48 protein-coding genes (2 of these 48 cut by a window edge) are annotated in these 57,671 nt (G+C 64.4%); 30 read left to right on the top strand and 18 right to left on the bottom strand.

Annotation, left to right across the window (positions count from 1 at the left end):
• Together AB5K84_RS12310 and AB5K84_RS12305 are read right to left on the bottom strand one after the other, a co-directional pair.
• On the bottom strand, positions 1–726 hold the beginning of the coding sequence (locus AB5K84_RS12310) for a phospholipase C (protein WP_441232403.1). It extends 981 nt beyond the left edge of the window; only the first 726 of its 1,707 coding nucleotides appear in the window; the start codon lies at positions 724–726; its stop codon lies off the left edge, out of view.
• Between the two features lie 185 nt (positions 727–911).
• Positions 912–1,703, bottom strand: coding sequence for an ABC transporter substrate-binding protein (locus AB5K84_RS12305; protein ID WP_441232402.1), 792 nt, complete (start codon positions 1,701–1,703; stop codon positions 912–914).
• Between the two features lie 243 nt (positions 1,704–1,946).
• Here AB5K84_RS12305 and AB5K84_RS12300 point away from each other — a divergent pair, with 243 nt between their 5' ends.
• Together AB5K84_RS12300 and AB5K84_RS12295 are read left to right on the top strand one after the other, a co-directional pair.
• Positions 1,947–3,140, top strand: coding sequence for an efflux RND transporter periplasmic adaptor subunit (locus tag AB5K84_RS12300; RefSeq protein WP_441232401.1), 1,194 nt, complete (start codon positions 1,947–1,949; stop codon positions 3,138–3,140).
• 12 nt (positions 3,141–3,152) lie between these two features.
• Positions 3,153–6,311 carry an efflux RND transporter permease subunit gene (locus AB5K84_RS12295; protein WP_441232400.1) on the top strand — a complete coding sequence of 1,053 codons (3,159 nt, stop codon included), beginning with the start codon at positions 3,153–3,155 and terminating at the stop codon, positions 6,309–6,311.
• A 307-nt stretch (positions 6,312–6,618) separates the two neighbouring features.
• Here the strand turns inward: AB5K84_RS12295 and AB5K84_RS12290 are convergent, their stop codons facing one another.
• Entirely contained in the window at positions 6,619–7,791 is a 1,173-nt protein-coding gene (locus AB5K84_RS12290) for an MFS transporter (RefSeq protein ID WP_161533619.1), read from the bottom strand.
• Positions 7,792–7,850: 59 nt separating this feature from the next.
• On the opposite strand from AB5K84_RS12290, the gene AB5K84_RS12285 reads away from it, so the two are divergent.
• Together AB5K84_RS12285 and AB5K84_RS12280 are read left to right on the top strand one after the other, a co-directional pair.
• Positions 7,851–8,651, top strand: a complete 801-nt coding sequence (locus AB5K84_RS12285; RefSeq protein ID WP_161533618.1) for an AraC family transcriptional regulator — start codon at positions 7,851–7,853, stop codon at positions 8,649–8,651.
• A 299-nt stretch (positions 8,652–8,950) separates the two neighbouring features.
• Complete coding sequence (locus tag AB5K84_RS12280) at positions 8,951–10,300, top strand: malonyl-CoA decarboxylase (protein ID WP_011089468.1); 1,350 nt, start codon at positions 8,951–8,953, stop codon at positions 10,298–10,300.
• A gap of 632 nt (positions 10,301–10,932) precedes the next feature.
• Here the strand turns inward: AB5K84_RS12280 and AB5K84_RS12275 are convergent.
• The 6 genes from AB5K84_RS12275 to AB5K84_RS12250 all read right to left on the bottom strand — a co-directional run bounded on the left by AB5K84_RS12275 (position 10,933) and on the right by AB5K84_RS12250 (position 15,522).
• Complete coding sequence (locus tag AB5K84_RS12275) at positions 10,933–11,220, bottom strand: GIY-YIG nuclease family protein (RefSeq protein ID WP_441232399.1); 288 nt, start codon at positions 11,218–11,220, stop codon at positions 10,933–10,935.
• A gap of 404 nt (positions 11,221–11,624) precedes the next feature.
• Positions 11,625–12,794 (bottom strand): D(-)-tartrate dehydratase, encoded by a 1,170-nt coding sequence (gene tarD, locus AB5K84_RS12270; RefSeq protein ID WP_028174563.1) that lies wholly within the window; start codon positions 12,792–12,794, stop codon positions 11,625–11,627.
• Positions 12,795–12,898: 104 nt separating this feature from the next.
• Positions 12,899–13,156 carry a DUF3297 family protein gene (locus AB5K84_RS12265; protein WP_011089470.1) on the bottom strand — a complete coding sequence of 86 codons (258 nt, stop codon included), beginning with the start codon at positions 13,154–13,156 and terminating at the stop codon, positions 12,899–12,901.
• Positions 13,153–13,629, bottom strand: a complete 477-nt coding sequence (locus AB5K84_RS12260; protein ID WP_011089471.1) for a glutathione peroxidase — start codon at positions 13,627–13,629, stop codon at positions 13,153–13,155. Before AB5K84_RS12260 ends, AB5K84_RS12265 begins: the two co-directional genes overlap by 4 nt.
• Positions 13,630–13,631: 2 nt before the next feature.
• The gene (locus AB5K84_RS12255) at positions 13,632–15,032 is read right to left on the bottom strand and encodes an amidase family protein (RefSeq protein ID WP_271551392.1); all 1,401 of its coding nucleotides are present in this window, start codon (positions 15,030–15,032) and stop codon (positions 13,632–13,634) included.
• A 232-nt stretch (positions 15,033–15,264) separates the two neighbouring features.
• On the bottom strand, positions 15,265–15,522 hold the full coding sequence (locus AB5K84_RS12250; RefSeq protein ID WP_028174561.1) for a DUF6894 family protein: 258 nt from the start codon (positions 15,520–15,522) through the stop codon (positions 15,265–15,267).
• Positions 15,523–15,787: 265 nt separating this feature from the next.
• Between AB5K84_RS12250 and pqqA the strand changes: the two genes are divergently transcribed.
• From pqqA to AB5K84_RS12200, 10 genes are all read left to right on the top strand, one after another.
• Positions 15,788–15,868, top strand: coding sequence for a pyrroloquinoline quinone precursor peptide PqqA (pqqA, locus tag AB5K84_RS12245; protein WP_007595659.1), 81 nt, complete (start codon positions 15,788–15,790; stop codon positions 15,866–15,868).
• A gap of 148 nt (positions 15,869–16,016) precedes the next feature.
• Positions 16,017–16,946 carry a pyrroloquinoline quinone biosynthesis protein PqqB gene (gene pqqB, locus AB5K84_RS12240; RefSeq protein WP_011089475.1) on the top strand — a complete coding sequence of 310 codons (930 nt, stop codon included), beginning with the start codon at positions 16,017–16,019 and terminating at the stop codon, positions 16,944–16,946.
• Positions 16,943–17,722 (top strand): pyrroloquinoline-quinone synthase PqqC, encoded by a 780-nt coding sequence (pqqC, locus tag AB5K84_RS12235; RefSeq protein ID WP_271551393.1) that lies wholly within the window; start codon positions 16,943–16,945, stop codon positions 17,720–17,722. The genes pqqB and pqqC overlap by 4 nt, the downstream gene beginning before the upstream one ends.
• A gap of 25 nt (positions 17,723–17,747) precedes the next feature.
• On the top strand, positions 17,748–18,059 hold the full coding sequence (gene pqqD, locus AB5K84_RS12230) for a pyrroloquinoline quinone biosynthesis peptide chaperone PqqD (protein WP_060908679.1): 312 nt from the start codon (positions 17,748–17,750) through the stop codon (positions 18,057–18,059).
• On the top strand, positions 18,056–19,255 hold the full coding sequence (gene pqqE / locus AB5K84_RS12225; protein WP_060908680.1) for a pyrroloquinoline quinone biosynthesis protein PqqE: 1,200 nt from the start codon (positions 18,056–18,058) through the stop codon (positions 19,253–19,255). The genes pqqD and pqqE overlap by 4 nt, the downstream gene beginning before the upstream one ends.
• A complete protein-coding gene (gene pip / locus AB5K84_RS12220; protein WP_161533614.1) occupies positions 19,245–20,231 on the top strand; it encodes a prolyl aminopeptidase in 987 nt (328 codons plus the stop codon). The genes pqqE and pip overlap by 11 nt, the downstream gene beginning before the upstream one ends.
• 13 nt (positions 20,232–20,244) lie before the next feature.
• The gene (locus AB5K84_RS12215) at positions 20,245–20,922 is read left to right on the top strand and encodes a DUF4286 family protein (RefSeq protein WP_011089480.1); all 678 of its coding nucleotides are present in this window, start codon (positions 20,245–20,247) and stop codon (positions 20,920–20,922) included.
• Positions 20,923–21,159: 237 nt separating this feature from the next.
• Positions 21,160–22,959 carry an FAD-dependent oxidoreductase gene (locus AB5K84_RS12210; RefSeq protein WP_011089481.1) on the top strand — a complete coding sequence of 600 codons (1,800 nt, stop codon included), beginning with the start codon at positions 21,160–21,162 and terminating at the stop codon, positions 22,957–22,959.
• Positions 22,929–24,776 carry a 2-oxoacid:acceptor oxidoreductase subunit alpha gene (locus AB5K84_RS12205; RefSeq protein ID WP_028174555.1) on the top strand — a complete coding sequence of 616 codons (1,848 nt, stop codon included), beginning with the start codon at positions 22,929–22,931 and terminating at the stop codon, positions 24,774–24,776. The genes AB5K84_RS12210 and AB5K84_RS12205 overlap by 31 nt, the downstream gene beginning before the upstream one ends.
• Positions 24,773–25,828 (top strand): 2-oxoacid:ferredoxin oxidoreductase subunit beta, encoded by a 1,056-nt coding sequence (locus AB5K84_RS12200; protein WP_011089483.1) that lies wholly within the window; start codon positions 24,773–24,775, stop codon positions 25,826–25,828. The genes AB5K84_RS12205 and AB5K84_RS12200 overlap by 4 nt, the downstream gene beginning before the upstream one ends.
• Here AB5K84_RS12200 and AB5K84_RS12195 read toward each other — a convergent pair whose 3' ends face one another.
• The 3 genes from AB5K84_RS12195 to AB5K84_RS12185 form a co-directional block, all read right to left on the bottom strand.
• Positions 25,829–26,275: a DUF4399 domain-containing protein gene (locus tag AB5K84_RS12195; RefSeq protein WP_028174554.1), complete on the bottom strand. Its 447-nt coding sequence runs from the start codon at positions 26,273–26,275 to the stop codon at positions 25,829–25,831.
• 17 nt (positions 26,276–26,292) lie between these two features.
• The gene (locus tag AB5K84_RS12190; RefSeq protein ID WP_011089485.1) at positions 26,293–27,825 is read right to left on the bottom strand and encodes an SUMF1/EgtB/PvdO family nonheme iron enzyme; all 1,533 of its coding nucleotides are present in this window, start codon (positions 27,823–27,825) and stop codon (positions 26,293–26,295) included.
• A gap of 393 nt (positions 27,826–28,218) precedes the next feature.
• Positions 28,219–28,788, bottom strand: a complete 570-nt coding sequence (locus AB5K84_RS12185; RefSeq protein WP_028174552.1) for an STM3941 family protein — start codon at positions 28,786–28,788, stop codon at positions 28,219–28,221.
• 206 nt (positions 28,789–28,994) lie between these two features.
• Here AB5K84_RS12185 and AB5K84_RS12180 point away from each other — a divergent pair, with 206 nt between their 5' ends.
• The 6 genes from AB5K84_RS12180 (at position 28,995) to AB5K84_RS12155 (ending at position 31,818) form a co-directional block, all read left to right on the top strand.
• On the top strand, positions 28,995–29,618 hold the full coding sequence (locus tag AB5K84_RS12180; RefSeq protein WP_011089487.1) for a hypothetical protein: 624 nt from the start codon (positions 28,995–28,997) through the stop codon (positions 29,616–29,618).
• 41 nt (positions 29,619–29,659) lie between these two features.
• On the top strand, positions 29,660–30,109 hold the full coding sequence (locus tag AB5K84_RS12175) for a DsrE family protein (protein WP_028174550.1): 450 nt from the start codon (positions 29,660–29,662) through the stop codon (positions 30,107–30,109).
• A 260-nt stretch (positions 30,110–30,369) separates the two neighbouring features.
• Positions 30,370–30,693 carry an ArsR/SmtB family transcription factor gene (locus AB5K84_RS12170; RefSeq protein ID WP_011089489.1) on the top strand — a complete coding sequence of 108 codons (324 nt, stop codon included), beginning with the start codon at positions 30,370–30,372 and terminating at the stop codon, positions 30,691–30,693.
• The gene (locus tag AB5K84_RS12165) at positions 30,690–31,121 is read left to right on the top strand and encodes an SRPBCC family protein (RefSeq protein WP_011089490.1); all 432 of its coding nucleotides are present in this window, start codon (positions 30,690–30,692) and stop codon (positions 31,119–31,121) included. Before AB5K84_RS12170 ends, AB5K84_RS12165 begins: the two co-directional genes overlap by 4 nt.
• Before the next feature lie 44 nt (positions 31,122–31,165).
• Positions 31,166–31,378: a hypothetical protein gene (locus AB5K84_RS12160; RefSeq protein ID WP_011089491.1), complete on the top strand. Its 213-nt coding sequence runs from the start codon at positions 31,166–31,168 to the stop codon at positions 31,376–31,378.
• On the top strand, positions 31,375–31,818 hold the full coding sequence (locus AB5K84_RS12155) for a DUF1801 domain-containing protein (protein WP_011089492.1): 444 nt from the start codon (positions 31,375–31,377) through the stop codon (positions 31,816–31,818). The genes AB5K84_RS12160 and AB5K84_RS12155 overlap by 4 nt, the downstream gene beginning before the upstream one ends.
• A gap of 137 nt (positions 31,819–31,955) precedes the next feature.
• On the opposite strand, the gene AB5K84_RS12150 is transcribed toward AB5K84_RS12155, so the two are convergent.
• The 4 genes from AB5K84_RS12150 to AB5K84_RS12135 form a co-directional block, all read right to left on the bottom strand.
• Positions 31,956–33,494: a SpoVR family protein gene (locus tag AB5K84_RS12150; protein WP_011089493.1), complete on the bottom strand. Its 1,539-nt coding sequence runs from the start codon at positions 33,492–33,494 to the stop codon at positions 31,956–31,958.
• A complete protein-coding gene (locus AB5K84_RS12145) occupies positions 33,491–34,768 on the bottom strand; it encodes a YeaH/YhbH family protein (RefSeq protein ID WP_028174548.1) in 1,278 nt (425 codons plus the stop codon). Before AB5K84_RS12145 ends, AB5K84_RS12150 begins: the two co-directional genes overlap by 4 nt.
• Before the next feature lie 19 nt (positions 34,769–34,787).
• Positions 34,788–36,731, bottom strand: coding sequence for a PrkA family serine protein kinase (locus AB5K84_RS12140; protein ID WP_011089495.1), 1,944 nt, complete (start codon positions 36,729–36,731; stop codon positions 34,788–34,790).
• A 298-nt stretch (positions 36,732–37,029) separates the two neighbouring features.
• Positions 37,030–37,713 (bottom strand): STM3941 family protein, encoded by a 684-nt coding sequence (locus tag AB5K84_RS12135; protein ID WP_011089496.1) that lies wholly within the window; start codon positions 37,711–37,713, stop codon positions 37,030–37,032.
• Between the two features lie 290 nt (positions 37,714–38,003).
• On the opposite strand from AB5K84_RS12135, the gene AB5K84_RS12130 reads away from it, so the two are divergent.
• From AB5K84_RS12130 to AB5K84_RS12105, 6 genes are read left to right on the top strand one after another with little or no spacing between them, the layout of a single operon-like run.
• A complete protein-coding gene (locus AB5K84_RS12130) occupies positions 38,004–40,853 on the top strand; it encodes a bifunctional transaldolase/phosoglucose isomerase (RefSeq protein ID WP_011089497.1) in 2,850 nt (949 codons plus the stop codon).
• A gap of 13 nt (positions 40,854–40,866) precedes the next feature.
• Entirely contained in the window at positions 40,867–41,865 is a 999-nt protein-coding gene (gene gnd / locus AB5K84_RS12125; RefSeq protein WP_011089498.1) for a phosphogluconate dehydrogenase (NAD(+)-dependent, decarboxylating), read from the top strand.
• A 40-nt stretch (positions 41,866–41,905) separates the two neighbouring features.
• Positions 41,906–43,417 carry a glucose-6-phosphate dehydrogenase gene (gene zwf, locus AB5K84_RS12120; RefSeq protein WP_011089499.1) on the top strand — a complete coding sequence of 504 codons (1,512 nt, stop codon included), beginning with the start codon at positions 41,906–41,908 and terminating at the stop codon, positions 43,415–43,417.
• On the top strand, positions 43,417–44,166 hold the full coding sequence (pgl, locus tag AB5K84_RS12115) for a 6-phosphogluconolactonase (RefSeq protein ID WP_028174545.1): 750 nt from the start codon (positions 43,417–43,419) through the stop codon (positions 44,164–44,166). Before zwf ends, pgl begins: the two co-directional genes overlap by 1 nt.
• Positions 44,153–44,695, top strand: coding sequence for a gluconokinase (locus AB5K84_RS12110; protein WP_011089501.1), 543 nt, complete (start codon positions 44,153–44,155; stop codon positions 44,693–44,695). The genes pgl and AB5K84_RS12110 overlap by 14 nt, the downstream gene beginning before the upstream one ends.
• On the top strand, positions 44,692–45,504 hold the full coding sequence (locus tag AB5K84_RS12105) for a Cof-type HAD-IIB family hydrolase (protein ID WP_011089502.1): 813 nt from the start codon (positions 44,692–44,694) through the stop codon (positions 45,502–45,504). Before AB5K84_RS12110 ends, AB5K84_RS12105 begins: the two co-directional genes overlap by 4 nt.
• An 82-nt stretch (positions 45,505–45,586) precedes the next feature.
• Here AB5K84_RS12105 and AB5K84_RS12100 read toward each other — a convergent pair whose 3' ends face one another.
• Positions 45,587–47,392 carry a glycoside hydrolase family 15 protein gene (locus tag AB5K84_RS12100; protein WP_011089503.1) on the bottom strand — a complete coding sequence of 602 codons (1,806 nt, stop codon included), beginning with the start codon at positions 47,390–47,392 and terminating at the stop codon, positions 45,587–45,589.
• A 29-nt stretch (positions 47,393–47,421) separates the two neighbouring features.
• Positions 47,422–49,383 (bottom strand): 4-alpha-glucanotransferase, encoded by a 1,962-nt coding sequence (gene malQ / locus AB5K84_RS12095; RefSeq protein WP_011089504.1) that lies wholly within the window; start codon positions 49,381–49,383, stop codon positions 47,422–47,424.
• A 203-nt stretch (positions 49,384–49,586) separates the two neighbouring features.
• Between malQ and AB5K84_RS12090 the strand changes: the two genes are divergently transcribed.
• The 4 genes in view from AB5K84_RS12090 to glgX are tightly spaced (at most 12 nt apart) and all read left to right on the top strand, a layout consistent with a single transcriptional unit that may run on beyond the window.
• Positions 49,587–51,533: a maltotransferase domain-containing protein gene (locus AB5K84_RS12090; protein ID WP_011089505.1), complete on the top strand. Its 1,947-nt coding sequence runs from the start codon at positions 49,587–49,589 to the stop codon at positions 51,531–51,533.
• Positions 51,534–51,545: 12 nt separating this feature from the next.
• Positions 51,546–54,842: a maltose alpha-D-glucosyltransferase gene (gene treS, locus AB5K84_RS12085; protein ID WP_011089506.1), complete on the top strand. Its 3,297-nt coding sequence runs from the start codon at positions 51,546–51,548 to the stop codon at positions 54,840–54,842.
• Positions 54,835–56,982 (top strand): 1,4-alpha-glucan branching protein GlgB, encoded by a 2,148-nt coding sequence (gene glgB / locus AB5K84_RS12080; protein WP_038965697.1) that lies wholly within the window; start codon positions 54,835–54,837, stop codon positions 56,980–56,982. The genes treS and glgB overlap by 8 nt, the downstream gene beginning before the upstream one ends.
• Before the next feature lie 3 nt (positions 56,983–56,985).
• Positions 56,986–57,671, top strand: partial view of a glycogen debranching protein GlgX gene (gene glgX / locus AB5K84_RS12075; RefSeq protein WP_011089508.1) — the start only. Its footprint extends 1,393 nt past the window's final position; 686 of the gene's 2,079 nt are visible here — the first part of the coding sequence; it begins with the start codon at positions 56,986–56,988; its stop codon lies beyond the right edge, outside the window.

The raw sequence follows: 57,671 nt of genomic DNA, 5'->3' as shown, positions 1-57,671 counted from the left end.
GTCGCCGATCAGCGTTAGGCCGCCCTGGCCGTCGGCGATCGAGGACGAGGTACCGACGACGTTCTGCGCGCCGTTGGTTTGGCCGGAGACCACTTCCAGCATGCCGGGCGTGGACGGACCGAACGTGTCGGTCCAGTGATTGTCGCTCATGGCGAAGTGCTGGGCGTAGTTCCAGAAGGCCGTGACAGTGTTGCCGTCGAAATAGCCCATCACCTGGCCGTTGGTGCCGAACGCGCCGGCGCCGCCGGCCGTGCCGCGGCCGGTGAATTTCGGGAACAGGTCTTCCTTGCCGTTGTCCACCGCCTGCTGCTCGGGCGTGTAGGCATGGTTCTGCGAGCGCGTGTTGGCCTGGGTGCGGTCGAGACGGAACGGATCCGTCGCGCCGGTGCCGTTGGCCGGGCTGTTGTTCCGGTTGTTGACCAGCAGGTTCGCCGTGACGAGGTTGTTGACCTTCGGCGTGTGCGGCTTCGGCACGAAGGGTATAGAGCCCGACGGATTGGCCGCGTTCGGATATGTCGCGAAATAATGGTCGAACGAGCGGTTCTCGTTGAAGATGATCACGAGATGCTTGATCGGCGTCTCGGTGTGGATGTCATGCGGATGACGGTGATGATCGTGATCATGATCGCGGTCCCGACCGAAATCGTTCGCGAGAACAGGCATGGCGCATGCGAGTGCCGTCGCGGCCGCGAAAATCGCGGCCGTCGTCAGAAATTTGGATTTCATTGTTGTGTTGCCCCGAAGGATTGACGCCGACCCCGGGAACGTTAATGGCGCGCGATGACAGAGCTGTGTCAGTTTGACGCAAGAGACACTTTGCGCAGTTGTTCAGACAAGATTTTCTACACGGGCGATTTGCCCGAAGCTGCCTTCCTCGACCCTCATGGTGAGGAGGCCGCCACAGCGGGCGTCTACTCGGTGCGGATCGGAGAATCCTTCAGGCCATTGTTGTCATAGGCCTTGCGCAAGGTGCCGTTGATCGTCGCCTCGTTCATGAATTTGGTGACGAAGGTCAGCGCCAGGCTGTGGCCGAGCGGCACCGCGACGGCTGTCACCGTCTTCTTGAACGTCTCGTCCAGCACCTTTGTACCGGGAATCTTCTGCGCCATCTTGTTGAGCTGGTCGCGCGACAGCGCGAAGGCGTCGATCTCGCCGCTCTTCAGGAGGCCGAAGATCTCGTCATAGGTCTGATAGCCGGTGACCTCAGCGTTCTTGAGATGCGCCACAGCGCCACGCATGGTGGTCGTGGCGTTGACGGCCGCGACCTTGATGCCGGGCTGGTCGAGCGAGGCAAAATTGGTCACGTTCGAACCAGCCTTGACGATGTAGGTGGCGTCCGCGACCTCGTAGATCGGCCCGAACATCATCTTGCTCTCGCGCTCGGGGTCCTTTGGCAGCCAGGTGACATCCCAGGTGCCTTTGCTGGCCGCATCGGTGATCTGTCCGGAATTTTGGTGCACGACATATTCGACACCAACGCCGAGCTGGGCCGCCATCTCCTTGCCGAGGTCCACCGGCACGCCGGCATAGCCGGTTTCCGTCCTGGTCGACCAGAATGCGCCGCCTGCGGGGCTGATTGCGATCGCGACCCGCAGCTTGCCGGTCGGCGCGATCTCGTCCTTCAGCCCATCGGCTAGCGCGGGCATGGCAACCGCCGCCGCGAGAACGAGACCGGAGAGGACCGATTGGACGGACGCGGACATTTCATGTTCTCCTCGCGTTTTCTTGTTCTCGTCGTCCCGACCGCTTCGCTTCCGCCACACGACCTTTGACACAATTCTGGTCGATCGTGCGCGCGGTGAAAAGCGGTTTGTCATGACAAACCTGTCAAAGGCCACACCGCCGTTCGCCGTGCAAGGCCGACGACCGCCATGGCTATGGTGTTCCACGGCCGGACATTTGTTGGTAGCCTGCCGCACCGACAGACAGCAATCGGGGGCCACCGAATGACGCGCGCGAATCCCGCATCTCCCGCACATCGCAATGGAGCGTGGAGACATGTTGGACGGGCGCTAGCCGCCACGGCCGCCGTGATCGCGCTCGCCGGCTGCGAGGACAAGAACGCCTACGTGGCTCCGCCCCCGCCCAAGGTGGACGTGGCGACGCCCGTGCAGCGGCCGGTGACGCGCTATGTCGAGGCCACCGGCAACACCGCGCCGATCAAGAATGTCGACTTGGTGGCGCGCGTGCAGGGTTTCCTGCAGTCGATCGACTACCAGGACGGCACCTTCGTCAAGCAGGGCACCCAGCTCTTTACCATCGAGCCCGAGACCTACAAGCTGAAGCTCGAGCAGGCCCAGGCGGCCGAGGCCGGCGCCCAGGCCTCGCTCCGGCAGGCGGAGGCCGACTTCAAGCGGCAAAGCGATCTGGTGCAGCGGCAGGCGGTCTCACAGGCCACCCTCGACACCTCGACGTCAACGCGCGAAAACGCGCAGGCCAATCTCCTGCAGGCGCAGGCCAACACCAGGATCGCCGAGGTCAACTACGGCTACACCAAGGTCACCGCGCCGTTCGACGGCGTCGTCAGCGCCCACATGGTCTCGATCGGCGAGCTCGTCGGCGTCTCCTCCCCGACCCAGCTCGCGACCATCGTCGCGATGGACCCGATCTGGGTGAACTTCACCGTCAACGAGCAGGACGTGCTACGCATCCGCGCCGAAGCGGCCCGCCGGGGACTGACGCCCACCGACCTCAAGCAATTTCCGATTCAAGTCGGCCTCCAAAACGAGACCGGCTATCCGCATGAAGGCAAGCTCGACTACGTCTCGCCGACCCTCAACCAGTCGACCGGTACGCTTGCCGTGCGCGGCCTCGTCCCCAACGACAAGCGGGTGCTGCTGCCCGGCTATTTCGTCCGCGTCCGCGTGCCCTTCGACCAGGAGAAGGGCGCGCTCCTCGTTCCCGATACCGCGCTCGGCAGCGACCAGGGCGGCCGCTATCTGCTGCTGGTCAATGGCGACAACGTCGTCGAGCAGCGCAAGGTGCAGATCGGCCCCACCGATAACGGCCTGCGCGTGATCGAGAGCGGGCTGAAGCCGGACGACCGCGTCGTGATCGCGGGGCTGCTGCGGGTGATCCCGGGCCAGAAGATCGACCCGCAAGTGACGAAGATCGAGCAGCCGCAGGCGTCTGCCAAGTAGGAGCTGCCTGCCATGATCTCAAAATTCTTCATCGAGCGGCCGGTCCTCTCGAACGTCATCGCACTGCTGATGATCCTGATCGGCGGCGTCGCGCTGTTCAACCTCGCGATCGCGCAATACCCCGACGTGGTGCCGCCGACCGTGCAGGTCACCACGCGCTATCCCGGCGCCAGCGCCAAGACCGTGATCGACACGGTAGCCCTGCCGATCGAACAACAGGTCAATGGCGTCGAGGACATGCTCTACATGCAGTCCTACAGCGGCTCCGACGGCACCTATACGCTGACCGTGACCTTCAAGATCGGCACCGACCTCAACTTCGCGCAGGTGCTGGTGCAGAACCGCGTCTCCAGCGCGCTGTCGCAACTGCCGACGTCCGTGCAGAACCAGGGCGTCACCGTCCAGAAGAAATCGACCTCGATCCTGCTGTTCGTGACACTGACCTCGCCGGACTCCCGGTTCGACAGTCTCTATTTGAGCAACTACGCCACCATCAACATCCGCGACGAGCTCTCGCGCCTGCCCGGCGTCGGCAACGTCACGGTGTTCGGCGCAGGCCAGTATTCGATGCGGGTGTGGCTCGACCCGAACAAGCTGCAAGTCCGTGGCCTCGTGCCGCAGGACGTGATCCAGGCGATCCAGCAGCAGAGCCAGCAGGTCTCCGCCGGCCAGGTCGGCGCGCCGCCGACGCCGCCGGGCCAGGCGTTCCAATACACGCTCAACGTCAACGGCCGGCTCGACGACACCAGCCAGTTCGAGAACATCATCGTCAAGTCAGGCACCAGCGGCGACGTCACGCGGGTGCGCGACGTCGGCTGGGTCGAACTCGGCGCGCAGACCTACAGCCAGATCTTCTCGCTGAACAAGCAGCCCGCCACCGGCATCGGCGTGTTCCAGTCGCCGGGCGCCAACGCGCTCCAGGTCGAGCAGGCCGTCGAGAAGAAGATGGCGGAGCTCGCCAAGCGCTTCCCGGAAGGCATCAAATACGACACGCCGTTCGACACAACCAAATTCGTCGAGGCCTCGGTGCACGAGGTCTACATGACGCTGATCGACGCCGGCCTGCTCGTGCTGGTCGTGATCCTGGTGTTCCTGCAGGACTGGCGCGCCATGCTGGTGCCGGCAACGACCGTGCCGGTGACCATCATCGGCGCCTTCGCCGCGATGGCGGCGCTCGGCTTCACCATCAACATGTCCACGCTGTTCGCGATCGTGCTGGCGATCGGAATCGTCGTCGACGACGCCATCGTGGTGGTCGAAGGCGCCGCCCACAATATCGAGCAGGGCATGAACGGCCACGACGCCGCGATCAAGGCGATGGACCAGCTATTCGCGCCGATCGTCGGCATCACGCTGGTGCTGATCTCGGTGTTCCTGCCGGCCTCGTTCCTGGCGGGCCTCACGGGCCGCATCTACTCGCAATTCGCGCTGGTGATCGCGGCGACCGCGCTCTTGTCCGCCATCAACGCGGCGACCCTGAAGCCGACGCAATGCGCACTGTGGCTGCGGCCGGCGGTGCCGCCGGAGCAGCGCAACTTCTTCTATCGCGGCTTCAACAACGTCTATGACCGGGTCGAGCGCGGCTACACGCGGCTGATCACCTTCCTGGTCAGGCACGCCACGGTGTCGGTCGCGGTGGCGCTGGTGCTGATCGGGATCGGCGGCTACGGCCTGTCGCGGGTGCCGACCGGCTTCCTGCCGATCGAGGACCAGGGCTATCTGATCGCCGCCATCCAACTGCCCGACGGCGCCTCGCTGGAGCGGACCCAGAAGGTGCTCGACCGGGCCAGCGAGATCATCAAGGAGACGCCTGGCGTCCAGCAGGTCATCACCATCGCCGGCATCTCCGCGCTCGACAGCAGTGCGAGCCTTGCCAATGCCGGCGTCGCCTACATCATCCTGAAGGATTGGGACGCGCGCAAAGGTCCCGGCGAGGATCTGCGCTCGCTGGTCTACGGTCTCAACGACAAGCTCGCTGTGATCATGGAGGCGCGCACCATCGTGCTGCCGCCGCCGCCGATCCAGGGCATCGGCAACGCCGCCGGCTTCTCGATGCAGGTCGAGCTGCGCGACGGCAACAGCGATTTCGCCAAGCTGCAGGCGATCACCGGTGCGATGGTCTCCAACGGCCAGAGCCAGAGCGCGCTCCAGCGCGTCCAGTCCTCGTTCCGCTCGTCGGTGCCGCAATTCAACGTCGAGATCGACCGCATCAAGACCCAGACTTTGCATGTCACCACCGATCAGGTGTTCTCCGCGCTGTCGACCTATCTCGGCTCGTCCTTCGTCAACCAGTTCAACAAGTTCGGCCGCGTGTTCCAGGTCTATACGCAAGCCGATCCGGCCTTCCGCGTCACCGAGCGCGACATCGCCAACATGCAGGTGCGCAACTCGAACGGCGACATGATCCCGATCGGCACGGTGGCCACGATCACGCCGGCCACCGGCCCGTCGCTGATCAGCCTCTACAATCTCTATCCCTCCTCGACAATCATCGGCCTGCCGGCACAGGGCTACTCGTCCGGCCAGTCGCTGAAGCTGATGGAGGAGATTGCCGACAAGACGCTGCCGCAGGGCACGGGTTATGAATGGACCGCGATGTCCTACCAGGAGAAGGCGGTCTCGAACCAGATCTACTGGGTGTTCGGCCTCGCCATGCTGCTGGTCTATCTCGTGCTCGCCGGCCAGTACGAGAGCTGGTACGCGCCGATCTCGGTGATCCTCGCCGTGCCGCTGTCGCTGATCGGGCCAATGCTGATCCTCAACGGCCTCAAGATCGACAACAACCTCTATTGCCAGATCGGCCTGATCCTCTTGATCGCGCTGTCGGCCAAGAACGCCATCCTGATCGTCGAGGTCGGGCTGGAGCTGCACGGCCGCGACGGCAAGCCGATCCTGGTGTCGGCGATCGAGGCGGCCCGCGCCCGCTTCCGCCCGATCCTGATGACCTCGTTCGCCTTCATCCTCGGCGTGGTGCCGCTGGTGATCGCGACCGGCGCCGGCGCCAGCGCCCGCAAGTCGATCGGCATCACCGTGTTCTCGGGCATGCTGGCCTCGACCTGCCTCGCGGTGCTGTTCGTGCCTGCGTTCTTCGTGGTGGTGCAGCGGTTCGAGAACTGGCGGGCGTCGAAGAAGGCGCCGAAAACGCAGCCGGCCGTGGAGGTGAAGCCGTAGGCTTTTTCTGCGGAGGCCCGCTCCGATAAAAAAAGTCGAAAACAACCCCATGCACAGTAGAACGGCGTTGATGGCGTTGAGGTTTTTTCAGCGACGCCAGCGTTTGACCCGTCGGGCAAGACACTGGCAGAATGGCATCATCGGCAGGCATGGCGCGAGCCGCCGCCGCATCCACCGTCATTGCCATCTTCCCCGTCATTGCGAGCGCAGCGAAGCAATCCAGAGTCCCTCCGCGGAGGCAGACTGGATTGCTTCGCTGCGCTCGCAATGACGAGGTGGAGACAGTTGCCTGCTTCGCGACAATCACTTACGCCGCCTGCGGCGTCCGGATCTCGCGCGGCAGGATCAACGCGGCTGCGATCGCGAGCAGGCAGAGCGCGGCGAAGGCGTGCAGCATGGTGACGAACCCGCCCTGCTCGTAGAGCCAGGCGACCAGGCCGACGGAGGCGCCGGCGGCGGTGAAGCCGACGAAATAGCGCACGGCATAGGCGCGCGAGCGCCACTCTTCCGTGGTGTATTTGCCGACCATGGCATCGTTGACCGTGACCTGCCCGAACGCACCCATGACGATGCCGATCGAGACCAGGATCAGCGGCAGATTGGACAGGCTCGCAGCCAGATACAGGAACGGCGCCAGCATGAAGGACAGCGGCAGCGCCACCGTCTTCAGCGAATAGCGGTCGAGCAGCCGGCCGATCGTGTACTGGGTCATCGCGCCGAACACGTAGACACAGGCCGCGATGACGCCGAGCAGCGCCGGGCTCCTGGTGAGATCGGCGAGCCGCTCCGCGAACAGTTTTGGCAGCGCGACGGTGACGGCGTTGAAGGTGGTGGAGATCGCGATCACCACGATCAGCAGCGCCAGGATCACGCGCCACATGTCCTGCTTGGCGACGCGCGCCTGCGCCGCCGCCTGCTTCGAACCCTTGCGGTCCTCGTGCACGACGATCATCGCAAAGGCGATGCCGATCAGGATGGTGACGACGCCGGGGACGATGAAGGCAAAACGCCAGCCGAGATACTGGCCGATCACGCCGGTCACCAGCGCGGACGAGGCCACGCCGAGATTGCCCCAGACGCCGTTGATGCCCATCTCGCGGCCGAGCCTGTCGGCATAGGACACGATCATGGCGGTGCCGACGGGATGGTAGATCGAGGCGAAGATGCCGATCGCCAGCAGCGCCGCGCCGAGCTGAACCGGGGTCTGAACGAAGCCGACCGAGATCATGGAGAGGCCAATGCCGACGAAGAAGATCAGCATCATGTGGCGGCGGCTCCAGCGGTCCCCGAGCCAGCCTGTCAGCAGCGAGCCCGCGCCGAACGCGATGAAGCCCGGCGTCGCGTAAGGCAAAAGTTCCGAATAGGCCATGCCGAGCGCCGGCCCCATGATGATCACGGCGGCGGCGAAGATCAGCATCGAATAATGGTCGATGAAATGGCCTGCGTTGACGAAACTGATGACCCGGCTGGGGCTGTTCATACGAATCCTCTCCTGCTCCGAAATGAGTTATATTTCGGGCAAATGACGGGATGCAGCCAATGACTGTCTTGGAAACGCCAATCCTCCGGGAGGTCCGGAGCAACCATCGCTCGCCTGCGGGCGTGCATCTGGTCGCGCGTGACTACCCCAGGGGCCTGCGGCTCGATCCGCACATGCACCGCGAGGCGCAGCTCGTCTATGCCGCCAAGGGCACGATGCAGGTGACGACACCGAAGGGCCGCTGGCTGGTGCCGCCGGACCGCGCCGTCTGGGTCCCGGCCGGGCTCGAGCATGCCATCGACCTGCTCGCCGACATCGAGTTGCGCACGCTGTATTTCGACCTGCCCTGGCTGAAGCGCGAGCAACGCTATGAAGGCCTGACCAAGGAATTCGTGGTGCGGGTCTCGCCGTTGCTCAACCAGGCGATCCTCGCGCTGTTCGACGCGCGCAACACGGAAGAGCGCACCGAGCTGCTGGTCCGCCTCGTCATGCTGGAATTGCACCAGGCCGAGGATTCCGCGACCTTCGTGCCGCTGCCGCGCGAGCCGCGCTGCCGGCGCGCCGCGATGATCGTGCTCGACGACCCAACCGGCCTGCACGACATCGATACGCTGGCGCGCGAGGTCGGAACCTCCGCGCGCACGCTGTCGCGGCTGTTCTCCACGGAGACGCAACTGAGCTTCAAGAGCTGGTGCCAGCGCGCCCGGATCGCCGCGGCAATCCAGCGGCTGTCCACAGATGCGAACGTTTCGGTGAAGCAGCTCGCGACCCAGCTCGGCTATGCCAGCGTGCCGGCGTTCTCGGCCGCGTTCCGCCAGGTGACAGGGCGGACGCCGACGGAGTTTGCGGGGAAGGGGTAGCGGCAACCTCGGTGTCGTTGCTCGCCGCTCCACTCCCGGTGTCATTGCCCGCGAAGGCGGGCAATCCAGTACTCCGAGACGGCGCGGCTAGAACCGAGACGCCGCTGCGTACTGGATGCCCCGCCTGCGCGGGGCATGACAGCGGTTGTGAAGCGCGACGGTCTTCGCGGGGCATGACAACGTTCCTGAGTCGCCTGCCCTGACTAAAGTTGCCAAATTCCCCTGCTTGATTGTGATCGGCTTCTGCCTAAATCCCGTGTAAGCTTCCGCACCGCACAAACCGGTTTCGAAAGGCCCAGATGGCTAACGCCTTCTTCTCCGATCTCCTCGCCACCATCTCCGAGCGCGGCCGTACGCTGCTTCGTCGCGATTCCGCGGATACCAAACAGGACGCCGACGGCCTGATCGCGCTCTGCGGTGCGCTGCTGTCGGGCCGGGGCGAAGCCTCCGGCACAGCCATGGCGCGCGAGGTGCTCGATCTCTACCAGGACCTGGATGCGGCAGGACGCCGCGCCTTCTTCGAGGCGCTGGTGCGCGATTTCGGCCCCGACCGGGAACGCCTGTCCAAGGCGATAGAGAAATGGCGCGCCAAGCCCAGCGACGAGGACGCGAGCTCGCTGCATTTCGCCTCCGAGCCGCGCCGGCAGGAGCTGATCCGCCGCCTCAACCGCGCGCCCGGCGGCACCGGCGACCTCGTCAACATGCGTGCCGACCTGCTCGGCATGATGAACGGACACACCGATCTCGCCGCGCTCGATCGCGACGTCTCGCATCTGCTTTCTTCGTGGTTCAACAGGGGGTTTCTCGTGCTGCGCAGGATTGACTGGTCAACCCCGGCCAACATCCTCGAAAAGATCATTCGCTATGAAGCCGTCCACGAGATCAGCGACTGGGACGATTTGCGCCGTCGCATCGATCCGGTCGACCGCCGCTGCTACGCCTTCTTCCATCCGGCGATGGTGGACGAGCCCCTGATCTTCGTCGAGGTGGCGCTGACCGAGACGATTCCCGGCGCGATCGCGCCGCTGCTGGCGGTCGACCGCCAGCATCTGCCGATCGAGCGCGCGCGCACCGCCGTGTTCTATTCGATCTCCAACACCCAGCGTGGCCTCGGCGGCATCTCGTTCGGCAGCTTCCTGATCAAGCAGGTGGTGGAAGAGCTGCGCCGCGAATTGCCGAAGCTCGACAGCTTCGTGACGCTGTCGCCGGTGCCGGGCTTCATGCAATGGGTCAAGCAGGACAAGGAGCTGCCGCTGTCGGACGAGGATCGCGAGGTGCTGAAGCGCCTCGACGATCCCAAATGGTTCGAGAACCCCGAGACGACGGCACTGCTGCGCGGCATACTGGAGCCGCTCGCGGCGCACTACTTCCTGAAGGCCCGCACGGCGAAGGGCCGGCTGATCGACTCCGTCGCCCGCTTCCATCTCGGCAACGGCGCGCGGCTCGAGCGCATCAACTGGCTCGGCGACCTCTCGCCCAAGGGCGTGCGCGAGTCGGCCGGCGTGATGGTCAACTACCTCTACCGCCTCGACGACATCGAGAAGAACCACGAAGCCTACGCCAATGACGGCGAGATCGTTGCCTCAAGCGCGGTGAAGAAGCTGCTGAAGGGCGAAGGACGGCGGCTGCTGGACATGCGGCTGTCGTAAGGGACGGCCAGCTCACCCACATCGTCATTGCGAGCGTAGCGAAGCAATCCAGACTGCCACCGCGGAAAGAGTCTGGATTGCTTCGCTGCGCTCGCAATGACGGAGAATGTGGCGACACCTCGCGCCCCAACCACCCCCGAGGGCTCGGGCGCCCGCGACTGACACTGCTTTCTCCACCGTCATTTGCGAGGAGCCCTTGCGACGAAGCAATCCAGACCGTCTCCGCGGAGAGACTCTGGATTGCTTCGCTACGCTCGCAATGACGGAGAATGTGGCGACCACCTCGCGCCCCAACCACCCGCCGAGGGCTCAGGCGCCCGCGACTGACACTGCTTTCTCCACCGTCATTGCGAGGAGCTCCTTGCGACGAAGCAATCCAGACTGCCTTCGCGGAGAGATTCTCGATTGCTTGGCTGCGCTCGCAATGACGGAGAATGTGGCGACACCTCGCGCCCCAACCACCCGCCGAGGGCTCGGGCGCCCGCGACTGACACTGCTTTCTCCACCGTCATTGCGAGGAGCCCTTGCGACGAAGCAATCCAGACCGTCTCCGCGGAGAGACTCTGGATTGCTTCGCTCCGCTCGCAATGACGGTGGCGACCACCACGCCCACTTTCGGCACTTTCCGGCGGTCAGATCAGCGTCTCGTACAAATCCATCCAGTCCGGATTGATGCTCTCGATCAATGCAAGCTTCTTTGCCCGGCTGCCACTCTTGATCTGCTTCTCGCGCGCAATCGCGTCGATCATTGTCGCGTGCAGTTCGTACCAGACAAGGAGCTTGCAGGCGTATTTCGACGAGAAGCCCTTTATCAATCCCTCGCGATGCTCGAACGCGCGGCGCGGCGGATTGGAGGTGACGCCTGTGTAGATCGTGCCTTTGCGGCGGTTGGCGAACATGTACACGCAGGGCTGCTTCATGATCTTGCTCGATTAAGGGAGCCTTCACGATAGCACAACCAGGGGATGATTTCGAGCAGCACCCCGCGGTTGGCGCGATAAAAAAATTCCGAAGCTCTCGCCACACCGTCATTGCGAGGAGCCCTTGCGACGAAGCAATCCAGATCGTCTCCGCGGAGAGATTCTGGATTGCTTCGCTGCGCTCGCAATGACGGAGTTTGTTGGCACCCGCGTGCAAACCCAACCCGCTGTCCGCCGTAGACCCAGGCCGACACCGCCCTCTCCACCGTCATTGCGAGGAGCTCGCGACAAAATTGCGAAGCAATTTTGCGCTGATGCGACGAAGCAATCCAGACAGCCCTCGCGGAGAGAGTCTGGATTGCTTCGCTGCGCTCGCAATGACGGAGTGTGTTGGCGCAGCCGGGCTACTCCGCCAGCGCCTTCATCTCCTTGTAGAGATCCGACTTGCCCTCGAAGCCGATGCCCGGAAGGTCCGGCATGGTGATGTGGCCGTTCTCGACGCGCACGCCGTCGGGGAAGCCGCCGTAGGGCTGGAACAGGTCCGGGTAGCTTTCGTTGCCGCCGAGGCCAAGGCCGGCGGCGATGTTGAGCGACATCTGGTGGCCGCCATGCGGGATGCAGCGGCTTGGCGACCAGCCATGGGTCTTCAGCACTTCGAGCGTGCGCTGGTATTCGCAGAGGCCATAGGACAGCGCGCAGTCGAATTGCAGCCAGTCGCGGTCCGGACGCATGCCGCCATAGCGGATCAGGTTGCGGGCGTCCTGGTGGCTGAACAGGTTTTCGCCTGTCGCCATCGGGCCGGGATAGAATTCGGCGAGCGCGGCCTGCAGCGCGTAGTCGAGGGGGTCGCCGACCTCCTCGTACCAGAACAGCGGATAGTCCCGCAGCATCTTGGCGTAGGCGATGCCGGTCTCGAGGTTGAAGCGGCCGTTGGCGTCGACGGCGAGCTGCGCGTCCTTGCCGATTTCCTCCAGCACCGCCTCGATGCGCATGCGATCCTCCTCGATAGGCGCGCCGCCGATCTTCATCTTCACGACGTTGTAGCCGCGGTCGAGATAGCCGCGCATCTCGCCGCGCAGCATCGATAGCCCCTTGCCGGGATAGTAGTAGCCGCCGGCGGCATAGACGAACACGCGCGGGTTGGCTTTGACGCCGTGACGTTCGGCGAGCAGGCGAAACAGCGGCTTGCCCGCGATCTTCGCCACCGCGTCCCACACCGCCATGTCGATGGTGCCGACCGCGACCGAGCGCTCGCCATGGCCGCCCGGCTTCTCGTTGATCATCATCGCGGCCCAGACCTTGTCGGGATCGAGATTGTCGCCGGCCTCGTTCAGAAGCTTCTTCGGATCGGCCTCCAGGATGCGAGAGGCGAAGCGTTCGCGGATCAGGCCGCCCTGCCCGTAGCGGCCGTTGGAATTGAAGCCGTAGCCGACGACCCGCTTGCCGTCGCGCACAACGTCAGTGACGACGGCGACGAGGCTCGTCGTCATCTTGGTGAAATCGATATAGGCGTTGCGGATCGGCGATGAGATCGGCTTGGTGATCTCGCGGACGTCGACGATGCGGACGGACATGGGGTTGGCTTTCTCTTATCGTCATTCCGGGGCGATGCGCAGCATCGAACCCGGAATCTCGAGATTCCGGGTTCTCGCTTCGCGAGCCCCGGAATGACAGCATGTTACTTCTTATCCCTGAAATACGGCTCGACCGGCCCGTGCACCTTGATGGTCAGCGGGTTGCCGTGGCGGTCCTTGGCGTTGCCGGCGGTGACGCGGACCCAGCCTTCGCTGATGCAGTACTCCTCGACATTGGTCTTCTCGATGCCCTTGAAGCGGATGCCGACGTCGCGCGCCAGGATGTCCGCGTTGTAATAGGGGCTGTTCGGATCGACCGACAGGCGGTCCGGAAATTCGTCGCTCATGATTGTCTCGCTCATAACAGGGTCTCGATTTGCTGCCGCAATCCTTCGGGCCGCGCGGTCGGCGCGTAGCGCGCGATCACCCGGCCGGCACGGTCCACCAGGAATTTGGTGAAATTCCATTTGATGGAGGCGCCGAGGAGCCCGGATTGCTGGCGTTTCAGATACTCATACAAAGGATGCGCGTTGGCGCCGTTGACGTCGATCTTCTCGAACAGGGGAAAGGTGACGTCGTAATTGGTCGAGCAGAATTCCTGGATCTCGCTCGCCTGCCCCGGCTCCTGCGCGCCGAACTGGTTGCAGGGAAAGCCGAGCACCGCGAAGCCGCGCGGCGAGAGATCGCGGTAGAGATCCTCAAGGCCGCGATATTGCGGCGTGAAGCCGCATTTGCTCGCGGTGTTGACGATCAGGAGCACCTGCCCTTCGAACCGGCGCATGGGCACTTCCTCGCCGAGCAGCGAGTTGGCCTTGAAGTCGTAAATCGCCGACATCGCTAACCCACGGGATCGATCGGCGACGGCGGCACGCCGCCCGCCTCGATCGCTTCGCCGGCAAGCAGGCACAGATCCTCGCGGTAGCGGCCGGACACGATATGCACGCCGACCGGCGCCTTGCCGACGAGGCCGGTGGAGACCACGAGGCCCGGCAGACCCATGAAGGGAATCGCGATCTGGGGCAGCTGCGCCTCCCAGACCCGCTTGAAGGATTCGTCGTCTTTGCGGTCGAGATGATCCGGGAACGGCAATTCGCCGGAGACCGGCGTCAGCAGCACCGCATATTTTTCGAAGAACAGCATCCAGTCGCGGGTCAGCGTGGCGCGGCGGGTCAATGCCTTCGCGTAATTCGCCTGGTCCATCGGCGTCACCCTGCTGCGGTTGCCGCGCAGGCACGCCAGCGCACCGGGATCGCCTTCGCGCTCTGCCATCTCGAGCTGCGCCTCATAGCCGTCGCCGAGCCAAAGCTTGATCTGCCACTCGACCGCCTCGCGCATCGGCGGCGTGTTCTCGATCACGTCAACGGTCCACCCGGCACGCTCGAGGCGCTTGCCGGCATCGGTCACCGCCGCCTTCACCTCCGGCGTGGTCGCAAGGCCGTCCGGGTTGAGGCAGAGCGCGGCGCGCTTCGGCCGCGCGGGACCTTCCAGCGGCGCCGGCACATACCAGGGGTCGCGGATGTCGCGCGCCGACATGGCCGCGAGCGAAATCCTGATGTCGTTGACGGTGCGCGCCAGGGGTCCCGACACCGCCATGATCTGCGGGCCGATCGGGCGTTCCGGCAGCGCCGGATTGAAGGCGGGGATGCGGCCCAGGGTCGGCCGCAGGCCATGCACGCCGCAGGCATAGGCGGGATAGCGGATCGAGCCGGCGATGTCGGTGCCATGGGCGATATGGCCGATGCCGGCCGCGACCGCCGAGCCGGCGCCGCCAGACGAGCCGCCCGGCGTCAGCGAGGCATCGCGGGGGTTCTTGGTGTCGCCGTGGACCAGGTTTGTGGTGAACCAGCGATAGGAGAAGGCAGGGCAATTGGTGCGGCCGAGCAGGATGGCGCCGGATTTGCGGAAATTGGCAACCACCGGATTGTCTTCCCGCGCGATCAGGTCGCGCTGGAGTTTCAGGCCGTTGGTGGTGGCAAAGCCCTCCTGGTCGACATTGGCCTTGATGGTGACGGGCACGCCGGCCAGCACGCCGGGGTCCTCGCCCCGGCCAATTGCGGCATCGACGGCGTCGGCCTGCTTGAGCACGTCCTCCGGCCGGTGGTCGATCACGGCGTTGAGCTGGGGATTGACGGCGTCCAGACGGGCGAGGCCCGCCTTGGCCGCCTCCCTGGCGGACACCTTTTTGGTCTTGACGAGGGTGGCGAGGTCGGCAGCCGACAGGCGCCAGAGATCTTGCATGGCTTGCTCCGTGTAACCAGCGTCTTTTAGCGCCGGGAACGCGGTAAAGCCATGCGGATTTCGCAGGGCGAAGGGCTCGGATTGCGGCATCTTTCGGCATTGCGAGCGCAGCGAAGCAATCCAGACTGTCTCCGCGGAACCGGTCTGGATTGCTTCGTCGCATCAGCGCAAAATTGCTTCGCAATTTTGTCGCGCGCTCCTCGCAATGACGTGGAGAGAGCGGCGGACCTCTCTAATGCCTCGTCGCGGACTGATCCGGCATGTCCAGCAGCGCTTCGGTGAAGGGAAACTCCAGCACGACTTCGCCGTCGACATCGGTGACCTCGATCACCGCCTCCAGCAGCGCCGGCTGGGTCCCTTCCGATCTCAGGACCTCCAGGATCATCTGGCGGGCGACCTCCCAGGCGCGATCGGGATTCCGCAGATCCTCGCCCTCGGGATCCACGATCAATTCATCGCCGATGCGGGTGTTGAAGAAATATTTGGGCATCACCGAGGTCCAGATTGGGTCGCCTGTAGCCGATTGGAAGCCGTTCCATACTCACAACTGGTTTATCCCGACAGGGATCACGACCTATCGGTAATTTTTCTTATGTCATTCGCTCAACTTTACGGCCGCAATACGCTCTCTTTGCAGTGCAACAATTCCGCCAGCCTACTACTTAGGTCGGGAAAATTTCACTGGCGAACTTTTCCACCCGCAGTAATTTAACCCGTGGGCGGATGCGTCCGAATTCACGAAAATGGAGAGCCAAATGGCCTGGAAAGCCCCGAAGATCGTCGAAGTGCCCTGCGGCATGGAAATCAACATGTATGTGAGCGCCACCCGCAAGTAAGCGGTTGGTGAGTTTGCGTTCTGCGCAGGTGGTTCTTTCGGTCGGGCACTCTCGGCTACGATGTCTTCCGGTCACGATGCATTTCCGGAAGATAGATTTCGTGTCGGCCTGAGATCCACCTCGCGACGTTGCCTCCAGGAGACGGATCATGCTTCGCGTCGTCGTCCTGGGCGCCGGGGCCGGCGGCGGAGTGCCGCAATGGAATTGTGGCTGCGAAGGTTGCCGCACGGCCCGTGCCATCGGCGATGAGCTCTTGCGAACCCAGGCCTCGGTCGCCTTCAGCGGCGACGGTGAGCATTGGTTCCTGATCAACGCCTCCCCCGATCTGCGCCAGCAATTGAATGCCACGCCGCAACTGCACCCCAAGCCGGGCGCGCTGCGTCATACGCCGGTCGCGGGCGTGATCCTGACCAATGGCGAGGTCGATGCCGTGGCAGGCCTGCTGTCGATGCGCGAGGGCTCGCCCTTCACGGTCTATGCGCATGAGAAGGTGCTGGCGATCCTCAGCGCCAACAGCATCTTCAACGTGCTGAACGAGAAGAACGTGCGGCGCCAGCCGATCGCCATCAGCGAGCCGTTCGAGCCGCGGCTGGTTGACGGTGCGCGGTCTGGAATCGAGGTGTTGCCGTTCGCGGTCCCCGGCAAATCGGCTTGGTACCTGGAAGGCAAGGCGCATCCGGGCGGCGAGACCGGCGACGGCGATACGCTGGGGCTCAAGATCACCGACAAGACAACCGGCAAGTGCTTCTACTTCATCGCCGCCTGCGCCGAAGTGACCGACGCGCTCAAGGCCGAGATCGACGGCGCCGCGCTGGTGTTCTTCGACGGCACGGTCTGGCAGGACGACGAGATGATCAAAGCCGGGCTCGGCCACAAGACCGGCAAGAGCATGGGGCATGTCGCCATGTCCGGCGAGGACGGCGCGATCGCGCGGCTCGCCGACCTCGATATCGACAGGAAGCTGTTTCTGCATATCAATAACTCGAACCCGGCGCTGCTGCCCGCTTCACCCGAGCGGAAAGCGGCCGAGCAGGCGGGCTGGCAGATACCCGCGGATGGAACGGAGATCGTGCTGTGAATGCCGCATCACTGACTGGAATAACCGCGCTCTCGATCGGCAAGGACATCAAGCTCAACTCGGCCGAGGAGCTGGAAGCGGCGCTGCGCCATATCGGCGCGACCCGCTATCACAGCCTGCATCCGTTCCATAAGCTGCTGCACGGCGGCATGCTGAACAAGGGCCAGGTGCAGGCCTGGGCGCTGAACCGCTACTATTACCAGAGCACGATCCCGATCAAGGACGCGGTGGTGATCTCGCGCTTCCGCGACCGCGCCACGCGCCTGGAATGGCGCCACCGCATCGAGGACCATGACGGCGATGTCGGCTCCGAAGGCGGCATCGAGCGCTGGCTGAAGCTGACCGAAGGCCTCGGCCTCGACACCGCCTATGTGGAATCCACCGAAGGCATTCTCCCCGCTACGCGCTTCGCGGTGGAGGCCTATGTCCACTACTGCCGCGAGAAGAGCCCGCTGGAGGCGATCGCCTCCTCGCTCACGGAACTGTTCGCGCCAAGCATCCACGAAGAGCGCATCGCCGGCATGTTGCAGCATTATGATTTCGTCAATCCTGATATCATGAGCTACTTCAAGCGCCGCCTCACGCAGGCGCCGCGCGATGCCAATTTCGCGCTCGAATATGTCAGGACGCATGCGAGGACGCCGGAGGAGCGTGCCTCCGTGTGCAATGCGCTGATCTTCAAGACCAACGTGCTGTGGGTGCAGCTCGATGCGCTCCAGCACGCCTATGTCGAGGGCCACATTCCGCCGGGCGCGTTCGTGCCCAAAGAAAACTAAAAAGGCGAGCTGAAGAGGAACTGTCATGGCCGGGCCGCGTCATATCAGCGTCAGCGAGGCGAGCCGCCCCGTGCTGCCGCGGCATGCCAAGCTGAAATACGACGAGACGCGCAAAGTGTGGGTGATCCTGGCGCCGGAGCGCGTGCTGGCACCGGACGAGATCGCGGTCGAGGTCCTGCAGCTCTGCAACGGCGAGCGCAGCGTTGGCGACGTTTCCGACCAGCTGGCGGCGAAATACGCCGCGCCGCGCGAGGCGATCCTCACCGATGTCGTCGCCATGCTCCAGGATCTCGCCGACAAGGGCTTCCTCACCGAGGCCCGGGAGAAGACGTCATGAGCGATGTGCTCGGTAATCCCAAAATCCCGCCCGGGACAAGTGACAGCCTCGCGGTGCTGGAGAAGCAGCGCTCGACGGCGGAGACCTTCGGCATTCCGCTCGCCGTGCTGCTCGAGATCACGCATCGCTGTCCGCTGCAATGTCCCTATTGCTCCAACCCGGTCGAGCTCGACCGCTCGGGCAAGGAACTGACGACCGAGGAATGGAAGAAGGTGTTGAGCGAGCTCGCCGAGATCGGCGTGCTCCAGGTGCATTTCTCAGGCGGCGAGCCGACGGCGCGGAAGGATCTCGTCGAGCTGGTGAAGCATGCCAGCGACGTCGGCCTCTACACCAACCTCATCACCTCGGCCGTGCTGCTGACGCGCGAGCGGCTGAGCGAGCTGGCGGACGCCGGGCTGTGCCACGTGCAGATCAGCTTCCAGGGCGTCGAGGAGGGCCTTGCCGATCGCGTCGCCGGCTACCGGAACGCGCACCGCAAGAAGCTCGAAGTCGCGAAGTGGACGCGCGAGCTCGACCTGCCGCTCACCGTGAATGCGGTGATGCACCGGCAGAACCTGCACCAGCTCCCCGACATCATCCAGATGTCGATCGATCTCGACGCCGACCGGCTCGAGGTCGCCAACGTGCAATATTACGGCTGGGCGCTGAAGAACCGCGCCGCCTTGATGCCGACGGTGGCGCAGCTCGACGAATGCACCCGCCTCGTCGAGGAAGCGCGGGAACGGCTGAAGGGCCGGCTTTCGATCGACTACGTCGTGCCGGACTATTACGCGCTGCGGCCGAAGAAGTGCATGGGCGGCTGGGGCCGGCAGTTCTTCAACATCTCGCCGGCCGGCAAGGTGCTGCCCTGCCATGCCGCCGAGAGCATCACCGGGCTCGACTTCGAATCCGTGCGCTCCAACCACTCGATCGCCTGGATCTGGCAGAACTCCGAGGCCTTCAACCGCTATCGCGGCACCGGCTGGATGAAGGAGCCGTGCAAATCCTGCGAATTCCGCGAGATCGATTTCGGCGGCTGCCGCTGCCAGGCCTTCGCGCTGACGGGCGATGCCGCCAACACCGATCCGGCCTGTGCGCTGTCGCCGCTGCACGAGACCATCTTCAAGCAGGCCGAGCGCGAGGCCGAGGGCGAGACCAACCGCTTCCTCTACCGCAACTTCGCCGGCGGTACCCTGGAACCCGAGAATGACGCCTGACGCCGACGCGGCCAGCTCACTCAGGCGTGCCGATCCCTTTGCGCCGCTGACCTCCGACATGCTCGACGTCGGCGACGGCTTTGAGCTCTATGTCGAGAGCGTCGGCCGCGCCGGCGGAATCCCTGCGATCTACCTGCATGGCGGGCCCGGCAGCGGCTGCCAGCCCGATCATCGCCGGCTTTTTGATCCTGAGCGTCTCCATGCCGTGCTGTTCGACCAGCGCGGCTGCGGCCGCAGCCGGCCGAAGGGCTCGCGCGAGCACAACACCACGGCGCATCTGATCGCGGACATGGAGAAGATCCGCGAGAAATTCGGCTTCGAACGCTGGATCGTGGTCGGCGGCTCCTGGGGCGCGACGCTGGCGCTGGCGTATGCGCAGGCGCATCCCGAGCGCGTCTCCGGCATCGCGCTGCGCGCGACCTTCCTGGGCACGCGGGCGGAAGTCGTCACCGGCTTCACCGTGCGCCTGCCGCATTTCTATCCCGGGCTGCACGAGGATTTTCTCAGCGTGCTGCCGCCCGAGGAGCGGGACCGGCCGGTAGACGCCTATTGGCGCCGCATCCTCGATGCCGATCCGGCCGTGCATGGACCGGCGGCGCGGGCCTGGCACGATACCGAGCGCATCTTGTCCGAGCACAAGCCCGCACGGACGCGGCTCGACCTCGCCTCGCTGAACGTCTGGCGCACATTACCGGCGACGCCGTTCATGGAAGCGCACTACTTCGTCAACGACAGCTTCATGACCGCAAACCAGCTGCTGCAGAATGCAGGGAGGCTCGCCGGCATTCCCGGCATCATCATCCAGGGCCGCTACGACCTGCTGTGCCCGCCCGAGACAGCGCATGCGCTCGCGAAAGTCTGGCCGGGTTCCGAGCTTCGCATCGTGGAAGAAGCCGGGCATTCGCTCTATGATACCGGCGTGAGGGACGCGGTCATGAAGTCGATCGCGGACCTTGCCTCGAAGTCCGCGCGATGAGAGGACAAGAAAAATGCCGCTCGCCGGGAAAGGCATGCTGCTGACGTCGATGAATATCGACGCGGCCGATGAGGCCGATTTCAACCGCTGGTACGATCGCGAGCATCTGGAAGAGCGTGTCGCGATCGAGGGATTCCTGGAAGCACGGCGCTATGTCGCCCACGCCGCCAATCCCAGATATCTCTGCCTCTATTCGACCGCGACGCTCGACGTGCTCGACAGCCCCGCCTACCGGGCGCGGCTCGCGAGCCCGACCGACTGGTCGCGGCAGACCATGGCGCGTTTCAAGGACATGCTGCGCGTCGTCGCGCGCGTCACCATCAGCAACGGCAGCGGACGCGGAGCTGCGCTCGGCGTGGTGCGGCTGCGGCCGACGCCCGGCAACGCCGCGCCATGGCGTGACGCGCTGCAAGAAAGGCTGGCGCCGGAAAAGCGCGACGGCATCATCTCGATGCATCTGCTCGAGAGCGAGCCGGAACTGTCGGGCGCAGCGCCCGGGATTCCGGCAGTGCGCAACGAAGGTGCACGCGACTGGTTCGTGCTGATCGACGGCACGCATGTCGGCGCGGTCTCGGCTGTCATTGCCGAACGCTTCACCGGCCCCGCCGCATCGCCCTTCCCGCTTCCCGTCTCCGTCGGCACCTACGCGCTGATGTGGGACCTCGCGAAGAGCGACATCGCGCACCGCTGACGCGCCTCCATGCACCGCAACATATTGCACCGCCGCATTGCTGCGCGCAGCCGTTAATGCTGTGCACGCGCAGCTCCCATGAAAGCGGGTGATCCCCCAAATTTGCCGTTGTACTTCGGAAGAGTTCTAATAAGCTAACCCAATGACGTCATTCAGAAACCAGATCGACGCGCGTTAAGCGTTCGCCAAGCTCAGAAGAGGCCGCCGGGTCTTTGGGCCTGCGCGGACAGGGTAGGAATGAAACCGACCGATATCGCGGCCCCCGACTACTTTCACAAAGTGGTCGACTGTCAGTGGGCCTGTCCTGCACACACCCCGGTTCCCGAATACATCCGACTGATCGCCCAAGGCCGCTACAGCGACGCCTACATGATCAATTGGAAATCGAACGTGTTTCCCGGCATTCTGGGACGCACCTGCGATCGTCCATGCGAGCCGGCGTGCCGCCGCGGACGCGTCGAGGAAACACCGGTCGCGATCTGCCGCCTCAAGCGCGTCGCAGCCGACTTCAAGGACGACATCACGCAGCGCCTGCCGCGCCCTTCGCCGAAGAACGGCAAGCGCGTCGCGCTGGTCGGCGGCGGTCCGGCCTCGCTGACGGTGGCGCGCGATCTGGCGCCGCTCGGCTATCACTGCACCGTGTTCGATGCCGATCCGGAAGCCGGCGGCATGATGCGCTCGCAGATCCCGAAGTTCCGGTTGCCCAATTCCGTGATCGACGAGGAGACCGGCTATATCCTCAATCTCGGCGTCGAGTTCAAAGGCGGTCACCGCATCGAGAGCATGAAGGCGCTGCTCACGGAGAAGTACGACGCGATCTTCGTCGGCTCCGGCGCGCCGCGCGGCCGCGAGCTCGACATTCCCGGCCGCAAGGAGGCCGCCGCCAACATCCATATCGGCATCGACTGGCTGTCCTCCGTTTCGTTCGGTCACACCGACAAGATCGGCAAGCGCGTGATCGTGCTCGGCGGCGGCAACACCGCGATGGATTGCTGCCGCACCGCGCGCCGCCTCGGCGGCGAGAAAGTCACGGTGATCGTGCGCTCCGGCTTTGAGGAGATGAAGGCCTCGCCGTGGGAGAAGGAGGACGCGATCCACGAGGATATTCCGATCCTCAACTACATGGTGCCGGTGGCATTCAAGCATGTCGCCGGCAAGCTCATCGGCGTCACCTTCCAGCACGTCAAAGCCGAATACGACGCCAAAGGCCGCCGCAACCTGGTGCCTTCGGGCGACCCCGAGCAGACCATTCCCTGCGACGACGTGCTGGTCGCGGTCGGCCAGGAGAACGCCTTCCCCTGGATCGAGCGCGACTGCGGCATCGCGTTCGACAAGTGGAATATGCCGCAGGTCGACCCCAAGACCTTCGTCTCGACCAACCCAAAGGTGTTCTTCGGCGGCGATGCCGCTTTCGGCCCGAAGAACATCATCTGGGCGGTGGCGCAGGGCCATGACGCCGCGCTGTCGATCCACAGACTGCTGTCGGGCGAGGACATCACCGAGCGGCCGCTGCCGGAGGTGCACGTCTCCTCGCAGAAGATGGGCATCCACGAATGGAGCTATGACAACGACATCTCCGTCGACAAGCGCTTCAAGGTGCCGCACCGCGACAAGGTGATCGCGCTGAAGGACATCCGCACCGAGGTCGAGCTCGGCTACGATGTCAAGCTCGCGCTCGGCGAAGCCCATCGCTGCCTGAACTGCGACGTGCAGACGGTGTTCTCGACCTCGCTCTGCATCGAGTGCGACGCCTGCGTCGACATCTGCCCGATGGACTGCATCACCTTCACCGAGAATGGCGAGGAACCCGATCTGCGCCAGCGACTGAAGGCGCCGTCGCTGCACCCCGACCAGGATCTTTACGTGTCCTCCGATCTCAAGACCGGACGCGTGATGGTGAAGGACGAGGATGTCTGCCTGCATTGCGGGCTGTGTGCCGAGCGTTGTCCCACCGGAGCCTGGGACATGCAGAAATATTTGATCGAAATGACTCACGCAGGTTCAGCATGTCCGACAAAAAGCCGATCAGCAGCGTAAACGACTTCGTCGTCCGCTTCGCCAACGTCAACGGCTCGGGCTCGGCCAGCGCCAACGAGATGTTCGCGCGCGCGATCCTGCGCCATGGCGTGCCGGTCTCTCCGCGCAACATCTTCCCCTCCAACATCCAGGGCCTGCCGACCTGGTACGAGGTGCGGGTGACGGAGGACGGCCATCTCGGCGCCCGCGGCGGCGTCGACATGATGGTGGCGATGAACCCGCAGACCTGGGACAAGGACGTCGCCGGTATCGAGCCCGGCGGCTATCTGTTCTACGATTCCACCAAGCCGATGCCGTCGACGAAATTCCGCGACGACATCACCGTGATCGGCGTGCCGCTCACCGCGATCACCAACTCGACCTACACCGATCCGCGCCAGCGCCAGCTATTCAAGAACATCATCTATCTCGGCGCGCTCTCGGCGCTGCTCGACATGGACGCGAAGCTGATCGAGCAGCTGATCGGCGAGCAGTACAAGGGCAAGGAGAAGCTGCTCTCCTCCAACGTCCACGCGCTGCATCTCGGCCGCGACTGGGCCTTGCAGAACCTGAAATGCCCGATCGGGCTGCGGGTGAAGAAGTCCGACAAGGTGGGCGACCGCATCTTCATCGAGGGCAACAGCGCCGCCGCGCTCGGCGCCGTCTATGGCGGCGCCACGGTGTGCGCGTGGTATCCGATCACACCGTCCTCGTCGGTGGCGGAAGCCTTCACCGCCCATTGCAAGAAGTACCGGCACGATCCCGAGACCGGGAAGGCGAAATACGCCATCGTGCAGGGCGAGGACGAGCTTGCCTCGATCGGCATCGTGATCGGCGCCTCCTGGAACGGCGCCCGCGCCTTCACCGCGACCTCCGGCCCCGGCATCTCGCTGATGACCGAGTTCATCGGCCTTTCATATTTTGCCGAGATCCCGGCCGTGATCATGAACATCCAGCGCGCCGGGCCTTCGACGGGCATGCCGACCCGCACCCAGCAATGCGACATCATCGCCTGCGCCTATGCTTCGCACGGCGACACCAAGCATGTGCTGCTGTTCCCGGAAGATCCGGCGGAGGCGTTCGAGTTCGCGGCCGCAGCCTTCGATCTCGCCGAGCGGCTGCAAACCACGATCTTCCTGATGCTCGACCTCGACATCGGCATGAACCACCGCCTCTGCCGTCCGCTGAAGTGGGACGATGCGCGGCAGTATGACCGCGGCAAGATCATGACCGCGGAGATGCTGGAGGAAGGCCGCGACTTCGGCCGCTATCTCGACGTCGACGGCGACGGCATCCCCTACCGCACCTATCCCGGCACGCATCCGACCAAGGGCTCCTATTTTACCCGCGGTACGTCCCGGGATCGCTATGCGCGCTACTCCGAGGAAGGCCCGGTCTACGCCGACAACATGCAGCGCCTGGTGCGCAAGTTCGAGACCGCGCAGGACCTCGTGCCGCGGCCGCTGCAGGCCAATGCGGAACGGCCGACCAAATATGGCGTGATCTATTTCGGGTCCACCTCCCCCGCGATGGACGAGGCGATCGGATTGCTCGAGGCACGCGGGCATCAGCTTGATCGCCTGCGCATCCGTGCCTTCCCGTTCCACTCGAGCGTGGCGAGCTTCCTCGCCGAGCACGATTTCGTCTACGTGGTCGAGCAGAACCGCGACAGCCAGCTCCGCCAGCTCATCGTCAACGAGAACGGCATCGATCCCGTCCGCCTCGTGCCGATCGTGCATTACGACGGCTCACCAATCACCGCCCGTTTCATCGCAAAAGCCATTGGCGATCACCAGGATCAACTCAAGGTGACCCCGCTCCGCAAGGCCGTATCATGACCTATATTGCCAAGCCGAAATTCCATCATCCGGGCCTCAAGAAGAACGAGCTCGGCTACACCCATCGCGACTACGAGGGCAAGATCTCGACGCTGTGCGCCGGCTGCGGCCACGATTCGATCACGGCCTCGATCATCGAGGCCTGCTATGAGCTGTCGATCGAGCCGCACCGGGTGGCGAAGATCTCCGGCATCGGCTGCTCGTCGAAGACGCCGGACTATTTCCTCGGCAATTCGCACGGCTTCAACTCTGTGCACGGCCGCATGCCCAGCGTGCTGACCGGCGCCAACCTCGCCAATCGCGACCTGATCTATCTCGGCGTGTCCGGCGACGGCGATTCCGCCTCGATCGGCTTCGGCCAGTTCGCGCATTCGATCCGGCGCGCCGTCAACATGACCTATATCGTCGAGAACAACGGCGTCTACGGCCTCACCAAGGGCCAGTTCTCGGCGACCGCCGACCGCGGCTCGAAGTCCAAGAAGGGCGTGACCAACACCGACAACGCCATCGACCTCGTGGCGATCGCGCTGCAACTGGGCGCAACCTTCGTGGCGCGCTCGTTCTCCGGCGACAAGACCCAGCTCGTGCCGCTGATCGCGGCCGCGATCCGCCACAAGGGCGCGTCCTTCATCGACGTCATCAGCCCCTGCATCGCCTTCAACAACCATGCCGGCTCGACCAAGAGCTTTGACTATGTCCGCGAGCACAACGACGCGGTGAACCGGCTCGACGTGCTGGTCGGTCGCGATCCGATCGCCGTGGACTATGCGCCGGGCACGGTGCAATTGGTCGAGCAGCATGACGGCAGCAAGATCGCGCTGCGCAAGATCGACGCGGACTACGATCCGCATGACCGGCTCGGCGCCCAGACCTTCCTCGCGAAGCACGCCGCCAAGGGCCAGATCGTGACCGGCCTGCTCTATGTCGATCCCGACGCGGAAGACCTGCACGCGCATCTCAACACGGTCGAGACGCCGCTCAATACGCTGGAAGCGGACACGCTGTGCCCGGGCTCGGCGGCCCTGGACAAGTTCAACGCCAGCCTGCGGTGATCATCTGCCGCGCTGAGGCAGCGGCCTGACGCGCACGGTGATCTTGTCCGACACGACAGGCGGCTCGAACGGATAGTGCTTCGCGTCGCCCAGCACCAGTTGAAGGGTATGGGTCCCGGGCGGAAGCTCGAGAAATGTTTCGGTCTGCCCTGCCCCGAAATGCAGATGCGACTTGTCCTGCGGGATCGGCTCCTTCGGATCGATGGGGTCGCTGACGTCGACCAGCAAATGATGATGGCCGGCGTTCTGGTAGTCGTCGCCGGCATGCGTCACGCCCATGTTGCGCAAGCCGAACCGGACCAGGAAACCGGCGCGCACCCTTTGCCCGTCATACGGGGTGATGAAATAAACCTTTGCGTCCTTTGGAGCAGCCTTACCCTGCGAGAAGGCCACGCCCGGGAGCAATGTGAGCACCGCCGACAGCGCAACGCAGCGAAGGATTTGCATCGGATCTACTCCTGCACTCAAGGACCGAGCGCGACGCGGAATCCATGCGTCGGGTAACGAACATTGGTATCGTAGCCGTCGCGGTTGGACGGCCGCACGTATCTCGAATCGTTCTTCCAGGAGCCCGAGCGCAGGACGTGCGAACTGCAGTCCCCACCGCTCCATGCCGAACCGTCATTGGGCGCGCCTTGATAAGTCCTGTGCCAGCAATCGGCGACCCACTGATCGACGCCGCCGCCCATATCGTAGAGTCCAAATGGATTGGGTTTGAAGCTGCCGACCTTCGACGGCTGCTCGGCGGCTGCGTCACCGCAATCCTTGCACCCGGCCATGCCCGGCTGGAGCTTGTCGCCCCACCAATATTTGCTCTGCGTTCCGCCGCGCGCCGCATATTCCCATTCCGCTTCGCTCGGAAGCCGGTACGGCTTCTTCGTCGCCTGCGCCAGCCAGGCCGCATATTGCTGGGCATCGGTCCAGCTTACATTCGTGACGGGGGCGTCGTCCTTCCCGATCGCCGTAAAGCCACACGCCTTTGCGGCGGCGCATTCATTCCACTCCCGCACCGTTACAGGGTATTTGCCGATCGAGAATGGCTTGATCGCGACCTGGTGAACAGGGCGTTCGGTCGGATCGTCGTTGCTTCCCATCGTGAAGCTACCGCCGCGAATGGCGGTCATGTCCGGCTCGCTGGCGGGCGTCGGCGATTGGCTGGGCGTCGGCGTCGGTGCCGGCGGCGCAGGTGAAGCCAACGAGGGCGACGGTTGCGGCGTCGGCACGGCCGATTCGCGCGCCGGAGGCTGCTGGACAGGAGATGCGACCGGAGAGGCAGTCGGCGTGGCGGCCTGCTCGCTTCCCTTGCCGGGCGGCTGCGCCAGAAGATACCAGAGCACGCCGGCTGCGCTGACCAGCAACGTCAAGCTGAGGAGAAAGATCAAGGTATTCTCGCGCCGGCCTCGCGTCCCGCCGACGGCATCTGCGTCGGGCAGGACGCGATAGATGCGTACGGGGTCGGTGATGTTCTTCACCTTGCGGTCGCCAAGGGCCTCGTAGCCGCACACCACCTTGTGCTTGATCTGCTCGTAGATCGCGCCCGAGATGTAGACCTGACCGGGCTCGGCAATGCCCTCGATACGCGTGGCGATGTTGACGCCATCGCCGTAAACGTCGTCCGGCTCGATGATGACATCGCCGAGATTGACGCCAATTCGGTACTCGATCCGGGAGTGCTTCGGAAGCGAGGCATTGCGGCCGATGAGATTCTGCTGGATGACGATGCTGCAGCGAACGGCCTCAACAGGGCTATCGAAGATAGCGATGAAGCCGTCGCCCGTCGTCTTCACCAGGCTTCCATGGTGCTCGACGATACTGGGCTCGATGAGGTCCCGCTCAATCCGCTTGACGCGGACATGCGTGCCTTCCTCGTCGGCCTGCATCAAGCGGCTGTAGGAAGCGATGTCACCGACAATGATTGCTGCGAGACGACGAGGCATGGCGCCGTGCGAAGGCGGCTCGTTCTGATTCCCGGATCTGAAGTTGCGAATTTCGCCCATTGCGCGGGGACTCCACAAACTTACAAAGGCCGCCCCACCCTACGATTTCGAGAAGCAATCGTCTGTGAAGGCTATCACATTGACAAACTGGGACAATGTCGAAGGACTCGCGACATCGAGTTCCAGGGAGCGAGGACCTTGAACCCTTCTGGCCCAACCAGCGACTAAAGCACCGCTCGGAACATCCATCTCATGTCGGTCCAATGATGACGATGTCTGGGAGGAGCGAACGTGAACGCGCCGCGCTTACCCTGCGACTAACGGCCCGCCTGGGCTTCCGCTATCGCCATCGCAGCGGCGATTTCGACTCCAGCGGGTCGTGCGGCAGCCACGCGGTGCTTCTCACTCAGGGCGACGAAGTCCGCCACTGGTTCAGCCAAGACACATCGGGCTTTAATGGACAGGCTCGGGCTCAGCTGCGGCGCGACCCGAATATGCCAACCGGCCGGCCGTCCAGTATTGCTTGCAGGTCTCGAACAGCGTTTCGCCGTCCATGGTCAGGCCGCCCGTGACGAGCACGCCGTCCGCGCCAATGGGCTTGTTCAGCAGCGACAAGACGCGCTTCAGAAAGCCGCCTTCGAACCGCCCGGCAAGAAGAGGATCGACCTGAAGAACGACGATCTTCTGGCTGCGATACCGAAAGATCGATATGTCCCTCACCGATCTCCACGAGATGGTGTCATCGGCGATCCTGGTGTCGCGAATGCCGATACGGGTGATGAAGAGGACCGGCTCCCTGGCGGAGATCAATGTCGAGAGCGTCTTGCAGGTGGTCAGGCCGAAAAACACGATGCCGAAATAGCTGAGCGCGATCTGGATCGTGGCGATGTCCTTGCCATAGTGCCAGCTGAATGCGAGCGCGCCGCACAGCAGCGTCGCCAGCAGGCTGGCTCCCAGCAACTTGAACAGCCGCGCAAGGGAATAGCCGATCGCAAGGTTGGGCAAGTTCTGACTTATGGACATTTTGACCGCCACCAGTCATCTGCAACAACCAGGGGCTTACCAACCCCCTCCTTCCAAATTGTTACAGCGGGAACCTTGCGCGAGGCTGCCCGCGAGGCGTGCGGCCAGGAACGCTTGAACGCAACGCTTTCCGCCCGCGACTAACGGCCAATCGGCCCTGACCGTCCCGCCGCGGGCCGTCAACGGCTCACGCGTTCGGTGCGACCATGAAGCTTGCCCTCCTCCTGCCGCTTGTCCTTGCCGCATTCACCGGCCTCGCCCACGCCGACGAGGCCGATAAAGTCCGGGAAACCACAAAAGCCGAAGCCGACGCCTTCACGGCCCGAATCTATGCGGGGGCGCCGGGTGACAAGGCCTATGCCTGCTTCGTCCGCCGCTACGATGCCGAGCACCTGGCGCGGCATCCCAAGCAGAAGGTCGCGTCGATGAAGCTGCTGATCTCCGCGGAAACCGACAAGGAGGACAAGCAACTCCACAATTCCTTCCGCCTGGGCTTCCGCTATCGCCATCGCAGCGGCGATTTCGACTCCAGCGGGTCATGCGGCAGCCACGCGGTGCTTCTCAAGGAGGGCGACGAAGTCCGCATGGGCTGCGGGGTCGACTGCGAAGGCGGCGGCATCGAAGTGGCGCTGTCCAAGGACAACAGGTCCGCCATCATTCGGCTCGAACAGGTCAGGGTCTGGCAGAACAACAAGCCGGATGACGAGGCCGAGCAATCGCTGGTCGCCGGCGCCGACGACAAGATTTTCCGCCTCGACCGCACCGACAACGGCGAGTGCGCCTCGCTGGTGACCGACCGCAAGGAACTCGCCGCGCTCCGCCACAAGTGATATGTGTCCGGCAAATTCGGGCGCAGCCGAGGGAGATCGCCATGAACCGCCGGAACATCCTGTGGAGCGCCGTTTCAGCGCTAGGTGCGGCGCTCGGCGCCTCCCGCGCACAGGCCGCGACCGAGGCTCCGCCGTCGAACAGGCTCAAGGTCGTCTATCACCTCAGCGACGCCGAGAAGGTCAATTTCGTGCTCGGCAACATCCAGAACCACATCGACGGCGTCGGCGGCCCCGAGCACGTCACGATCGCGCTGGTGATCCACGGGCCGGCGCTGAAGGCGTTTCACTCGGCGCAGGCCAACCCCGATGTCAGCAAGCGCGTCGGCGAGTTCTCCAAGGACGGCGTCGAGCTCGCGGCCTGCGGCAACACGATGAAGGCGCAGAACGTCACGCTGACGGATCTGCTGCCGGGCTTCGTCAGCGCGGAGAAAGGCGGCGTGGTCCGCCTGGCCGAGCTCCAGTCGCAGGGATATCTCTATCTGCGGCCTTAGAGCACTGCTGTTGCCACGAAAAAGGTGCGCTCCCTCCCCCGCTCGCGGGGGGAGAGCTGGGGAGAGGGTGTCTCCGCGATCGAGACCCCCCAAGAGGAGAGAACACTCACCCGGCGCTTTGCGCCGACCTCTCCCGCAAGCGGGAGAGGTGCAGCGGAGCCTGCGGCCGGTACCGAAATCCAATAGCCCCAAACACGCTTGACTTACCCATAACCCTGCGGTTATGAATTGATCCATAACTGAATGGTTATGGAATTTGCATGTCCACCGCTCCCGACCTCCTGTTCAGGACGCTCGCCGATCCGACCCGGCGGGCGATCTTCGAGCGGTTGTGCCGCGAGGGCGAGCAGACGGTCGGGGCACTGACGGCACGGTCGGGCGTTTCCCAGCCGGCGGTCTCGAAACATCTCGGCGCGCTGAAGCAGGCCGGCCTCGTGCGCGACCGCCATGAAGGACGCCAGACCCATTACAGCGCCCAGCCCGGTGCGCTCAATCCGCTGCTCGACTGGACCAGCCAGATGGCCGGGTTCTGGCAGAACCGGCTCGACGCACTCGACGATCTCCTGAAGAGGATGGACCAATGACCGAAACCTCGAGCGAGACCCGCGCCGTCGTCATCGAGCGCGAATTTGCCTTTCCGGCCGAGCGGATCTGGCGCGCGCTGACACAGCCGCACCTGATCGAGGAATGGCTGATGAAGAACGACTTCAAGCCGTCAGTCGGCCATCGCTTCAATCTTCGCGGCGAATGGGGCGGCGTGCTGGACTGCGAGGTGCTCACCATCGAGCCGCAGAAGACGCTCGCCTACACCTGGAATTTCGCGCATGAGGATGCGGCGTTCGACTTGCGAAGCGTCGTCACCTTCACGCTGACACCGACGAATGCGGGCACGCATCTGCGCGTCGAGCAGGCGGGCTTCAGCCCGACGCAGAAGCAGGCCTATGGCGGCGCGCATGCCGGCTGGAAGCAGTTTCTCACCAAGCTGGACGAGCTGCTGGCGCGACCGGATTGAGCCGGCGGCGTACATCCATTCCGACCATTGCAAAGGAGGTCTCGTTGAACATTCGACAAATCCATCGCTGGCTGTCCATCGCCTTCACGCTCGCCGTCATCGCGAACATCGTCGCGATGACCATGCAGATCCAGGCCGTGTGGATCGGTTTCCTGGCGCTCGTCCCGCTGATCCCGCTGCTCGCGACCGGGCTGTATCTGTTCGCGCTGCCCTATCTTGACCGGCGCAGCGGCATGCAGCGCGAGGCGAGGTCATGAAGAAGGCCGCCGCGATGAAGACAAGCAGCCCGAAGGACGCGGACGGAGCGTCGGCGTCCAAGTTGATCGACGGCAGGATCAAGGAGCTCGGCGACTGGCGCGGCGAGATGCTCGGGCGGATTCGCGCCCTGATCAAGGACGCCGACCCTGACGTGGTCGAGGAATGGAAGTGGCGCGGCGTTCCCGTGTGGGAGCACGACGGCATCATCTGCACCGGCGAAACCTACAAGGCCGTCGTGAAGCTGACCTTTGCAAAGGGTGCGGCGCTCGATGACCCGGCCGGCCTGTTCAATTCCAGCCTCGACGGCAATGTGCGGCGCGCGATCGATATTCGCGAAGGCGAGAAAATCAACGAGAAAGCGCTGAAGGCGCTGATCCGCGCAGCCGTGGCCCTGAACGCGTCCAAGGTGAAGAAGAAGCCAGCGAAGACGAAAGCGTGATGAGCTGAGGTCAAATCGAGTCTGGCCAGGGCAAGGCAACGCTCTCTCCGTTCCCTCCCCCCTTGTGGGGGAGGGAACGCACCTTCGTCGGCGCACTAGTAGGGACTCATCGTCAAGCGCCAGAAGTTGCCGGCGCCTCAGGCCACCGCCGCCGGGATCGGGCGCGGGCTCACGACATATTCACGCAGGACCTTGTCGTTGGCATCGACCTCGATCAGCGCGACGTCGTAGGTCCAGAGGTCCGCCAGATGCTGGAGCACGCGCTTGGCGTCGGTCTCGTTGAGCTGTGCGCCCTTGATGACGTGGTGATGCAGGATCAGCCGGCGGTCGCCGGAGAGATCGACGTCGACCACCTCGATATTGGCGTCGATGTAGCCGACATCGTGCTGCCGCGCCAGCTCGCGCCGGACGCGGCGGAAGCCGCGCTCGTCGTGAATGGCATCGACGCGGATGCCGGCACGCTCCTCGGGGTCGTCGTGCAGATGGAACATGCGCAGCTGCCGCATCAGCTTCGGGCTCAGGAACTGGCCGATGAAGCTCTCGTCGCGGTAGTTGGCCCAGACGTCGCGCAGCACGCCCATCACGTCGTTCTTGCCGGCGATGTCAGGGAACCACTCGCGGTCCTCGTCCGACGGGCTGGTGACGATGCGCTCGATGTCCTGCATCATGGCGAAGCCGAGCGCGTAGGGATTGAAGCCGGAGAAGCGCGGATCGTCGAATTCGGGCTGGAACACCACGTTGGTGTGCGATCCCAGGAATTCGAGGAAGTTGCCGTCGGTGATGCGGCCCTGCTGGTGCAGCTTGGTCATGATGCGATAGTGGACGTAGGTCGCCGTCCCCTCGTTCATCACCTTGGTCTGGCTCTGCGGATAGAAATATTGCGCGATGTGGCGGACGATGCGCAGCAATTCGCGCTGCCAGGGCGCCAGCCGCGGCGCGCTCTTTTCCAGGAAGTAGAGCAGGTTTTCCTGCGGCAGGCCGAGCAGCTTGCGGCGCCGCTCGACGCTGAGCGCGGAACGGCTCTTGCTCTTCCCCGCCGGCACGGTGCGCCAGAGGTCGTTGAAGACCTCCTCCTCGTGCTGGCGGCGACGCCCTGCCCGCTTCTCCTCGGCGCGCAGGTCGAGCTTCTTCTTGCCCGGGTAGCGGTCGATGCCGTGCGACATCAGCGCGTGCGCGGCATCGAGCGTACGCTCGACCTCGGCGCGGCCGTAGCGCTCCTCGCACTGCATGACGTAGTTCTTGGCGAAATCGAGATAGTCCAGAATGCCGTCGGCGTCGGTCCACTGCTTGAACAGATAGTTGTTCTTGAAGAAGTGATTGTGGCCGAAGGCGGCGTGCGCGATCACCAGCGTCTGCATCGTCGCCGTATTCTCCTCCATCAGATAGGAGATGCAGGGCGAGGAGTTGATCACGATCTCATAGGCGAGGCCCATCAGGCCCTTGCGGTAGGAGGCCTCGTGGTACGCGAAGTGCTTGCCGAAGGACCAGTGCTTGTAGAACAGGGGCATGCCGACCGACGAGTAGGCATCCAGCATCTGCTCGGCGGTGATGACCTCGATCTGGTTCGGATAGACGTCGAGCCCGAGATCGTTCTTCGCCACCTCCTCACAGGCATCGGTGATGCGCTGCAAGGTGTGGAAGTCCCAATCCGCGCCTTCGAACAATCTTTCCGTCATGGAGCGGCTTTCTCCTGAGAGGTTTCGCGGCGCTGGAACAGGTCGTGGAACACCGGGAAGATCTCGCTGCGCTCGCTGACCTTGCGCATCGAGAGCGGTGCGCCGCTGTTGCGCAGGCGCTCATAGAGGGTCCAGAGCGAGGAGTCGGAGAGATCGAAGGCGCTGCCGCCGGACTCGCCGACCTCGAGATAGGCAAAGAACTGGCAGACCGGCAGGATCTTGTCGGTCAGCAGAAGCCCAGTGAGCTCGCCGTCGGAATAGGAGTTGTCGCCGTCGGAGGCCTGCGCTGCGTAGATATTCCAGTCCGATGGATTGAAGCGCTCGCGCACGATGTCGTGCATCGCCTGGAGCGCGCTGGAGACCAGCGTGCCGCCGGAGGCCGGGCCGTAGAAGAAGGTCTGCTCGTCCACCTCCTCGGCGCGGTCGGTGTGGCGGATGAAGACGATCTCGACGTGCTTGTAGCGGCGCTTCAGGAACACGTAGAGCAGCATGTAGAAGCGTTTGGCGAGATCCTTCATGTGCTCGGACATCGAGCCGGAGACGTCCATCAGGCAGAACATCACGGCCTGCGCGACCGGCTTCGGCACCGTCTCGAAGCGGCGGTAGCGGATGTCGAGCGGATCGATGAACGGAATCCGCTTCGTCTTCGCCATCAGCTTTTCCAGCTCGGCGAGAAGCACCACACGCTCGTCCTCGTCGGTGCATGCCGCGATTGCGGCTTCGAGCTCTTCGATCTCGTCCTTGCGGGGACGCTTGAGCGCGATGCGGCGGGCGAGCGCGAGCTTCACCGTCCGGCTCACCGAGATGTTGGCGGGCGAGCCCGACGTGGTGTAGCCGGCGCGCTGGATGCCCTCGCTCTCGGTCTGCGCGATCTTGCGCTTGGCAAGATCCGGCAGCTCGAGGTCGTCGAGGAAGAGATCGACGAATTCGTCGCGGCTCAGCACGAAGCGGAAGGCGTCCTCGCTGTCGCCTTCGCCGGGACCGGAATCCTTGGCGCTGCCCTGGCCGGAACGCTGCAGATAGTCGCCCTCGACGAACTTCTTGTTTCCGGGCAACACCATGTCGCGCGTTCCGCCTTCGCGGCGGAAACGCGGCTCATGCATCCCGTCGAGCGGGATCGTGACCTCACCACCCTCCAGGACGTCCTTGATGTCGCGTTCCTGCGAGGTCTTCTTGACGGCGCCCTGCACCAGGGATTTGGCCCGACGCAAGAACCGCTGGCGGTTCTCAAGACTCTTGCCGCCTGGATTCAGGCGCCTGTCAATAATGTGAATGGGCACTTTTCCATCCGCCTCAACCGGCCTGCTTCACACGCATATACCATTCGACGAGCCGGCGAACCTGACGCTCGGTGTAGCCGCGCTCCACCATGCGTGCGACGAACTCGCCGTGCTTCTTCTCCGTCTCGCCGTCCTTCTTCGACCCGAAGGAGATGACCGGAAGCAGGTCCTCGACCTGGGAGAATATCCGCTTTTCGATCACGTCGCGAATCTTCTCGTAGGAGGTCCAGGTCGGATTCTTGCCGCCGTTCTGGGCCCGCGACCGTAACGAGAATTTGACCACCTCGTTGCGGAAATCCTTGGGGTTGGCGATGCCCGCCGGCTTCTCGATTTTGGTCAGTTCCTGGTTCAACAATTCGCGATCCAGGAGCTGTCCCGTATCGGGATCCTTGAAGTCCTGGTCCTCGATCCAGGCATCGGCATAGTCGACGTAGCGATCGAACAGGTTCTGGCCGTAATCCGAGTAGGATTCGAGATAGGCTTTCTGGATCTCGTTTCCGATGAACTCGGCATAGCGCGGCGCGAGGTCCGCCTTGATGAATTCGAGGTACCGTTTCTCGACTTCCTCGGGCAGCTGCTCGCGCTTGATCGACTGCTCCAGCGCGTACATCAGATGCACGGCGTCGGCGGCGACCTCCTGCGGATCGTGGTTGAAGGTTGCAGCCAGGATCTTGAAGGCAAAGCGCGTGGAGACGCCGTCCATGCCCTCGTCGACGCCGGCGGCATCGCGATATTCCTGGACGCTGCGCGCCTTCGGATCGGATTCCTTCAGGCTCTCACCGTCGTAGACCCGCATCTTGCCAAACACGGTGGAATTCTCGTGCTTGCGCAGGCGCGACATCACCGAGAAACGCGCCATCGTCTCCAGCGTCGACGGCGCACACGGCGCCGACGCCAGCTCGGAGCCCTGGATCAGCTTCTCGTAGATCTTCTGCTCTTCCGTGACCCGCAGGACATAGGGCACCTTGATCACGCAGATGCGGTCGATGAAGGCTTCGTTGTTCTTGTTGGCCTTGAAGCTCGCCCACTCCGCCTCGTTGGAGTGCGCGAGGATGATGCCGGTGAACGGGATCGCACCGATGTTCTCGGTGCCGATGTAGTTGCCTTCCTGCGTCGCCGTGAGCAGCGGGTGCAGCATCTTGATCGGCGCCTTGAACATCTCGACAAATTCGAGGATACCCTGATTGGCGCGGTTGAGACCGCCGGAATAGCTGTAGGCGTCGGGGTCGTTCTGCGCGTAGGTCTCGAGCTTGCGGATGTCGACCTTGCCGACCAGCGAGGAGATGTCCTGGTTGTTCTCGTCACCGGGCTCGGTCTTGGCAATCGCGATCTGGCGCAGCCGCGACGGCTGGATTTTTGCAACCCGGAACTGGGAAATGTCGCCGCCGAAGGCCTCAAGCCGCTTGTAGCACCACGGGCTCATCAATCCGGTGAGGCGCCGGCGCGGAATGCCGTATTTCTCCTCCAGCATCGGCCCGAGCTGATCGGGATCGAACAGGCTGAGCGGGCTCTCGAACACGGGCGAGAGTTCGTCGCCGGCCTTGAGCACGTAGATCGGATGCACTTCCATCAGCGACTTCAGCCGCTCGGCGAGCGAGGATTTGCCGCCGCCGACGGGGCCGAGCAGATAGAGGATCTGCTTGCGCTCCTCCAGGCCCTGCGCCGCGTGCCGGAAGAAACCAACGATGCGCTCGATGGTTTCTTCCATGCCGTAGAAGCCGGCGAAGGCCGGATAGGTACGGATGGTGCGGTTCAAAAAAATACGGCCAAGGCGTGGGTCCTTGGCCGTGTCAATCGTCTGGGGTTCACCGATCGCTGCTAGCAGTCGTTCGGCCGCGTTCGCGTATTTCATGGGATCGCTTCGACACGATTCCAGATATTCCGCCATCGACATGTCGTGCTGGCTTCTCGCCTCGAACGACCGAGCGAAAGCGTTGAATAGAGAATCGTTGTACATGATCCCTCTCCGCGTGAGTTCCGCTACAAGCTGAAACGAAAGCAGTTACCGGACCGTTCCTCAGGCCGTTTCGAATCAGCGTGAGCACATGACGATCATTGGACACCCGGGGGCCGACTCGACGCAACGCACAACGTAGGCAACCAGGTGAGTTACGAACAGGCACCTGCCTGTTATTTATGCGAATCTATGTATATCTTCGCTCATTTCCAGCAAATGTCACTCGGCCGCAACATCCGGGCGTTACCGGGGATCAGCCTATCCGGCGGTGCAGCATAGCCGTCAGCCGGCGGCAGCTTTATGACGCTTGTGCGGCCAAGCCTTGTGAGACCGAACCCGAGCCTTCCGCGCCTTGATCGCAGTCCCGCCGCAATGCGGTGCGTGAATCGCTGGCGGCATGACAGTCGCGGCAGGCGCGCAGCAATGTGTCAAAATCGGTCGCCAGTCCGTCGGGGCGTATGATGATGCGATCGTCCTGCACGCCGCGCGACGTCGACCGGATGTTGGCGCGGATACAGGAGAGCTGCCGCTGCAAGCCCGGCGTCGGCGTCAGCACGATCGTCTTGCGGCCGCGCCGCTCCTCGGTCGAAACCTCCGCAATCGACTCCCACAGCAGAAATTCATTGCCGATGCGGAGATCGCGGATGCCATAGGGGGTGACGATCACCACCGGCCCGCGTTCGGCGGGGAGCATCCAGATCAGCCGGCTGGTGACCAGGCCGAACACCGCGACGCCGGCATAGCCGACCGTCGTGTCGTAGTCGCCGAGGCCGTCCCACCAGTCGACGGCAAGGCCGGCGCTGAGCAGGGTCATCGCAAAGCCCGCCGCGACCAGCAGCCGCAGATACGTCGTGCATGGGTTGATTTCGAGATCGTGGGCCGCGTCGATACCTACGGCCGGCACGACTGATTGCGATCCGTCGGTGACGGCGAGCGGTGGGCCGTCAGGATGTGCGTGCATGCCTTCCCCCAGCATGGCCATTCGCGACCGGGCGATGAAGCATCAGGCGGATCGGAATCCGCCGATGCACTCTGTGCAGCGGCCGGCAGACGTTACGCAACGAGACCTCGACCGAACCTCCCCGGCCAGCGACTTTTTACGCAACACGGCCGCACCCGCCTGGATCGCCATGATCGCGACGGAGTTACACTGGAGGGTATGACGCCTATTCCCTTGATTGGTTCCCTCCCGGGAGCATCTAAGCTAGAGGATAGCGCGTCAGGACCGGCGCGGAAACCCCTCGCCCGCAGGCTTGGAGATAAATAAGTATCATGAATCCCGTCAAAGAACTGGAAAAGCACGGACAAGCCGTCTGGCTGGACTTCCTGGCCCGTGGCTTCATCGCCAAGGGCGACCTCAAGCGGCTGATCGACACCGACGGCGTCAAGGGCGTCACCTCCAATCCGTCGATCTTCGAGAAGGCGATCGGCAGTTCGGACGAGTACGACGCCCCGATCGGCAAGGCGCTGAAGCGCGGCGACCGGAGCGTGGCCGACCTGTTCGAAGCCGTCGCGGTCGAGGACATCCAGAACGCCGCCGACGTGCTCCGCCCGGTCTATGACCGCCTCAAGGGGGGCGACGGCTATGTCAGCCTGGAGGTCTCGCCCTATCTTGCGATGGACACCACCGGGACGGTCGCCGAGGCACGGCGGCTCTGGAAGGACGTCAACCGCAAGAACCTGATGGTTAAGGTGCCGGCGACGCCGGAAGGCCTGCCAGCGATCGAGACGCTCATCGGCGAGGGCATCAGCATCAACATCACGCTGCTGTTCTCCAGGGACGTCTACCTCCAGGTCGCGGAGGCCTATCTCGCCGGCCTCGAGAAATACGTCGCGGGCGGCGGCGATCCGTCGCATGTCGCGAGCGTCGCGAGCTTCTTCGTCAGCCGGATCGACTCGGTGGTCGACAAGCAGCTCGACGAGAAGATCGCGCGCGCCAACGACCCCAGCGAGAAGGAACGGCTTGCCGCGCTGAAGGGCAAGGTCGCCATCGCCAACGCCAAGGTCGCCTACCAGGATTACAAGCGCCTGTTCTCCGGTTCCCGCTGGGACAAGCTCGCCGCCAGGGGCGCCAAGCCGCAGCGCATGCTGTGGGCCTCGACCGGCACCAAGAACAAGGATTACAGCGACGTCCTCTATGTCGAGGAGCTGATCGGCCCCGACACCATCAATACCGTGCCGCCGGCGACGCTGGATGCGTTCCGCGACCACGGCAAGCCGCGCGACAGCCTGGAAGAGAACATCGACGACGCAAGGCGCGTGCTGGAGGAGCTGGAGCGCTCCGGCGTCTCGCTCGACGCGATCACCGAAGAGCTGGTCAAGGATGGCGTCAAGCTGTTCGCCGACGCCGCCGACAAGCTCTACGGCGCCGTTGCGCACAAGCGCGCCACCGTGCTCGGGCCCGCGCTCGACCGCCAGCAGTTGTCGCTCGGCGACGGGCTCGGTAAGGCGGTGGCGAAGAGCACCGAGGAATGGCGCGCGTCGGCCAAGATCCGCAGGCTGTGGCAGCGTGACAAATCGGTCTGGACCGGGGCCGACGAGGACAAATGGCTCGGCTGGCTCGACAGCGCCGCCAAGGCCGACGTCGCCGACTACGAGGACTATGCGAGCCGCGTGAAGGGCCAGAAATTCTCCGATGCGGTCGTGCTCGGCATGGGCGGATCGAGCCTCGGGCCCGAGGTGCTGGCCGAGACCTTTGCGCGAAAGTCAGGCTTTCCGAAGCTGCATGTGCTCGATTCCACGGATCCCGCCCAGGTGCGGGCGATGGAAGCGAAGATCGACATCGCCAACACCGTGTTCATCGTGTCCAGCAAGTCCGGCGGCACCACCGAGCCGAACGCGATGAAGGACTATTTCCACGACCGCGTCGCGCAGGCGGTCGGCCCCAAGGTGAAGACCGGCCACCGCTTCATCGCGGTGACCGATCCCGGCTCGTCGCTGGAGAAATCGGCCAAGACGCTGAACTACGCCCGCATCTTCCACGGCGAGCCCTCGATCGGCGGCCGCTATTCGGTGCTCTCGCCGTTCGGCCTCGTACCGGCGGCGACCGCGGGCATCGACGTCAAGACCTTCGTCAAGCATGCGCTCGCGATGGCCCGCTCCTGCGGACCGGACGTGCCGCCAAGCGAGAATCCCGGCGTGCAGCTCGGCCTTGCCATGGGCCTCGCCGGCCTCGAAGGCCGTGACAAGGTGACGATCCTGTCGTCGAAGAAGATCACCGATTTCGGCGCCTGGGCCGAGCAGCTGATCGCGGAATCGACCGGCAAGGAGGGCAAGGGCCTGATCCCGATCGACGGCGAGCCGCTGGGCGAAGCCGCAGCTTACGGCAACGACCGCTTCTTCATCGACATCCGTACCGAGGGCGAGGCGGACGCCGCCCATGACTCGAAGCTTGCCGCGATCGAAGCGGCCGGCCATCCCGTCGTGCGCATCGTGATGAAGTCGATCGACCATCTCGGTCAGGAGTTCTTCCGCTTCGAGATGGCGACGGCGGTGGCAGGCAGCATCCTCGGCATCAACCCGTTCGACCAGCCGGACGTGGAAGCGGCCAAGATCAAGACCCGCGAGCTCACCGCGTCGTTCGAGAAGACCGGCGCGCTGCCGGCGGAGCAGCCGGTGGTCAGCACCGACGAGGCCGATCTCTATACCGACGAGGCCAACGCCACGGCACTGCGCGCCGCCGGCGCCAACGGCGACCTCACTTCCTGGCTGAAGGCGCATCTCTCGCGCTCGGGCCATGGCGATTATGTCGCCCTGCTCGGCTACATCGCGCGCGACAAGGCCACCATCGACGCGCTTCAGGCGATGCGGCTCGAGGTGCGCGAGAAGCGCCATGTCGCGACCTGCGCCGAGTTCGGACCGCGCTTCCTGCACTCGACGGGACAGGCCTACAAGGGCGGGCCCGACAGCGGCGTGTTCCTCCAGATCACCGCTGACGACGCCAAGGACCTGGCCGTGCCGGGCCAGAAGGCCAGCTTCGGCGTGATCAAGGCGGCGCAGGCGCGCGGCGATTTCGATGTGCTCACCGAGCGCGGGCGGCGCGCATTGCGCGTCCACCTGAAGGGCGGACTCAAGAAGGGTCTCGCGGCGCTCAACGCGGCGCTTAACGACGCGCTGAATTAAGGGAATCTCTCAGATGCAACTCGGCATGATCGGCCTCGGCCGGATGGGCGGCAACATCGTTCGCCGGCTGATGCGCCACGGCCATTCGACCGTGGTCTATGACAAGGACGCCAAGGCCGTCGCCGGCCTTGCCGCAGACGGCGCGGTAGGCTCGGCGACGCTGGAGGAGTTCGTCGCAAAGCTGGAGCGGCCGCGCACGGCCTGGGTGATGCTGCCTGCGGGACGCATCACCGAGACGACGATCGACACGATCGCGGGCGTGATGCAGGAAGGCGACGTCATCATCGACGGCGGCAACACCTTCTGGCAGGACGACGTCCGCCGCGGCAAGGCGCTGAAGGCACGCGGCATCCACTATGTCGACGTTGGCACCTCCGGCGGCGTCTGGGGTCTCGACCGCGGCTATTGCATGATGATCGGCGGCGAGAAACAGGTGGTCGACCGGCTCGATCCGATCTTCGCCGCGCTCGCGCCCGGCGCCGGCGACATTCCGCGCACGGAAGGACGTGAGGGGCGCGATCCCCGCATCGAGCAGGGCTATATCCACGCCGGCCCCGTCGGCGCCGGCCACTTCGTCAAGATGATCCACAACGGCATCGAATACGGCCTGATGCAGGCCTATGCCGAAGGGTTCGACATCCTCAAGAACGCCAACATCGATGCCTTGCCGGCGGACCATCGCTACGATTTCGATCTCGCCGACATCGCAGAAGTCTGGCGGCGCGGCAGCGTGATCCCGTCCTGGCTGCTCGATCTCACCTCGACGGCGCTCGCCGACAGCCCGGCATTGGCGGAATATTCCGGCTTCGTCGAAGATTCCGGCGAAGGCCGCTGGACCGTGAATGCGGCGATCGACGAAGCGGTGCCGGCCGAAGTTCTGACCGCGGCGCTCTACACACGTTTCCGTTCCCGCAAGGAACACACCTTCGCCGAAAAAATTCTCTCCGCGATGCGCGCGGGTTTCGGCGGCCACAAGGAGCCGAAGCAGCCGGGCGCTTCGAAGCCCAAATAAAAGGCGAAGTATCAAGTAACAGAGCGAAGGCCGATCATTCGTGACAAAAGACCCGCAAGCCAAGCGCAAGCCGGAAAATTGCGCCTTCGTCATCTTTGGCGTGACCGGAGACCTTACTCATCGCCTTGTGATGCCCTCGCTCTACAATCTCGCGGCCGAGCACCTGTTACCGGAAAAGTTCTGTGTCGTCGGCGTGGCCCGCAAGGGCCAATCGGATGACGAGCTGCGCAGCAGCCTGTTGAAGGGCCTGCGCCAGTTCGCGACGCGACCCGTGGACGACGATATCGCCCAGAAGCTGCTGCAATGCCTGACCTTCGTCGAGGCCGACCCGAAGGACTCGCCGTCCTTCGACCGCTTGCGCGAGCATCTGGATTCGCTGGAATGCGCGCAGGACACCGGCGGCAACCGGCTGTTCTATCTGGCAACGCCGCCCGCCGCGTTCGCGCCGACCGCGCGCGAGCTCGGCCGCACCGGCATGATGGAGGAGAACGGCGCCTGGCGACGCCTCGTGATCGAAAAGCCGTTCGGCACCGATCTCGCCTCGGCACGCGCGCTGAACGCCGAGCTCCTGAAGATCATGGACGAGCACCAGATCTACCGGATCGATCACTATCTCGGCAAGGAGACGGTGCAGAACATTTTGGTGCTGCGCTTTGCCAACGGCATGTTCGAGCCGATCTGGAATCGCAACCACATCGACCACATCCAGATCACGGTGGAAGAGAAGCTCGGCGTCGGCCATCGCGGCGGCTTCTACGACGCCACCGGCGCGCTGCGCGACATGGTACCGAACCATCTGTTCCAGCTGATGTCGCTGGTCGCGATGGAGCCCCCCGCCCGCTTCGACGCGCATTCCGTGCGCTCCGAGAAGGCCGACGTGCTCACCTCGATCCAGCAGCCCAGCCGGGAAGAGGCGCTGAAGAATTCAGTGCGCGCGCAATATCTCGCCGGCCGCATCGGCGACGAGGAGATCACGGACTATCGCAAGACCGAGGACGTCAAGCCCGGCAGCACCACCGAGACCTTTGTCGCGCTCAAGCTGATGATCGACAATTGGCGCTGGGCCGGCGTCCCCTTCTACTTGCGCACCGGCAAGGCGCTGGGTCACAAGCGCACCGAAGTCGCGATCAAGTTCAAGCAGGCGCCGCTGTCGATGTTTTCGGGCACGGACGTCGACCGCCTGTCGCAGAACTTCCTTACCATCGGCATCGCGCCGACCGAGACCATCGAGCTTCAGTTCAACGCCAAGATTCCGGGCCCGAGCATCACCATCGACGGCGTCGAGATGAAGTTCCGCTATGGCGACTATTTCCGCGTCGATCCCTCGACCGGCTACGAGACGCTGATCTACGACTGCATGATCGGCGACAACATACTGTTCCAGCGCGCCGACGGCATCGAGGCCGGATGGCAGGCGGTGCAGCCGTTCCTGGACGCCTGGAAGAGCGAGGGCACCAACGGCATCGAGACCTATGAAGCCGGCAGCGACGGCCCCGCCTGCGCGGACGAGCTGCTCCGGCGCGACGGACGAAGCTGGCGGAAGTTTTCGTGATGGCGGCGGCCGGCAAGCCGAAGCTGATTGTCGCGGCCGACGCCGAGGCCCTTGCGCAGGCCGCGGCGGAACGGGTGATGGCGCGGATTGGCGCCAATCCGGGGCGTATCGCGATCTGCCTGACCGGCGGCTCGAGCCCGAAAAAGCTCTATCAACTGCTCGGCGGCGATTCCTGGCGTGGAAAAATCCCGTGGGATCGCGTGCACTGGTTCATCGGCGACGAGCGCTTCGTGGCTGAGAACGATCCCCTCAACAACATGGCGGTCGCGCGCGCGACCTTTCTCGACCGCAATGCGCCCTCCGGCCATGTCCACCCGATCCCGACCGCGACTGAGAACCCGGATCAAGGCGCCGCCGCCTATGCGCGCGAGCTGCAGGCCTTCTACGGTTCGGAAAGCCTCGATCCGGCCCGGCCACTGTTCGACCTGGTCTTGATGGGCGCCGGCCCGGACGGCCACACCGCCTCGCTGTTTCCCGGCTATCCCGAGATCGAGGAGAGCAAGCGTTGGGTCGTCGGGGTGCCCAAGGCCAATGTGGCCCCCTTCGTGCCGCGGGTCTCCCTCACCCTGCCCGTCCTTGCGTCCTGCCGCGAAATGCTGTTCGAGATTGCGGGACATGACAAGCAGCCGATCTTGACGCGCCTCCTCAATGGCGAGACTCTGCCGGCTGTACGCGCGCGCTCGAATGGTGAGACCGTCTGGCTGGTCGACCAGGCCGCGCTTCCGGAGGAAATTCGTGGGCCGCGTTGAAGCACCTTGTGCGTTGATCGTGATGGGCGTGTCGGGTTCGGGCAAGAGCACGGTTGCGGAGGCGCTGGGCGAGCGGCTCGGCTGGCGCTTCGAGGACGGCGACAGCTTTCATCCCGCCAGCAATGTCGAGAAGATGAAGGCCGGCCATCCCCTCACCGACGAGGACCGCTGGCCCTGGCTCAACGCCATCGCCGACGAGATCGAACGGGTCTGCAAGAGCGGCAAGCACGTCATCATCGCCTGCTCGGCGCTGAAGCACACCTATCGTGACGTACTGCTGCGGGGGCGCGACGACGTCCGCTTCGTCTTCCTGAAGGGCACGAAGGAGCTGATCGCCGAACGCCTCGCGCACCGCAAGGGCCACTTCATGCCGCCAGGGCTGCTGACGAGCCAGTTCAACACGCTGGAAGCCCCGGAGGCGAGCGAGCACGTCGTCACCGTCTCGATCGACGAAACCGTCGAGGCGATCGTGGACGGCGTCGTGCGGCAATTGAAACTGGGCGGCGCAATACCCAAGGTTCTGCCATGACGCCAATCTCACTCGTGGTCTCCGACGTCGACGGCACGCTGCTGACCAAGGACAAGACGCTGACGGAACGTGCGAGGTCCGCGGTGCAGCGGCTGCACCAGGCTGGCATCGGCTTCACCATCACCTCCAGCCGCCCCGCCATCGGGATGCGCTTCCTGATCGAGCCGCTGGCGCTGTGGCTGCCGGTCGGCCCGTTCAACGGCTCCTCGATCGTCGATCCCGAGATGAAGCCGGTCGAGCAGCACCTCATCCCCGCAGGCGCGGTCGAGCGGTCCTTGCAGATCCTCCGGGAGTTCCGCGCCGACATCTGGCTGTTCACCACCGACAAATGGCTGATCGACAACCCTGGCGGTAAATACGTCGCCCATGAGCAGCACACCATCCGCTCCGATCCGACCATCGTGACGGATTTCTCGCCGTACCTTGCCAGCGCCTGCAAGATCGTCGGTGCCAGCACCGACGCCGCCGGGCTCGAGCGTTGCGAGAAGGCGATGCAGGAGGCGCTCGGCAGCGAGGCGACCGCGGTGCGCTCGCAGACCTATTATCTCGACATCACCCCGCCCGGCTTCAACAAGGGCACCTTCGTCGAGGCGATGGCCAAGCGCCTCGGCATCGCGACCGACACGGTCGCCACCATCGGCGACATGCAGAACGACCTTGCGATGTTCCGCGTCAGCGGCACCTCGATCGCCATGGGCAATGCCACCGACGACGTCAAGGACCGGGCCACCCACGTCACCGCAACCAACGAACAGGACGGTTTTGCGGAGGCAATGGAGATGATCTTGAAGCGGAACGGGGTCGGCTAGGGCTTGATGGCCTCAACTATCGCCTGCCGCTGGGTGCCCACCTCTCCCCAGCGGGGAGAGGTGAAGAACCTGCCGCGCCGATCTACTTCGACCGCTGCATCGCGGGCTTCTCGCTCTCCTGCCTTGCCGCCGATAGATTATGCGCGGTGTTGACCAGCGCGATGTGGGTCAGCGCCTGCGGGAAGTTGCCGGTCTGGCGGCCCGCCACGGAATCGTATTCCTCGGCCAATAGCCCGACGTCGTTGGCAAGGGCGGCCACGCGGTCGAACAGCACCTGCGCCGTGTCGAGATCGCCCGACAGCACATAGGCATCGGCGAGCCAGAGGGTGCAAGCCAGGAACGCGCCCTCGATCGGCTGCTTTTCCTCGGACACCTCGCGCGGATCGTGCCGCAGCACGAAGCCGTCGCGCATCAGGTGCTTTTCGACGGCCGCGATGGTACCGCGGATGCGCGGGTCCTCCGCCGGCAGGAAGCCGACCGCCGGCACCAGCAGCACGCTGGCGTCGAGCAGCTTTGAGCCGTAGGACTCGACGAAGGCATTTTCCTCCGCGTCGAAGCCATTGTTGCAGACGTCGCGGTGAATGGCCTCGCGCAGCGCGCGCCAGTGCAGCAGCGGCGCCTTGAAGCCAAAGGTCTCGGCGCTCTTGATGCCGCGGTCGAAGGCGACCCAGGTCATCACCTTGGAGAAGACGTAGTGCTTCGGCTCGCCGCGCCGCTCCCAGATGCCGTGGTCGGGCTGGTCCCAGACCTCGGCGAGATGATTGAGCACCGCGCATTCCAGCGCCCAGGTCGCTTCGTCATTGAGCTTGAGCCTGGCCATGCGCGACTGGTGGAAGGCGTCGATCAGCTCGCCATAGACGTCGAGCTGCAGCTGTGCATGCGCGGCATTGCCGACGCGGACCGGCTGGGCGCCCTCATAGCCGTCGAGCCAGCGCGCCTCCCATTCCAACAGGCGCCGCTGGCCCCAGATGCCGTACATGATCTGCATGTTCGCCGGCGAGCCGGCGGCGGCGCGCAAGAGCCAATTGTGCCAGGCCAAGGCCTCCTCGGTATAACCCGAGTTCATCAGCGCCAGCAGCGTGAAGGTGGCATCGCGCAGCCAGCAGAAGCGGTAGTCCCAGTTCCTGCTGCCGCCGAGCTTCTCGGGCAGCGAGGTCGTGGGCGCCGCGACGATGCCGCCGGTCGGGCCGAAGGTCAGCGCCTTCAGCGTGATCAGCGAACGCATGATGAGATCGTGATACTCGCCGTCCCGCGTGCAGCGGCTGCACCAGTCCTTCCAGAATTTTTCGGTCTCCTGGAGCGCGATCTCCGGATCGATCGGCTCGGGCGGGTCGAGGTGCGAGGGGCCATAGGTCAGCACGAACGGCACGGTCTCGCCGGCCTTCACCTCGAATTCGGCAACCGTCGTCAGGTCCTCGCCGCGGGTCCCGACCGGCGTGCGCAGCACGGTCATGTCCTGGCCGGCGACCGCCAGCAGCGAACCGTCCTTGCAACGGCGCACCCAGGGAATGTCGATGCCAAAGCCGAAGCGGATCACGAGCTCCATCCGCAGCTTCACCGTACCGCTGACGCCGCGGACCAGCCGCACGACGTCGGACGCCTTGCCGCGCGGCGGCATGAAGTCGATCAAGGCGACAATGCCGCTCCTGGTCTCAAACCGCGTTTCGAGGATGAGGGTATCGCCGAGATAGCGGCGTGACGTCGTGGTGACGTCCCCGGCCGGTGCGATCTGCCAGCGGCCGTTCTTGCGCGTGCCGAGGATTGCGGCAAAGCAGGCGTCGGAATCGAAGGCGGGCCAGCACAGCCAGTCGATCGAGCCGTCGCGCCCGACCAGCGCCGCGGTCTCGCAGTCGCCGATCAGCGCATAGTCCTCGATCCTCTGAGACACTGTCGTGCGAGCCTAAAAACCCCGGCGGACTAACTCCCGCCGAGCAACGAACGTTCCCGCGTCGCCGCTCTCAAGGCCGTGAGATCGACCTTCGAGGCGATCTTGTCGAGCGTGACAGGCAGGCGCTGCCGCCAGTTCGGATGCTCGTCGATCGTGCCGGGAATGTTGGGCTGGTCGATCACGCCGAGCAGATCCTCCAGCGACACCGCGAGCAGCCGCGAGGGCGTGCGCGACAGGAAGGCGAGCACCGAATAGAGATCGTTGGCGTTGATGCCGTTCTGGCGCAGGATCTCATCGAGCATGCCGAGCGCATGCCAGCGGGCCTTGTCGTCCTCGCCGGGATCGAGCCCGAGCGACAGCTTCATCTTGAGATCGCTGAAGGAGCGCCAACCCGCATAGGTGCAGAGGTCGTGCGTGTTCAGCGTCACCAGCGCGTTCGGCCGGTAATAGTCGATGTTGCGGAAGTGGCCGGCATCGTCGCGCTCGAACATCATGACGAGGTAGGACCAGATGCCGAAATCCTGCATGGTCTCGCGAAAACCTTCCGGCACCGTGCCGAGGTCTTCGCCGATCACGATGCACTTATGGGCCGCGCTCTCGCGCGCCACGGCGCCCAGCAGCGCCTCGAACGGCATCTGCACATAGGCGCCGTTGTCGGGCTTGAAGCCGCGCGGCACGAGATAGAGCCGCTTCAGCCCGAGCACGTGATCGATCCGGATGGCGCCGGCATGGCGCATCGAGGCGGCCAGCATGTCGGCGAACGGCACGAAGGATTGCGCCTCCAGGCCGCCGGCATTGAAGCCGGCAAGACCCCAGTCCTGGCCGACCGTGTTGAGCACGTCGGGCGGCGCGCCGACGGCGAGATGGCGCGAAATCGCCGTCTGCTCGTTCCAGGCATCGAAGCCGTTGGACTGCACGCCGACGGCAACGTCGAGATAAAGCCCGACCCGCATGCCGAGCTGGCCGGCCAGCTCCTTGGCCGCGTGCAATTGGCTATCGGCGGTCCATTGCACGAATTCGACGAACTCGACCTCGCGCTTGTCAGGACCGTTGCGCAGCCGGGCGCATTTTGTCTCGTCGGGCTGCCGCCACTCGGGCGGCCATTCCCACCACGGCCCGGTGAAGCGATGCCGCAGCACCTCGAAGCAGGCAAAGCGGGACAACAGCGGCGCGCGGTCCGCGCGGAAGGCGTCGAACTGATTGCGGCGGACGCCGCTCGCGCTCCGCACGAAGCTGTTAAAGGCAGCGCGCAGGGCGAGCCATTTCAGCGCCGCCATGTCGGCATAGGGGACGCGATCGCCTTCGCGCAGCCGCGCGGCGGTCGCGGCCGCATCGGGGACGAGGTCCGCGGAAAATTCCGGGATCGCCTCGACGTCGATGTAGAGCGGATTGAGAAACAGCCGGCTGTTCGGCGAATAGGGGCTGCAATCGGCCGGGTGGTCGTCGAACAACACGTGCAGCGGATTGAGGCCGACGCCGTCGGCCCCGAGCTGTTTTGCGAGCCGGACGAGATCGGCAAGGTCGGTGAAATCGCCGATGCCCCAGTTGCGCTCCGAGCGGACGCCGTAGAGCTGCACGGCGAGCAGCCAGCCGCGGTCGAAATCGCCGCCGAAGGCGCGCTCTGGCGCCACGATCATCGGCACCTCTTCGGTCACGCCCTCGGCATCGGTCAGCGTCAAGCGGTGGTAGCCGAGCGGCAGGCCGGCGGGCCAGGCGATGACGGGCTCGCGCGTCTCGCCTTGTGCGATCACGTTGCCGTTGCCGGCGATTTTCCATTGCAGCGGCGGAGCGCCGGTGGCCGCCAATTCCGTCCGCGGATGTCCCAGGGCGCGAACCACCACGGGCCCGCTGACGAAGCGATAAACCCGCTTCTCCGGCAGGGCGTCGAGGATGGATTTGAGCGCCACGGGATCGGTGACCCGCAGCTTTCCGAGGGCGTCCACGAATTCGGACTGAACACCCTTGATCTGGGCTTGAGCTAAAAGATCCATTCGGCACGCAGCTTGCAGGCCATTGTGTGGCCGGGGGCAGGGATTTTAACGAGGTGGCGGAAGACGTTAGTCAGGGGTAACTCAAAAACGGGCCTGCCGTTCCCAGGCGGAACTAATGACACACAAGCGGCTTTCTATATAGGTATCAAGCGTAGGTTCCCGACAAGGGAAACGGGCCCTGCTTTCTTGTCAATGGCATCACCGTGAACAAGACAATTCAAACTGTCGAAAGTGCCGCAGCCGGCAGCGCTTTCCTCATCGAAGACGTCTATCCCTTGATCGACGGCGGCCGTTTCGCCGTGAAGCGGATCGCGGGCGAGTGCGTCGAGGTGTGGGCCGACATCTACCGCGACGGCGAGGCCGTGGTCGGCGCCGCGCTGATCTGGCGACGCGAGCAGGACCGGGAATGGCGGAGCGAGCCGATGATCCATCACGGCAATGACCGTTGGTCCGGCGCGTTCACGCCCGTCGAGCCCGGCCAATATCTCTACGCGATCGAGGCCTGGACCGACGAGTTCGCGACTTGGTCTCACGCGGTCGCGCGCAAGCGGCTGTCCGGCGCCGATGTCAGCCTCGACGCCATCGAGGGCGCCGGGCTCCTGACCAAGGCGCATGGCGCGCGGCAGGACGCCGCGGCGGTGATCGTCAGACAATGCGAGGACTATCTTCAGACCGGCGATGTCACCCCGCTGCTCTCAACCGAGCTCGGCAGCGCCATGGCCGAGAGCCAGTCGCGGCCCGACCTCACGCGCTCGCCGCTCTTCCCGCTGATCGCCGACCGCGACAAGGCGCGCTTTGGCGCCTGGTATCAGATGATGCCGCGCAGCCAGGGCCGGATCCCCGGCCGGCACGGCACGCTGCGCGACTGCATCGCGCGCGTGCCCGATATCGCCGCGATGGGCTTCGACGTGCTCTACTTCACGCCGGTCCACCCGATCGGGCATAACAGGCGCAAGGGCCGCAACAATGCGCCGGTGGCGACCGCAGGCGAACCCGGCTCGCCCTATGCGATCGGCACCGCCGAGGGCGGACACGATGCACTGCATCCCGAGCTCGGCACCATCGAGGATTTCCGCGCGCTGGTTGCGACCTGCCTGGAATACGGCCTCGAGCTCGCGCTCGATTTCGCCGTGCAATGCTCGCCGGACCATCCCTGGCTGACGCAGCATCCGGAATGGTTCAAATGGCGGCCGGACCGCTCGGTGCGGACGGCTGATGGCCCCTATTCGGACATCGTCATCCCCGATTTCGCCTCCGTCGACCGGGCCGGGCTGTGGAATGCGTTCCGCGACGCGATGCTGTTCTGGATCGACCATGGTGTCACCATCTTCGCCATCGACAATCACGATACCGCGCCGCTTCCGTTCTGGGAGTGGCTGATCCGCGACATCCGCCGCCGGCATCCCGAGGTGATCCTGTTCTCGAAGACGTATGCACGGCCGAAGCTGATGAATGGCCTCGCCAAGCTCGGCTTCGCGCAGTCCTTCACCTATTTTCCCTGGCGCACGTCGAAGTGGGAGGTGGAGCAATATCTCGGCGAGCTGACGCGTTATCCCGAGCGCGACTTCTATCGCCCGAACCTGTTCGTGAACACGCCGGACCTGCTGCCCTTTCATCTCCAGAGTGGCGAAGCCTGGGCCTTCAAGTCGCGGCTCGCGCTGGCCGCGACGCTGTCGGGCAATTACGGGATCTATAGCGGCTTCGAATTGCTCGAACACGAAGCCATCCCCGGCCGCGAGGAATATCTCGATTCCGAGAAGTACCAGATCAAGCAGCGCGACTGGGACAAGCCGGGCAACATCAAGCCCTACATCGCCGCTCTCAACCGCATCCGCAACGACAATGCGGCACTCCAGCAGACGGCGAATTTGCGGTTTCTCGGCATCGAGGACGGCGAGACGATCAGCTTCGTGAAAGAGGCGACCGATCCGGCCAACGCCGTCGTCGCCGCCATCGCCCTCACGCGCGATGCGCGCGAATTCTGGTTGCCGCTCGGCGACCTCACCATCGACGCCGGCGGCCAGCGCCGCCACGTCACCGCACTCGAAAATCTCCTCACCGGCGAACAGTCCCGCATCGAATGGGGCGGGATCAGGTTGCGTATCGATCCCGACCGCGATCCGGCGCTGCTGTTCCGCTGCCTGGCGTAAAGGCTTAACGCCATGAATGTTCTGTCTTCCGTCGATACCAAGAAGATTGAGGCTGCCGAGGTCGTGGATGAGCTCTGGTACAAGGACGCCATCATCTACCAGCTGCACGTCAAGGCGTTTGCGGACAGCAACAATGACGGCATCGGGGACTTCGCCGGCCTGACCGAGAAGCTGCCCTATCTCCAGGAGCTCGGCGTCACCGCGCTGTGGCTGCTGCCGTTCTATCCCTCGCCCGGGCGCGACGACGGCTACGACATCGCGGACTACGGCTCGGTCAATCCCGATTTCGGGACGATGAAGGACTTCAAGCGCTTCATCCAGGAGGCGCAGAAGCGCGGCTTGCGCGTCATCACCGAGCTTGTCGTCAACCACACCTCGGACCAGCACAAATGGTTCAAGCGTGCGCGCCGCAGCCATCCGGGCTCGAGCGCCCGCAACTGGTACGTCTGGAGTGACACCGACCAGAAATACCAGGGCACGCGCATCATCTTCACCGACACGGAAAAGTCGAACTGGACCTGGGATCACGAGGCCGGCGCCTTCTACTGGCACCGCTTCTTCTCGCACCAGCCGGACCTCAATTTCGACAATCCGCGCGTGGTCAGCGCGCTCATCCAGGTGATGAAGCGCTGGCTGGACGCCGGCGTCGACGGCTTCCGGCTGGATGCCATTCCCTATCTCTGCGAGCGCGAGGGCACTTCGAACGAGAACCTCCCCGAGACGCATGCGATCATCAAGCGTCTGCGCCAGGAGCTGGATTCCTACTCCAAGGGCAAGCTGCTGCTGGCCGAGGCCAATCAATGGCCGGAGGACGTGCAGGAATATTTCGGCCGTGGCGACGAGTGCCACATGGCCTACCACTTCCCGCTGATGCCGCGCATCTACATGGCGATCGCGCAGGAGGACCGCTTCCCGATCACCGACATCCTGCGCCAGACGCCGGACATTCCGGCAAGCTGCCAATGGGCGCTGTTCCTGCGCAACCACGACGAGCTGACGCTGGAAATGGTCACCGACGTCGAGCGCGACTATCTCTGGACCACCTACGCCAACGACCCGCGCGCCCGCATCAATGTCGGCATCCGCCGGCGCCTCGCGCCGCTGATGGACAACGACCGCCGCAAGATCGAGCTGATGAACTCGCTCTTGCTGTCGTTCCCCGGTACGCCGATCATCTATTACGGCGACGAGATCGGGATGGGCGACAACATCTATCTCGGCGACCGCAACGGCGTGCGCACGCCGATGCAGTGGAGCCCGGACCGCAACGGCGGCTTCTCGCGCTGCGACCCGGCCCGTCTCTACGCGCCGCTGATCATGGATCCGGTCTACGGCTATGAATCGGTGAACGTGGAGGCGCAATCGCGCAGCCTGTCCTCGCTGCTCAGCGCCACCAAGCGGCTGATCTCGGTGCGCAAGTCGACGCTCGCCTTCGGCCGCGGCACCATGACCTTCATCCGCCCGGCCAACCGCGCCGTGCTGGCCTATGTCCGGCAGTACCACGACGAGGTGATCCTCTGCGTTGCCAACCTCTCGCGGGCGGCGCAGGCGACCGAGCTCGACCTGTCGCCGTGGAAGGACCGCATCCCGCAGGAGATGCTCGGCCGCACCCGCTTCCCGCCGATCGGCGAGCTGCCCTACATGATCACGCTGGGGCCGTACGGCTTCTACTGGTTCCATCTCATGGAGCGCGACAAGTCCGAGCCGGTGACGCCGCGCGCGGTGCCGGAATTCGAAACGCTGGTGGTGCCGGTCAACTCGACCTGGGTGTCGCTGGCGCGCGAGCGCGGCGTGTTCGAGCACGATGTGCTGCCGGGATTCCTGTCGCGGACACGCTGGTATCCCGAGCACGATCCCAAGCACATCAAGCCGACGCTGACCTCGGCGGTGCCGTTCTGCGACATCGGCGACAACCGGCCCTGGATCGCGTTCTTCGAGGCGGCGCAACAGGACGCCGTTGCGACCCGCTACGTGCTGCCGATGCAGATCGAATGGGTGCGCTTCGACCGCGAGCGCTTCAACCCGAAGGCGCTCGCCGCCGTGCGCCAGGGCGCGCGCGAAGGTACGCTGCTCGACGTCGCGACCGACCAGATCTTCATCGGCTTGTTCCTGCGCAACCTGTCGCAGAACCTGGTGGTGGAAGAGAACAATCTGCGGCTGGAGTTCAAGGCGACCAGCCGGTTTGCCGACTACACCATCAAGGAGCCCGGACGCATCCGCGCGATCGAGCAGTCGAACAGCACCGCGCTGGTCGACAACCAGTACGTCGCCAAGATCTATCGCCAGCTCGAAGGAGGCACCAATCCCGAGATCGAGATCGGCCACTACCTCACGGAAGTCGCCCGCTTTGCCAATACGCCGGCGCTGCTCGGCAGCGTCGAGCTGGTCGAGGGCGATCAGCGCAGCACACTCGGCGTGCTGCATGCCTATGTCGAGAACCAGGGCGACGGCTGGGCGGTGACCACGGGCTATCTCGACCGCTATATCGACGAGCAGCGCGTCTTGTCGGCGGGCGAAGCGCCGCGCGAGACCCAGGAGCAGTCGCCCTACCTGCACTTCGTCATGCAGATCGGCCGGCGCCTCGCCGAGCTGCATGTCGCTCTGGCCGCGGCAAGGCCTGACGATCTCGCTCCGGAGCCGATCGGCTCCGCCCACATCAGGCACTGGGTCTCCGACCTCAAGGCACGCGCCGGGCGGGTTTTCGAGCGACTGGCCGACAGCCGCGACGGCCTGCGGGAAGCGGACCGGCCGCTGATCGACCAGCTCACGGCGCTGCGCACGAGCCTGCCCGACCGCCTGAATGCGCTCTTGCCATCCGACATCGACGGGTTGAACATCCGTCATCATGGCGACTTCCGCCTCGGGCAAATTCTGATCGTGAAGGACGATATCTGCATCATCGACTTCGACGGCGATCCGCGTCTGCCGCTGGCCGACAAGCGGCGCAAGCTGCCTGCCGCACGCGACGTCGCCGGTCTGATCCGCTCGATCGATCTTTCGGTGAACGTGGCGCTTGGCCGGGCCCTGTCAGGAGGCACTGACGAGCAGAGCCGGCTTGTAGCCGCGCTCAGTGAATGGCGCGAGCGCGCCACCACGACCTTCCTGTCCGCCTATCGCGAGGCCATGACCGATCGGCGGCTGTGGCCGGAAGATCCGCAATCCGCGGAAGGCCTGTTAAGGTTTTTCCTGCTTGATCAAGCGTTCGACGAAGTAGAGTACGAGCTGTCCCACCGGCCTGAGGGGCTCCATGCGCCGCTGACCGGACTGCTTCGCATTCTGTCCAATGCCGAGAGCGAAGCCCATGCCTAAACTACCTGCCGAGGCCTACGCGATCATCGAGGGCCGCCACGCCGACCCCTTCCACTATCTCGGGCTGCATCCCGAGGGCGGCAAGAGCGTGGTGCGCGCCTTTCTGCCCGAGGCCTCCAATGTCGAGGCGGTTGGCGAGCACGGCGAGGTCGCCCGGCTCGACCGCGTCCACGACGCAGGCCTGTTCGTCGGCGCCTTGCCGAACGGCTCGAAGCATTACCAGCTACGCGCCAAATTCGGCGACAGCATCGTCGAGTTCGAGGACGCCTACCGCTTTCCGCCGATCCTGACCGATTTCGACCTCTATCTGCTCGGCGAAGGCACCCATCAGCGCCTCTATGACAAGCTCGGCGCGCATCCGATGACGCTCGACGGCGTCGACGGCATCGGCTTCGTGGTGCTGGCGCCGAATGCGCGGCGCGTGTCCGTGGTCGGCGATTTCAATTTCTGGGATTCGCGGCGCCATCCGATGCGGGTGCGCGGCAGCGGCTATTGGGAATTGTTCATCCCGCACGCCAAGCGGGGCGATCACTACAAGTTCGACATCGTCGGGCCACACGGCCATCAGCTGCCGCTGAAATCCGATCCGATGGCGTTCGCGAGCGAGGTGCGTCCGAAGACGGCCTCCATCGTGTTCGACGAGGCGCACCTGCCGCGGCCGCGCCCGGCGCCTGACGGCATCAATGCGCTGTCGGCGCCGATGTCGATCTACGAGGTCCATCTCGGCTCGTGGCGGCGCAAGGGCGACAATGAATGGCTCACCTACCGCGAGCTGGCCGAGCAGCTGCCGGCCTATGCCCGCGACATGGGGTTTACGCATCTCGAATTCCTCCCCGTCAGCGAGCACCCGTTCGACGGCTCCTGGGGCTATCAGCCGACCGGCCTCTATGCACCGACCAGCCGGTTCGGCACGCCGGAGGATTTTGCCGCACTGGTCGACGCCTGCCACCGCGAAGGCGTCGGCGTGCTGCTCGACTGGGTGCCCGGCCATTTCCCGGACGATCCGCACGGGCTCGGCAGCTTCGACGGCACCTCGCTGTACGAGCACGCCAACCCGCTGCAGGGCCGGCATCTCGACTGGGGCACGCTGATCTACAATTACGGCCGCACCGAAGTGACGAACTTCCTGGTGTCGAACGCGCTGTTCTGGCTGGAGCGCTACGCGATCGACGGCCTGCGCGTCGATGCCGTCGCATCGATGCTCTATCTCGACTACAGCCGCCCGCCCGGCGCCTGGATTCCGAACCAGTATGGCGGACGGGAGAACATCGAGGCGATCGCGTTCCTGCGCCGCTTCAACACCGAACTGTTCGCCCGCTTTCCGCAGGCAACCACGGCGGCGGAAGAATCCACGGCGTGGCCGCAAGTCTCGCGCCCGGTCGAATTCGGCGGGCTCGGCTTCGGCTACAAGTGGAACATGGGCTGGATGCACGACACGCTGAACTACATCAGCAAGGATCCGATTCACCGCAAGCATCATCACGGCGAGATCCTGTTCGGCCTGCACTATGCCTTCTCGGAAAATTTCATCCTGCCGCTGTCGCATGACGAGGTCGTGCACGGCAAGCGCTCGATCCTGGGCCGCATGCCCGGCGACGAATGGCAGCGCTTCGCGAACCTGCGTGCCTATTACAGCTTCATGTTCGGCCATCCCGGCAAGAAGCTCTTGTTCATGGGCGCCGAGATCGCGCAAAGCCGCGAATGGAATCACGACCAGTCGCTCGACTGGCACCTGCTCGAATACAAATATCACTCGGGCATCCAGGCGCTGATCCGCGACCTCAACCGGCTCTATCGCGCGGTGCCGGCGCTGCACCAGATGGACTGCGACCAGGCCGGTTTCGAATGGCTCATTACCGACGACGCCAATCGCAACGTGTTCGCCTGGCTGCGCAAGGGGCTCGACGAGCACGCGCGCTGCCTCGTGATCGTCAACTTCTCCCCCAACGTCTATCGCAACTATCGCGTTCGCGTGCCCTTTGCCGGCAAGTGGAAAGAGGTGCTCAACTCGGACTCCGCCCATTATGGCGGCAGCAATGTCGGGAACATCGGCGAGGTTCATGCCGTCGACGGCAAGACGCCCGAGCTCCGCCTCACCATTCCGCCGCTCGCCGCGATCTTCCTCGTTCCGGAAAGCTGACCGATGCGCCTGACTGCCGGATCGCCCGCACGCCTCGGCGCAAGCTGGGACGGACGCGGCACCAACTTCGCGCTGTTCTCGGCCAACGCGCAGAAGGTCGAGCTCTGCCTGTTCGACACGCAAGGCCGCCGCGAGCTCGAGCGCGTCGAATTGCCGGAACGGACCGAGGACGTCTGGCACGGCTATCTCAACGACGTCTCGCCGGGCCAGCTCTATGGCTATCGCGTACACGGCCCCTACGAGCCCGAGCACGGCCACCGCTTCAACGCCAACAAGCTGCTGCTCGATCCCTATGCCAAGCGGCTCTCCGGACGACTGGTCTGGAGCGATGCGCATTTCGCCTACCGCACCGGCAGCCCGCGCGAGGACCTGTCCTTCGACCGGCGCGACAATGCGCGCGGCATGCCCAAAGCCGTCGTGGTCGACGAGACCTTCAACTGGGGCCGGCGCGAGATCCGCCCCAACATCGCCTGGGAAGACACGATCATCTACGAGGCCCACGTCAAGGGCCTGACGCAGAAGCGCGACGACGTCCCGCCGAACTTGCGCGGCACCTATGGCGGCCTGTCGTCGCCGGCGATGATCGAGCATCTGAAGAAGCTTGGCGTCACCACGATCGAGCTGCTGCCGATCCACAGTTTCGTCGACGACCGCATATTGGTCGAGAAGAAGCTCGCCAATTACTGGGG

The sequence above is a fragment of the Bradyrhizobium sp. 1200_D9_N1_1 genome (assembly GCF_052075915.1).
GTDB lineage: Bacteria > Pseudomonadota > Alphaproteobacteria > Rhizobiales > Xanthobacteraceae > Bradyrhizobium > Bradyrhizobium diazoefficiens.
The sequence above is the reverse complement of the archived record's forward strand: the minus strand, read 5'-3'. Positions and strand labels throughout refer to the sequence as shown.

Bases quoted from the DNA above. Each gene is read 5' to 3' on its own strand.
- AB5K84_RS12170 (WP_011089489.1), top strand. From the start codon at position 30,370: ATGTCCACCGCTCCCGACCTCCTGTTCAGGACGCTCGCCGATCCGACC.
- AB5K84_RS12290 (WP_161533619.1), bottom strand. From the start codon at position 7,791: ATGAACAGCCCCAGCCGGGTCATCAGTTTCGTCAACGCAGGCCATTTC.
- AB5K84_RS12195 (WP_028174554.1), bottom strand. From the start codon at position 26,275: ATGCAAATCCTTCGCTGCGTTGCGCTGTCGGCGGTGCTCACATTGCTC.
- AB5K84_RS12280 (WP_011089468.1), top strand. From the start codon at position 8,951: ATGGCTAACGCCTTCTTCTCCGATCTCCTCGCCACCATCTCCGAGCGC.
- treS (WP_011089506.1), top strand. From the start codon at position 51,546: ATGAATGTTCTGTCTTCCGTCGATACCAAGAAGATTGAGGCTGCCGAG.
- AB5K84_RS12190 (WP_011089485.1), bottom strand. From the start codon at position 27,825: ATGGGCGAAATTCGCAACTTCAGATCCGGGAATCAGAACGAGCCGCCT.
- AB5K84_RS12205 (WP_028174555.1), top strand. From the start codon at position 22,929: ATGTCCGACAAAAAGCCGATCAGCAGCGTAAACGACTTCGTCGTCCGC.
- AB5K84_RS12130 (WP_011089497.1), top strand. From the start codon at position 38,004: ATGAATCCCGTCAAAGAACTGGAAAAGCACGGACAAGCCGTCTGGCTG.
- pgl (WP_028174545.1), top strand. From the start codon at position 43,417: ATGGCGGCGGCCGGCAAGCCGAAGCTGATTGTCGCGGCCGACGCCGAG.
- AB5K84_RS12200 (WP_011089483.1), top strand. From the start codon at position 24,773: ATGACCTATATTGCCAAGCCGAAATTCCATCATCCGGGCCTCAAGAAG.
- AB5K84_RS12180 (WP_011089487.1), top strand. From the start codon at position 28,995: ATGAAGCTTGCCCTCCTCCTGCCGCTTGTCCTTGCCGCATTCACCGGC.
- malQ (WP_011089504.1), bottom strand. From the start codon at position 49,383: ATGGATCTTTTAGCTCAAGCCCAGATCAAGGGTGTTCAGTCCGAATTC.
- AB5K84_RS12300 (WP_441232401.1), top strand. From the start codon at position 1,947: ATGACGCGCGCGAATCCCGCATCTCCCGCACATCGCAATGGAGCGTGG.
- AB5K84_RS12155 (WP_011089492.1), top strand. From the start codon at position 31,375: ATGAAGAAGGCCGCCGCGATGAAGACAAGCAGCCCGAAGGACGCGGAC.
- AB5K84_RS12135 (WP_011089496.1), bottom strand. From the start codon at position 37,713: ATGGCCATGCTGGGGGAAGGCATGCACGCACATCCTGACGGCCCACCG.
- AB5K84_RS12215 (WP_011089480.1), top strand. From the start codon at position 20,245: ATGCCGCTCGCCGGGAAAGGCATGCTGCTGACGTCGATGAATATCGAC.
- AB5K84_RS12265 (WP_011089470.1), bottom strand. From the start codon at position 13,156: ATGAGCGAGACAATCATGAGCGACGAATTTCCGGACCGCCTGTCGGTC.
- AB5K84_RS12260 (WP_011089471.1), bottom strand. From the start codon at position 13,629: ATGTCGGCGATTTACGACTTCAAGGCCAACTCGCTGCTCGGCGAGGAA.
- AB5K84_RS12285 (WP_161533618.1), top strand. From the start codon at position 7,851: ATGACTGTCTTGGAAACGCCAATCCTCCGGGAGGTCCGGAGCAACCAT.
- pqqD (WP_060908679.1), top strand. From the start codon at position 17,748: ATGGCCGGGCCGCGTCATATCAGCGTCAGCGAGGCGAGCCGCCCCGTG.
- AB5K84_RS12140 (WP_011089495.1), bottom strand. From the start codon at position 36,731: ATGTACAACGATTCTCTATTCAACGCTTTCGCTCGGTCGTTCGAGGCG.
- pqqA (WP_007595659.1), top strand. From the start codon at position 15,788: ATGGCCTGGAAAGCCCCGAAGATCGTCGAAGTGCCCTGCGGCATGGAA.
- AB5K84_RS12185 (WP_028174552.1), bottom strand. From the start codon at position 28,788: ATGTCCATAAGTCAGAACTTGCCCAACCTTGCGATCGGCTATTCCCTT.
- pqqE (WP_060908680.1), top strand. From the start codon at position 18,056: ATGAGCGATGTGCTCGGTAATCCCAAAATCCCGCCCGGGACAAGTGAC.
- AB5K84_RS12150 (WP_011089493.1), bottom strand. From the start codon at position 33,494: ATGACGGAAAGATTGTTCGAAGGCGCGGATTGGGACTTCCACACCTTG.
- AB5K84_RS12165 (WP_011089490.1), top strand. From the start codon at position 30,690: ATGACCGAAACCTCGAGCGAGACCCGCGCCGTCGTCATCGAGCGCGAA.
- tarD (WP_028174563.1), bottom strand. From the start codon at position 12,794: ATGTCCGTCCGCATCGTCGACGTCCGCGAGATCACCAAGCCGATCTCA.
- AB5K84_RS12250 (WP_028174561.1), bottom strand. From the start codon at position 15,522: ATGCCCAAATATTTCTTCAACACCCGCATCGGCGATGAATTGATCGTG.
- AB5K84_RS12255 (WP_271551392.1), bottom strand. From the start codon at position 15,032: ATGCAAGATCTCTGGCGCCTGTCGGCTGCCGACCTCGCCACCCTCGTC.
- AB5K84_RS12105 (WP_011089502.1), top strand. From the start codon at position 44,692: ATGACGCCAATCTCACTCGTGGTCTCCGACGTCGACGGCACGCTGCTG.
- AB5K84_RS12295 (WP_441232400.1), top strand. From the start codon at position 3,153: ATGATCTCAAAATTCTTCATCGAGCGGCCGGTCCTCTCGAACGTCATC.
- AB5K84_RS12275 (WP_441232399.1), bottom strand. From the start codon at position 11,220: ATGAAGCAGCCCTGCGTGTACATGTTCGCCAACCGCCGCAAAGGCACG.
- AB5K84_RS12210 (WP_011089481.1), top strand. From the start codon at position 21,160: ATGAAACCGACCGATATCGCGGCCCCCGACTACTTTCACAAAGTGGTC.
- gnd (WP_011089498.1), top strand. From the start codon at position 40,867: ATGCAACTCGGCATGATCGGCCTCGGCCGGATGGGCGGCAACATCGTT.
- pqqB (WP_011089475.1), top strand. From the start codon at position 16,017: ATGCTTCGCGTCGTCGTCCTGGGCGCCGGGGCCGGCGGCGGAGTGCCG.
- glgB (WP_038965697.1), top strand. From the start codon at position 54,835: ATGCCTAAACTACCTGCCGAGGCCTACGCGATCATCGAGGGCCGCCAC.
- AB5K84_RS12305 (WP_441232402.1), bottom strand. From the start codon at position 1,703: ATGTCCGCGTCCGTCCAATCGGTCCTCTCCGGTCTCGTTCTCGCGGCG.
- pip (WP_161533614.1), top strand. From the start codon at position 19,245: ATGACGCCTGACGCCGACGCGGCCAGCTCACTCAGGCGTGCCGATCCC.
- AB5K84_RS12175 (WP_028174550.1), top strand. From the start codon at position 29,660: ATGAACCGCCGGAACATCCTGTGGAGCGCCGTTTCAGCGCTAGGTGCG.